53 protein-coding genes and 2 pseudogenes (2 of these 55 cut by a window edge) are annotated in these 56,842 nt (G+C 61.4%); 25 read left to right on the top strand and 30 right to left on the bottom strand.

The annotated features are described in order from the left end of the window. The 5 genes and pseudogenes from FOZ70_RS38075 to FOZ70_RS14125 form a co-directional block, all read left to right on the top strand. Positions 1-36 (top strand): annotated as a pseudogene (locus FOZ70_RS38075) (HEAT repeat domain-containing protein); its annotated part reaches 180 nt to the left of the window's first position; the annotation flags it as partial. Continuing rightward, positions 33-356: a DUF971 domain-containing protein gene (locus tag FOZ70_RS14140; RefSeq protein ID WP_069253622.1), complete on the top strand. Its 324-nt coding sequence runs from the start codon at positions 33-35 to the stop codon at positions 354-356. The pseudogene FOZ70_RS38075 and the gene FOZ70_RS14140, both read left to right, overlap by 4 nt. Positions 357-453: 97 nt before the next feature. Continuing rightward, positions 454-1,338, top strand: a complete 885-nt coding sequence (locus FOZ70_RS14135; RefSeq protein ID WP_059494125.1) for an NAD(P)-dependent oxidoreductase — start codon at positions 454-456, stop codon at positions 1,336-1,338. A gap of 46 nt (positions 1,339-1,384) precedes the next feature. Beyond that, complete coding sequence (locus FOZ70_RS14130) at positions 1,385-1,876, top strand: NUDIX hydrolase (RefSeq protein WP_059856778.1); 492 nt, start codon at positions 1,385-1,387, stop codon at positions 1,874-1,876. A 102-nt stretch (positions 1,877-1,978) separates the two neighbouring features. After that, positions 1,979-2,443 (top strand): acetyltransferase, encoded by a 465-nt coding sequence (locus tag FOZ70_RS14125; protein WP_059490051.1) that lies wholly within the window; start codon positions 1,979-1,981, stop codon positions 2,441-2,443. Between the two features lie 131 nt (positions 2,444-2,574). On the opposite strand, the gene FOZ70_RS14120 is transcribed toward FOZ70_RS14125, so the two are convergent. Further along, the gene (locus FOZ70_RS14120; protein WP_059624102.1) at positions 2,575-3,129 is read right to left on the bottom strand and encodes a TetR/AcrR family transcriptional regulator; all 555 of its coding nucleotides are present in this window, start codon (positions 3,127-3,129) and stop codon (positions 2,575-2,577) included. A gap of 108 nt (positions 3,130-3,237) precedes the next feature. On the opposite strand from FOZ70_RS14120, the gene FOZ70_RS14115 reads away from it, so the two are divergent. Both FOZ70_RS14115 and FOZ70_RS14110 read left to right on the top strand, forming a co-directional pair. Continuing rightward, positions 3,238-3,891, top strand: a complete 654-nt coding sequence (locus FOZ70_RS14115; RefSeq protein ID WP_219706142.1) for a DJ-1/PfpI family protein — start codon at positions 3,238-3,240, stop codon at positions 3,889-3,891. A 235-nt stretch (positions 3,892-4,126) separates the two neighbouring features. Further along, entirely contained in the window at positions 4,127-4,744 is a 618-nt protein-coding gene (locus FOZ70_RS14110; protein WP_059494117.1) for a 3'-5' exonuclease, read from the top strand. Positions 4,745-4,949: 205 nt separating this feature from the next. Here FOZ70_RS14110 and FOZ70_RS14105 read toward each other — a convergent pair whose 3' ends face one another. Both FOZ70_RS14105 and FOZ70_RS14100 read right to left on the bottom strand, forming a co-directional pair. Then, complete coding sequence (locus FOZ70_RS14105) at positions 4,950-6,305, bottom strand: glycosyl hydrolase family 18 protein (protein WP_219706140.1); 1,356 nt, start codon at positions 6,303-6,305, stop codon at positions 4,950-4,952. Positions 6,306-7,149: 844 nt separating this feature from the next. Continuing rightward, positions 7,150-7,245 (bottom strand): annotated as a pseudogene (locus tag FOZ70_RS14100) (hypothetical protein); the annotation flags it as partial. 77 nt (positions 7,246-7,322) lie between these two features. Between FOZ70_RS14100 and FOZ70_RS14095 the strand changes: the two are divergent. Continuing rightward, positions 7,323-8,510, top strand: coding sequence for a site-specific integrase (locus tag FOZ70_RS14095; protein ID WP_219706138.1), 1,188 nt, complete (start codon positions 7,323-7,325; stop codon positions 8,508-8,510). 322 nt (positions 8,511-8,832) lie between these two features. Here the strand turns inward: FOZ70_RS14095 and FOZ70_RS14090 are convergent, their stop codons facing one another. Together FOZ70_RS14090 and FOZ70_RS14085 are read right to left on the bottom strand one after the other, a co-directional pair. Beyond that, positions 8,833-9,762: a hypothetical protein gene (locus FOZ70_RS14090; protein ID WP_219706136.1), complete on the bottom strand. Its 930-nt coding sequence runs from the start codon at positions 9,760-9,762 to the stop codon at positions 8,833-8,835. A 26-nt stretch (positions 9,763-9,788) separates the two neighbouring features. Continuing rightward, positions 9,789-10,361, bottom strand: a complete 573-nt coding sequence (locus tag FOZ70_RS14085) for a hypothetical protein (RefSeq protein WP_219706134.1) — start codon at positions 10,359-10,361, stop codon at positions 9,789-9,791. Between the two features lie 147 nt (positions 10,362-10,508). Between FOZ70_RS14085 and FOZ70_RS14080 the strand changes: the two genes are divergently transcribed. Beyond that, entirely contained in the window at positions 10,509-10,931 is a 423-nt protein-coding gene (locus FOZ70_RS14080) for a transcriptional regulator (protein WP_219706132.1), read from the top strand. A gap of 46 nt (positions 10,932-10,977) precedes the next feature. Here the strand turns inward: FOZ70_RS14080 and FOZ70_RS14075 are convergent, their stop codons facing one another. After that, positions 10,978-11,883 (bottom strand): hypothetical protein, encoded by a 906-nt coding sequence (locus FOZ70_RS14075; RefSeq protein WP_219706130.1) that lies wholly within the window; start codon positions 11,881-11,883, stop codon positions 10,978-10,980. Positions 11,884-12,022: 139 nt separating this feature from the next. Between FOZ70_RS14075 and FOZ70_RS14070 the strand changes: the two genes are divergently transcribed. The 10 genes from FOZ70_RS14070 to FOZ70_RS14025 all read left to right on the top strand — a co-directional run bounded on the left by FOZ70_RS14070 (position 12,023) and on the right by FOZ70_RS14025 (position 24,120). Continuing rightward, positions 12,023-12,166, top strand: coding sequence for a hypothetical protein (locus FOZ70_RS14070; RefSeq protein WP_219706128.1), 144 nt, complete (start codon positions 12,023-12,025; stop codon positions 12,164-12,166). A 109-nt stretch (positions 12,167-12,275) separates the two neighbouring features. After that, complete coding sequence (locus tag FOZ70_RS14065; RefSeq protein ID WP_219706126.1) at positions 12,276-13,241, top strand: DUF932 domain-containing protein; 966 nt, start codon at positions 12,276-12,278, stop codon at positions 13,239-13,241. A gap of 89 nt (positions 13,242-13,330) precedes the next feature. Then, positions 13,331-14,332 carry a lambda-exonuclease family protein gene (locus FOZ70_RS14060; RefSeq protein ID WP_219706123.1) on the top strand — a complete coding sequence of 334 codons (1,002 nt, stop codon included), beginning with the start codon at positions 13,331-13,333 and terminating at the stop codon, positions 14,330-14,332. Between the two features lie 15 nt (positions 14,333-14,347). Further along, positions 14,348-15,250: a hydrolase or metal-binding protein gene (locus FOZ70_RS14055; protein WP_219706121.1), complete on the top strand. Its 903-nt coding sequence runs from the start codon at positions 14,348-14,350 to the stop codon at positions 15,248-15,250. A gap of 663 nt (positions 15,251-15,913) precedes the next feature. Continuing rightward, the gene (locus tag FOZ70_RS14050) at positions 15,914-18,304 is read left to right on the top strand and encodes a type I restriction-modification system subunit M (RefSeq protein WP_219706119.1); all 2,391 of its coding nucleotides are present in this window, start codon (positions 15,914-15,916) and stop codon (positions 18,302-18,304) included. After that, a complete protein-coding gene (locus tag FOZ70_RS14045; RefSeq protein WP_219706117.1) occupies positions 18,295-19,533 on the top strand; it encodes a restriction endonuclease subunit S in 1,239 nt (412 codons plus the stop codon). The genes FOZ70_RS14050 and FOZ70_RS14045 overlap by 10 nt, the downstream gene beginning before the upstream one ends. Next, the gene (locus tag FOZ70_RS14040) at positions 19,530-22,586 is read left to right on the top strand and encodes an HsdR family type I site-specific deoxyribonuclease (RefSeq protein WP_219706115.1); all 3,057 of its coding nucleotides are present in this window, start codon (positions 19,530-19,532) and stop codon (positions 22,584-22,586) included. Before FOZ70_RS14045 ends, FOZ70_RS14040 begins: the two co-directional genes overlap by 4 nt. After that, a complete protein-coding gene (locus FOZ70_RS14035; protein WP_219706113.1) occupies positions 22,576-23,307 on the top strand; it encodes a SprT family zinc-dependent metalloprotease in 732 nt (243 codons plus the stop codon). The genes FOZ70_RS14040 and FOZ70_RS14035 overlap by 11 nt, the downstream gene beginning before the upstream one ends. A gap of 110 nt (positions 23,308-23,417) precedes the next feature. Further along, a complete protein-coding gene (locus tag FOZ70_RS14030; protein WP_219706111.1) occupies positions 23,418-23,762 on the top strand; it encodes a DUF3293 domain-containing protein in 345 nt (114 codons plus the stop codon). A 94-nt stretch (positions 23,763-23,856) separates the two neighbouring features. After that, complete coding sequence (locus tag FOZ70_RS14025) at positions 23,857-24,120, top strand: hypothetical protein (protein WP_219706106.1); 264 nt, start codon at positions 23,857-23,859, stop codon at positions 24,118-24,120. A 255-nt stretch (positions 24,121-24,375) separates the two neighbouring features. Here FOZ70_RS14025 and FOZ70_RS14020 read toward each other — a convergent pair whose 3' ends face one another. The 6 genes from FOZ70_RS14020 to guaB form a co-directional block, all read right to left on the bottom strand. After that, entirely contained in the window at positions 24,376-25,464 is a 1,089-nt protein-coding gene (locus tag FOZ70_RS14020; RefSeq protein ID WP_219706104.1) for an endonuclease NucS domain-containing protein, read from the bottom strand. Between the two features lie 400 nt (positions 25,465-25,864). Next, on the bottom strand, positions 25,865-28,786 hold the full coding sequence (locus FOZ70_RS14015; protein WP_219706101.1) for a DUF927 domain-containing protein: 2,922 nt from the start codon (positions 28,784-28,786) through the stop codon (positions 25,865-25,867). 496 nt (positions 28,787-29,282) lie between these two features. Beyond that, a complete protein-coding gene (locus tag FOZ70_RS14010; RefSeq protein WP_219706099.1) occupies positions 29,283-30,032 on the bottom strand; it encodes a hypothetical protein in 750 nt (249 codons plus the stop codon). Positions 30,033-30,354: 322 nt separating this feature from the next. Next, positions 30,355-31,974 carry a glutamine-hydrolyzing GMP synthase gene (guaA, locus tag FOZ70_RS14005; RefSeq protein ID WP_027787108.1) on the bottom strand — a complete coding sequence of 540 codons (1,620 nt, stop codon included), beginning with the start codon at positions 31,972-31,974 and terminating at the stop codon, positions 30,355-30,357. A gap of 116 nt (positions 31,975-32,090) precedes the next feature. After that, complete coding sequence (locus FOZ70_RS14000; protein WP_175829668.1) at positions 32,091-32,702, bottom strand: hypothetical protein; 612 nt, start codon at positions 32,700-32,702, stop codon at positions 32,091-32,093. Positions 32,703-32,708: 6 nt separating this feature from the next. Continuing rightward, on the bottom strand, positions 32,709-34,169 hold the full coding sequence (gene guaB, locus FOZ70_RS13995; protein WP_048020927.1) for an IMP dehydrogenase: 1,461 nt from the start codon (positions 34,167-34,169) through the stop codon (positions 32,709-32,711). On the opposite strand from guaB, the gene FOZ70_RS13990 reads away from it, so the two are divergent. After that, entirely contained in the window at positions 34,168-34,446 is a 279-nt protein-coding gene (locus tag FOZ70_RS13990) for a hypothetical protein (protein ID WP_219706097.1), read from the top strand. The genes guaB and FOZ70_RS13990 overlap by 2 nt on opposite strands. Before the next feature lies 1 nt (position 34,447). Here FOZ70_RS13990 and FOZ70_RS13985 read toward each other — a convergent pair whose 3' ends face one another. Beyond that, entirely contained in the window at positions 34,448-35,254 is an 807-nt protein-coding gene (locus FOZ70_RS13985) for a DUF2182 domain-containing protein (RefSeq protein WP_219706186.1), read from the bottom strand. Positions 35,255-35,276: 22 nt separating this feature from the next. After that, positions 35,277-36,041 (bottom strand): DUF899 domain-containing protein, encoded by a 765-nt coding sequence (locus FOZ70_RS13980; RefSeq protein WP_059859621.1) that lies wholly within the window; start codon positions 36,039-36,041, stop codon positions 35,277-35,279. A gap of 124 nt (positions 36,042-36,165) precedes the next feature. Here FOZ70_RS13980 and FOZ70_RS13975 point away from each other — a divergent pair, with 124 nt between their 5' ends. From FOZ70_RS13975 to FOZ70_RS13965, 3 genes are all read left to right on the top strand, one after another. Continuing rightward, positions 36,166-37,386 carry a helix-turn-helix domain-containing protein gene (locus tag FOZ70_RS13975; protein WP_219706095.1) on the top strand — a complete coding sequence of 407 codons (1,221 nt, stop codon included), beginning with the start codon at positions 36,166-36,168 and terminating at the stop codon, positions 37,384-37,386. Between the two features lie 31 nt (positions 37,387-37,417). After that, positions 37,418-38,101 carry a hypothetical protein gene (locus tag FOZ70_RS13970; RefSeq protein WP_059553334.1) on the top strand — a complete coding sequence of 228 codons (684 nt, stop codon included), beginning with the start codon at positions 37,418-37,420 and terminating at the stop codon, positions 38,099-38,101. Positions 38,102-38,233: 132 nt separating this feature from the next. Further along, the gene (locus FOZ70_RS13965; protein ID WP_219706093.1) at positions 38,234-39,229 is read left to right on the top strand and encodes a DMT family transporter; all 996 of its coding nucleotides are present in this window, start codon (positions 38,234-38,236) and stop codon (positions 39,227-39,229) included. A gap of 54 nt (positions 39,230-39,283) precedes the next feature. Here the strand turns inward: FOZ70_RS13965 and FOZ70_RS13960 are convergent, their stop codons facing one another. After that, positions 39,284-39,607, bottom strand: a complete 324-nt coding sequence (locus FOZ70_RS13960; protein ID WP_021159122.1) for an RnfH family protein — start codon at positions 39,605-39,607, stop codon at positions 39,284-39,286. A gap of 4 nt (positions 39,608-39,611) precedes the next feature. Then, a complete protein-coding gene (locus FOZ70_RS13955; RefSeq protein WP_027787100.1) occupies positions 39,612-40,049 on the bottom strand; it encodes a type II toxin-antitoxin system RatA family toxin in 438 nt (145 codons plus the stop codon). Positions 40,050-40,147: 98 nt separating this feature from the next. Here FOZ70_RS13955 and smpB point away from each other — a divergent pair, with 98 nt between their 5' ends. Then, positions 40,148-40,594, top strand: a complete 447-nt coding sequence (smpB, locus tag FOZ70_RS13950; protein ID WP_006478511.1) for an SsrA-binding protein SmpB — start codon at positions 40,148-40,150, stop codon at positions 40,592-40,594. Positions 40,595-40,844: 250 nt separating this feature from the next. On the opposite strand, the gene FOZ70_RS13945 is transcribed toward smpB, so the two are convergent. The 3 genes from FOZ70_RS13945 to ppsA all read right to left on the bottom strand — a co-directional run bounded on the left by FOZ70_RS13945 (position 40,845) and on the right by ppsA (position 44,856). Next, positions 40,845-41,780 (bottom strand): SPFH domain-containing protein, encoded by a 936-nt coding sequence (locus FOZ70_RS13945; protein WP_014896750.1) that lies wholly within the window; start codon positions 41,778-41,780, stop codon positions 40,845-40,847. A 33-nt stretch (positions 41,781-41,813) separates the two neighbouring features. Continuing rightward, entirely contained in the window at positions 41,814-42,248 is a 435-nt protein-coding gene (locus FOZ70_RS13940) for an NfeD family protein (protein WP_059708127.1), read from the bottom strand. A gap of 205 nt (positions 42,249-42,453) precedes the next feature. Then, on the bottom strand, positions 42,454-44,856 hold the full coding sequence (gene ppsA / locus FOZ70_RS13935; protein ID WP_048020911.1) for a phosphoenolpyruvate synthase: 2,403 nt from the start codon (positions 44,854-44,856) through the stop codon (positions 42,454-42,456). 375 nt (positions 44,857-45,231) lie between these two features. On the opposite strand from ppsA, the gene FOZ70_RS13930 reads away from it, so the two are divergent. Further along, positions 45,232-46,047: a pyruvate, water dikinase regulatory protein gene (locus FOZ70_RS13930; RefSeq protein WP_021159117.1), complete on the top strand. Its 816-nt coding sequence runs from the start codon at positions 45,232-45,234 to the stop codon at positions 46,045-46,047. Between the two features lie 103 nt (positions 46,048-46,150). Here the strand turns inward: FOZ70_RS13930 and FOZ70_RS13925 are convergent, their stop codons facing one another. From FOZ70_RS13925 to FOZ70_RS13875, 11 genes are all read right to left on the bottom strand, one after another. Further along, complete coding sequence (locus FOZ70_RS13925; protein WP_059494106.1) at positions 46,151-46,927, bottom strand: RNA methyltransferase; 777 nt, start codon at positions 46,925-46,927, stop codon at positions 46,151-46,153. Further along, positions 46,924-47,568 carry a ribonuclease HII gene (gene rnhB, locus FOZ70_RS13920; RefSeq protein WP_060158237.1) on the bottom strand — a complete coding sequence of 215 codons (645 nt, stop codon included), beginning with the start codon at positions 47,566-47,568 and terminating at the stop codon, positions 46,924-46,926. The genes FOZ70_RS13925 and rnhB overlap by 4 nt, the downstream gene beginning before the upstream one ends. Continuing rightward, complete coding sequence (lpxB, locus tag FOZ70_RS13915; protein WP_042974811.1) at positions 47,565-48,734, bottom strand: lipid-A-disaccharide synthase; 1,170 nt, start codon at positions 48,732-48,734, stop codon at positions 47,565-47,567. Before lpxB ends, rnhB begins: the two co-directional genes overlap by 4 nt. A 3-nt stretch (positions 48,735-48,737) precedes the next feature. Further along, positions 48,738-49,526: an acyl-ACP--UDP-N-acetylglucosamine O-acyltransferase gene (gene lpxA / locus FOZ70_RS13910; protein ID WP_021159113.1), complete on the bottom strand. Its 789-nt coding sequence runs from the start codon at positions 49,524-49,526 to the stop codon at positions 48,738-48,740. Positions 49,527-49,584: 58 nt separating this feature from the next. Beyond that, entirely contained in the window at positions 49,585-50,052 is a 468-nt protein-coding gene (gene fabZ / locus FOZ70_RS13905; protein ID WP_021159112.1) for a 3-hydroxyacyl-ACP dehydratase FabZ, read from the bottom strand. Positions 50,053-50,181: 129 nt separating this feature from the next. Then, entirely contained in the window at positions 50,182-51,261 is a 1,080-nt protein-coding gene (gene lpxD / locus FOZ70_RS13900) for a UDP-3-O-(3-hydroxymyristoyl)glucosamine N-acyltransferase (protein ID WP_219706090.1), read from the bottom strand. A gap of 16 nt (positions 51,262-51,277) precedes the next feature. Further along, on the bottom strand, positions 51,278-51,775 hold the full coding sequence (locus FOZ70_RS13895) for an OmpH family outer membrane protein (RefSeq protein ID WP_011549544.1): 498 nt from the start codon (positions 51,773-51,775) through the stop codon (positions 51,278-51,280). A gap of 64 nt (positions 51,776-51,839) precedes the next feature. After that, a complete protein-coding gene (gene bamA / locus FOZ70_RS13890; protein WP_021159110.1) occupies positions 51,840-54,149 on the bottom strand; it encodes an outer membrane protein assembly factor BamA in 2,310 nt (769 codons plus the stop codon). 61 nt (positions 54,150-54,210) lie between these two features. Further along, a complete protein-coding gene (gene rseP, locus FOZ70_RS13885; protein ID WP_048020907.1) occupies positions 54,211-55,596 on the bottom strand; it encodes an RIP metalloprotease RseP in 1,386 nt (461 codons plus the stop codon). A gap of 11 nt (positions 55,597-55,607) precedes the next feature. Next, entirely contained in the window at positions 55,608-56,804 is a 1,197-nt protein-coding gene (locus FOZ70_RS13880; RefSeq protein WP_021159108.1) for a 1-deoxy-D-xylulose-5-phosphate reductoisomerase, read from the bottom strand. A 15-nt stretch (positions 56,805-56,819) separates the two neighbouring features. Continuing rightward, positions 56,820-56,842 carry the 3' end of a phosphatidate cytidylyltransferase gene (locus FOZ70_RS13875; protein ID WP_219706088.1) on the bottom strand. 799 nt of this gene lie beyond the right edge of the window, so 23 of the gene's 822 nt are visible here — the last part of the coding sequence; its start codon lies off the right edge, out of view; it ends in the stop codon at positions 56,820-56,822.

The following is a 56,842-nucleotide window of genomic DNA, read 5'->3' as shown; positions in this document are numbered from 1 at the left end:
ATCGCGATCCGGCAAATCGACGAGGCGGCTCGATGATCGCGCCGACCGAAATCGCGCTCGATCACGCTGCACGCACGTTGACACTCCGCTGGCCGGACGGCCGCACTCAACACATCGGTTATGCGCGGTTGCGCGGCGATTGCCCGTGCGCCGAATGCCGAAGGATCCGGCTCGACGGCGGTCGTATCGATGCGCGGCCCGACCTGACGCTGGCCGGCCTCGAGGCAGCCGGATACGGCATCCGCGCCCTCTTCGGCGACGGCCATGCCCGCGGCATCTATCCGTGGCCGTTTTTGGCCGACATGGCCGACATGGCTGATAGGGCCGATAGGGCGGACACGACGGCGCGGCCGTGACGTGGCTCCCGCGGGTGCGCGGACGACATGGCAGACGTGCGGAAACGCTGCGATACTGACGCCCACGATCGTCTCCACCCACCGTGGGAGTCAGAACATGCAAACCGCAGTCGGATTTATCGGCCTCGGCGTGATGGGCACGCCGATGGCGCTCAATCTCGCGCGAGCCGGCACGCCGCTCGTCGTATGGAGCCGGTCGCACGGCAGCGACGATGCGTTGCGCGACGCCGGCGCACGCGTGGCCGAGCACGCCGACGACGTGTTCGCCGCCTGCTCCACCGTGATCCTGATGCTCGCGAACGACGCGGCGATCGACGCCGTTCTCGCGCGCGGCACGCCCGGTTTCGCTACCCGTGTCGGCGGGCACACCATCGTGAACATGGGCACGAACGCACCCGGTTATTCGCGCGCGCTGGCCGATGAAATCGCCGCCGCGTCGGGCCGTTACGTCGAAGCACCGGTGTCGGGTTCGCGCAAGCCGGCCGAAGCCGGTCAACTCGTCGTGATGCTCGCCGGCGCGCCGGACGACGTCGACGCCGTCCGCGCGCTCGTGAAGCCGCTGTGCCGCGACAGCTTCGTGTGCGGCGACGTACCGTCGGCGCTGACGATGAAGCTCGCCGTGAACCTGTTCCTCATCACGATGGTCACCGGCCTGACCGAAGCCACGCATTTCGCGCAACGCCACGGTATCGATCTCGCCCGCTTCGCCGACGTGCTGAACGCGGGACCGATGGCAAGCGACGTGTCGCGCGTGAAACTCGGCAAACTCGTCGCGGCGGATTTCTCGGTGCAGGCCGCGATCACCGACGTGCTGAAAAATGCACGCCTGGTCGCGGAATCCGCGCGCGGCGCCAACATCGCGTCGCCGCTGCTCGACATTTGCCACGCGCTTTACGGCGAGACCGAGCGGGCCGGACACGGCGCGGACGACATGGTCGCCGTGATCCGCGCGATCGAGCAGCGCACGCACGATGCGCAGTGAATCGCCACCGGCCGCCCCCTCGACCACGCGCACGCATCGATCCGCCATGTCCGATTCGCCCCGCTCCCCGACCGGCGTCATCGCCGGCGTACGCCCCGTTCCCGCCGTGATCGGCGTCGTCCTGCGGGAACGCGACGTGCTGCTGGTGCGCCGCGCCAATCCGCCCGATGCGGGATGCTGGGGCTTTCCTGGCGGCAAGATCGAAGCAGGCGAATCGATTGCGAACGCGATCGTGCGCGAGATCGTGGAAGAGACGACCGTCGACGTCGAGGCACTCGACGTCTTTACCGCGCTGGATGCCTTCGATTACGATGCTGGCGGCAACGTGCACCAGCATTTCGTCATGGTCGCGGTGCTGTGCAACTGGCTGCGCGGCGCACCTGCTGCCGGCGACGATGCGCTCGACGCGCGCTGGTTCGACCTCGCCGAGCTCGACCGCGACGATTTACCGATGAGCGCGGGCGTTCGCGACGTCGCACGCCGAGCGATCGAACGTGCAGCGGGCCTCGACGACGCACGGCGTGCGGCCACTCCCTGAAACAACGCCGTCTGCCCGCATCCCTTGCGAGCGGCCCGATCGCGGCCATGACGGTGTCGGCGAGCCGCAGACCTTCAAACTACCAATCAAAACAGGTCAGACATGATCAGAATTCGCAAGTCCACCGAGGCCGACGGCGCACGCGTGCTGGATATCTGGCGCAACGCGGTCGACGCCACGCATCACTTCCTGAGCGACGACGACCGTCGCGCGATCGAATCCGAAGTGGTCGGGTTCCTGCCCGGTGCGCCGCTCGATCTCGCCGTCGACGAGGCCGACCATGCGATCGGCTTCATGCTGCTCGACGGCAGTCACATGGAAGCCCTGTTCGTCGATCCCGCGCACCATCGCGCAGGCATCGGGCGCCTGCTCGTGGAAGACGCACTCACGCGCCATCCCGACCTGTCGACCGACGTCAACGAGCAGAACGAATCGGCAGCACGATTCTATGAACGGCTCGGCTTCGAGCGCTGCGGGCGATCGGCGCTCGATGGACAAGGACGCCCCTATCCGCTGATCCACCTGCGCCATCGCGCGGCACCGTCCTCGTCGCCACGGCACGCATAACCCACTTTTCCGGGCCGGGATATCGCGCCGCCCGCCACGTCACACGCGCCGGACACGCGCATGCGGCTGCGTATTGCCGCGTCCGCTCCACGCATGCCGCGCGCGCACCGGTACGTGTGCCAGATGGCGCGTCATCGGCGACGCATCGGCAGCACGCGTTCGACCATTGAAAAAGCACGCTGCACGAAGCCGTTGAACCGGTCGGCATCGCGCCGCAGCCCGGCCTGTTGCCCGCCGATCAGGCACAAGTGCACGGCCTGCCCGACGATCTCGGCCTCGCCAGGCGTGCGCACCAGCCGGCGCGACGTGTCGATCGCAAACGCGAGCCGCGCCGCGTCGACGCGCTGCTGGCATTCCGCGACCAGCGGATCGTGCAACGCCCAGGCGCGGATCGCGATTTCACGCCCGGGCCGTTTCTCGGCGGCAATGCGCAGGTAGCGCAACAGCGTGTCGCCGGCACCGTGGCCCTCCGCCGCATACGCCAGCATGCGCGCGGTGTAGTCGTCCTCCCACGCGGTCAGCAACGTCCTGACGAAGTCCTCGCGATTGCGGAAGTGGTGATAGAACGATCCGCGCGTCACGTTCAGCCGACGCGCGAGGCTCTCGGCCGAAATCCCCGCGTACCCCTCTCCGTCGAGGGCGTCGAAGCCCGCGGCAATCCAGTCATTTCGCGTCAGTGTGCTCATCGTCATCGCCATACAGGCTGTGTATGGTGCGGCATGGACAGATAGGCTGCGCACTCTATCACGGCCGCCGCCGCTTCCGGCAGCGCGCCATTACGTAAGGAGTCCGCCTTGAAAGACATTGCACTCGTCGCATTCGACCGGTTCACCGACGTCGACCTGTTCCTGATGTGGGACATCCTCGGTCGCAACAACAAGGACTGGCGCGTCCGGATCCTGGGTGCAACGCCGGTGCTGCATTCCGCCCATGGTCTGGCCATCCCGACGCACGGCCCGCTCGCCGACGCCAATCGCGCCGACGCGATCCTGTTTTCGAGCGGCAAGGAAGGCGTACCGGCCGCGCTCGCCGATCCCGGTTTCCTGCCGTCGTTCGATCTCGATCCCGAACGCCAGCTTGTCGGGTCGATCTGCGGCGGCGCCTTCATTCTCGAACGGCTCGGGCTGCTGCCGCAGCGCCGCGCGACGACGCACCCCGAAGCGCGGCAGGGTTTGCAGGCAGTCGGGCTGCAAGTGATGGACCAGCCGCTGGTGTGCCACGGCAACGTCGCGACCGCGGGCGGATGCCTTGCGTCGCTCTACCTGACGGGATGGCTGGTGGAATCGATGTTCGACGCGGACAAGCGGCGCGAGACGCTGCTGCCCGTGCTGCCTGCCGGGCAACGGGAGATTTACGAGGACCTGATCGAGTTCAGCATCAGGCAGGGTGCGGGACAAGCGACGAGCCCGATCCGGATCGTCGAAGGCGAAAACGGGCTCGCGGCATGACGCGCGGGTCGATGGGCTGTCGATAGCCGGCAGCCAGTACGCTGTTGCAGCGTCGTGCGTCCTGCCGAACCAACGGCGGATCGGGACGCATTCGCGGGCGATCCGGGTCATCGATCGGGTCGGCCTTCGCCGCACGGATGGTCGTTTCTCGAGCCGAATGAGTCTGCCGCGGGCCTGGAGATGCTAACCTCTCGGCCTCTCTGAACGACACCGCGTGAAGCAACAGGATTCGACCATGCAAACCGTTGCGGTACTGGACTTCGAAACAACCGGACTTTCGCCGAACCTGGGTGATCGTGCGACCGAAATCGCCGTCATCCTCCTCCGGGACGGACAAGTCGTCGATCGTTTCCAGAGCCTGATGAATGCAGGCAGACGCATACCGTCGGACGTCGTCGCGCTGACCGGCATCACGAACGAGATGATCGCATCGGCGCCGCCGGCATCGAAAGTCATGAAGGAAGCGGCTGCGTTCGTCGGCAAACACGCGGTCGTGGCCCACAACGCCGGTTTCGACAAACGGTTCTGGCAGGCGGAACTCGGGTTGCTTGGCATGACGGCCGAGCATGCCTTTGCCTGCACGATGCTCGTGGCGCGCCGCATTTATCCGGACGCGCTGAGTCATCGCCTGTCGAGCCTCGCGGACATGCTGCGGCTGCCGAAGTCGGGACGGGCGCACCGGGCGATGGTCGATGCCGAAATGGCCAGCCACCTGTGGTGCAGGCTGCAGCAGGACATTGCCCGGACTTACGGGCTGGATCGTATCGATCACGCGCTCATGACACGTGTCCAGGCAACGGCGAAGGCGAAAGTGCCGATGTACCTGCGCTCGCTCGCGGGCGCGCATGCGTGAGAATCGGTCGACAGCCACGGGCGATCGCTGTCGGGCACATGACGGATTGCCGCATCACGCGTGCCACGCGACGTTTCATGACTCAGGCAGCATGTGAGCGCAAAACGGCTTGGGAATCTCCCGACACGCAATGAAAAAAGGCCATGCAGTCGCATGGCCTTGGTCAACGATTGCCGCAGGTACTGAAAAATCGTTATCAGGTGCCTCAGGCGAAAACGGCATTCAGCGTCGCGAGGATTGCGGTCTGGCTGCCCCCTGCCAACGGAACCGTCACCGTAGATCCACTGAAGCCGACCACGCTTTGTCCGGCCGGAGCAGATTGTACGAAACCATTCCGGGTGGTCGAGCCGGCCATACTGCCGAACGGGCCATAAGTGGCCCCGCTTTTCCCGGTCAATGTGAGTTGCAAAACACATTGCCAGCCGTACCACACGCCCGTGTAGCCGGAAATGGACACGATCGGATCGTCAAGCGGAATATTGATGACCTGGGCAGTCCCGCTGTTTCCGCCGTGTTGCAACAAGGTAAATATTCCGGTTCCCGTTCCCTGGGTGCCGGTGTTATAGGGCCCCGTCCCGGTATTGACGGCCTGAACCGCGTTGAGTACGTCGCCTGACCGGATCGTCACTCGGGTTAGGTTGGGATTACCTGCGGCGCTGATAATCGGTGTGTCGTCGAAGGTGTTGCTGGTGGGCGGATTGCCGAGTTGATCGAGAATCATGAACTGCGCCTGCTCGAACTGGAAGTTTCCAGAATTGAAGCGCCAGACGAAAATATCCTGATAATCGTACCGCGTACCCCCGGAAGAAAAACCTTCCGAAACCATGCTCCAGACTTGTTGCGCACTGGCATTGGGGGCTGAATTTCCTGGTTCGAACTGAGCGCCATACCCGATCCTGGACGGCGATATGCCGGCATCAAGAAAATCCGACAGCGGCGTGCCGTCGTAGAATTGAGGCGATACAAAATCGAACTGGCTATTGACCGTAGCGTAATCAATCGAACTGGTGGGCCATGCAGGCGTGAACGACAGATAATATTTCACCGGCTGCCGATCGAATTCGGCGCGAATTGCAGAGAACAGAATCTGGAACTGCGATCGCGTCATTTTATCGGAAACATCGCCTTCCCAATCGATATCCAGGCCATTCATTCCGTTATTCCGGAGATATGTCACCAGATTATTCGCAAAATTGGCCGCCTGCGTTTGCGGATCCCCACCTCCCGAGAAAACCGCCGCCAATGTATTGGCGCCGGAATACACCATCGTGGCCAGAAATTTGATTCCAGGATTCACCTGACGCGCATCACGGAGTACAAAATTCAAATAATCCTGATTGGTCAGCCCACCCGAATGCGATGCGTTGCCGATCTGGATCGTGGAACCCTGTGCGGCGGCAACGACTTCGAAAAAAGCAATGCCAAGAAAATTTGCACTGTCGTAAACCTTGCAATCGATCAGCGATTGATAGCAACTTTCGGGACTGTTGTAGTTGGTTTGTGGCGGTTCGTCTTCGTTCAAGAAAATCCACGCATTGATGCCGTTTTGTAGGTTTGCCATTTTTCTTTCCTGTGACGTAGCGTTTTTTGGCGGTGGCGCACGACGCTGCAACTACAGTAGAAGGCCACCAAATACCACGGCCAATTGACCGTGGCGCATCGGCAATGCGGTCACGCCCGGAGACGATACAGCCACGTAATGAACCAAGGCGTTCCACGTTGCTGAAGACCATTATAGGAAGTGGCAAAAGATAAAACGGCGCAAACTGCGCGAAAAAACATCGATCCTTTGTGGAAACACGTGACATCAATTCGACGACAAAATCCCTGTCGAGCGCAACAATGCACTTTCGGATTCACCATTCCGGCTTCATTACGCCAACTGGCGACGCATTCGGCGAAGGGCTTCGACGCGGCGCACGGCCGCTGCCGTTTCTCTTCACTCAATAATGCGGGTAATCGTATCGAAGAAAGGAAACGTGCCCGCCGGAGATACTGCGACATGCATGCCGTCGCGGTCGGCGATCTCGTTCAGGGCTGTGCGGGATTCAAGAGGATTGCGGAATGCGAATTCTGTGAGCCTCGTTTTTTGTTCTCGTAATTGGCACCGCTTTTACCGTTACCAATCACGAGCCCTCGATGTGCCCGCAAACCCGCACCGCGTCCCGCAATCTGGAAGGAATTTTACTGCCACGACCGAATCCCGTTGCCGGCAGATTATCGAGTCGCAATCGTGCATTCGGCTACTGCCCGCCCCACTGTCATTGGCAGCGCATACGCGGCGGGCAGTCTCCGGATTCGTAGAAAGTTCGCTTCTACGTCAATGGCTTACAACCATGCGGATCGCAACGAAAACCCTGCAAGGTCCTGCGTCAGCCAATGATTCAAGAGGCGCTTTTTACCGCTCACTCCCACTCGATCGTCGCCGGCGGCTTGCCCGAGATGTCATACACGACCCGGTTGATCCCGCGCACCTCGTTGATGATCCGATTCGACGCGCGGCTGGACACCATGTCTAGCACGGGTCTACGCAGCTTCAGCTCGTCCCTGTCCAAGCTCTGTCCAAGGGGTCAGAGCAATGAGTATCCGTTTACGTCGTAGCAAGTTCCAGGTTCGTGTCACCGTCAATGGCCGTACAGCTTCGAAAAGCTTCGACACGGAAGCCGAAGCGCAACGCTGGGAAGTCCAACAGAAAGTCCTGCTGGGCCATGGCATCGTCGAGCAAAGCAAACCCGCCTCAGAATTACCTGAGCTCACGCTAGGCGAGGCCATCACTCGATATAGCGCAGAAATTCTCCCCGGCAAACGAGGACAACAGTCGGAACGGTACCTCCTGAGGTACTGGCACGGGTCCGCCCTAACGACGCGCACGGTGAATGAGATTTCCCGCCAAGATCTCGTCGCAGAACGGGACAAACTCCTTCGAGCTTCGCTTGCGCCGTCCAGTGTGCGCCGGTATCTCGATTGCCTCTCAGCTGTGCTAACGGCATGTGCCCGAGACTGGCTACTGCTCGACACCAACCCGATGAGTGAAATCCGCAAGCCGCCGAACGGGAAACCAAGGGAACGCCGTGTCAGCCAGCAAGAACTGAATTACATTCTTCACGCAGCCCGCTTCGCTCCTGATCTTCGGGCTATCATCCGCATTGCGCTGGAGACGGGCATGCGTCGCTCTGAAATCCTGGGCATGGAATGGCGACACATCGATCTCGAAAGGCGTGTGGTCTGGCTCCCCTTGACCAAGAATGGTGACAGCCGCACCGTTCCATTGTCACTTGATGCCGTCAAGACCCTTGAAGCCCTTCCGCGTCGCACAGATGGCAAGTTGTTTTCGAAAAATGGAACGAGCTTGTCAGGAGCGTTTCAGCGTGCGGTGCGACGTGCCCGGCAAGCCTACGAACTTGAGGCGAAGGAACATGGTAGGTCAGCACACGAGTTGGTAAGTGACCCACTCCTAAGAAATCTCCGCTTCCACGATCTTCGCCACGAACGGATCAGCTCCCTTGTAGAGGGAGGATTCAATCTGATTGAAGTCGCTGCTATTTCGGGACATCGGACGATGCAATGCTTGAAACGATATAGCCACCTGCAAACAGCAACCCTGATAGATAAGCTCGATCGGATTTCCCCGCCATCGACAGCGACAACGAGCACTCCATCAGGCCGGGATGCCGGTGAGCAGGCTACGTTGGCGGTCACCGGCATCGGGCTCAGTCGGTCGCCTGATTTGCGCGGTAGCGGCGGCAAGGCTTCCGACAATGCCTGAAGCCCTGAATTGCCTCTTGTATCCACGATGCCGGGCCGCTTTGTGACGTCTGTGACGGAGCCGTAACGTCTCGCGGTCCCAGAAAACCCGCATGGATACTGGGTTGTGACATTGTGACAGGCAAATGCGTAAACTGCGGGGGCAAATCCTCCTTGCCGGGACTACAGCCCGTCTGGCTCGCTCCGGCAGTTCCTCGGCGGCCTCCCCGAAGGACGTTACAACGTCACATTGTCACTTTCGTTTGTGCATCAACAGTTTTACCCCGTCGCCCTGAGCACGTGGCTCCGTCACAAGCGTCACATTTCGCTGCTTGATCGCCCGATCAAAGCCCAAACGCAGCCTGAATACCTTCAAGCAGCGACGGCTCACCAACGGCCTTCGCGGTCCGCTTTCCTTGAGGCGTATCCTGGGCGATTTTCAGATACGCCTTACGGTGTGTCAGGTCAAGTGCAATGAACCCAGCCCCTCCGGGTGCGTCATGAGGCTTTGTAACGCCACGAACGTACCAGTCTGCTCCGTTCCATCGAGCACAGCTATCGCCGAGCGTCGGCGGATCGTTAAGTGCTGGAGTCAGCCATCCATCAATGGGGTTGAGCCACACGGGCAGCTTCGCATTTGCGGGCATTGAAGAATCAAATAGCTTGACTGTGGCCATGCCTGCCGGAGTTCTGGATGGGTCGCCGTTCAGATCGATGGGCATGAAAACCTTGCTTTCCGGCCCCAAGTCCTTGAAGAATTTGACATTAGCGCAACTGATCGGCTGCGCCGCCTGAGTCGCCTGGGCCGGTGCCGTGGACAGGGATACTGCACGGCATGCTTCGGCGCTCATGGATGCCATCGGGCTGCCGGTCCAAATTTTTATCCACACCTGCTTATCTGGAGTATCGGTCGCCCGCAACACGCCTCGATAGAAATATTTTGTCTCAAGGAATCTCATCGACCGGTCTGCCGTATTTCCTTGACCGCAATTTACTTCCACCGAATAAAACGCCACATCAAAGGGCACCATCCCTTTTCCCGGAACGTAGTTTTCAGGTTGAATCTGGGCCGAAAACACAAGATCCACCAAGGAATTTCCACTTTTTTTAGGGGAGCTTCGATCATAAAATATTTTTTCTGAGCTATTGCCATACGGAGCATTCGCAATCCATTCCCAATCCCCATTATTTTCGTAGATGGTCTTTGCGGACACGCCTACGCCGAGCAAAGCCATAATAAGCATGAGAAAGGAGGAAAAATAAAGCATTCTCATTTGATTTTCTCGCATACCAATCACTATTACCCTATTACAGTGCGGCCCGCTATGCCGATGTAACGCCATTCCGACCTCACCGGCGTACTTCCGACCGAACGGCGCTCTTCTTTGCATTGCGTGACAAGGTTCTTCCCGAGGTATGCAGCAGTGACTTTCATGCTCTTCTCGGCGTCGTCTTTCTCGAGAAACCACGCCCCAGCCACCGGAATCTCCCGACTCACGGAGTTGGGTACTCGTCCTTGATAGCGGGCACTATAGGTCGTGACCTGGCCGGCAGCATCGAGCGCCATCTCGTAGCGCCGATACTGCGCCCCCCAATGCCCTTGGTGGAAGCATTGCAGACAGACTTGCTCAGCGGCCGGACGCTCGTTTTCTGCCAACCACGTCCAGTCGAGTGTCGTGAGATCCCGGGATTTGTCAACGCGGACACCGCAGGCATCACAGCGCCGCGCCTGATAATTCTTATATGCTCCGACCGCTGCCGAACCCACCGCAACAGCGGCGCCAGCAACCACGATCTCTGGAAGTGCGGCGACAGCCGCAGCCCCCGCGACCACCGCCCCCGCTCCCGCCACAACCCATTCGAGCTTGCCCATTCTCTTGCCTTCCCAAGATGGCGATCTTCCACATCCGATTTGTTTACAGGCCAAGGACGACGGGGGATCGCATTCAAAGAACTATATGGTTTATAACAACAACCATTAGGTTATCACGAGAGGGCAGGCTTTTCGCACACTCGCGGAATGCCCGACGTTGACGACAAGAAAGCCTTTGCCAGCCGCCTCAGGCAGGCCCTCAAACGCAGCTCGAAGAAGATCGAGACTGCGTCGGAACTTGCTACCCAGTTCAATCTGCGTAGCAATGAGCCGATCACTCCGCAGGCGGCCCAGAAGTGGCTTACGGGTACAGCACGTCCGACTGTCGACAAGATCAAAACGCTGGCCGACTGGCTCGATGTGTCTGAACAGTGGCTTAGGTTCGGCGTGACCGACACGAAGCGCAGCCGTCCGGCCAAAGGAGCAAAGCCTGCTGACGAAGCGATCCAGCCGACAGCGGAAGAGTTAGAGTTGTTGCGTCGTCTTCGTAGTCTGTCGGCCTATCGCCGCCAACTTGTTGAAGGCGTGATTGAGCAGTTCAGTCTAGACGGCGAAATTTGGAGTGACTAAGCCTGCTCACAATAGATTGGAAATTTCCAATGCCTTTCATCTAAATTTATTTTCTTAATCCTTGATCGGGTGCGTGAGCAATGATGAGCATTGTCGATACGCCTTCATCCTGAGTTTCGACCGAATACTCCCCAAGATTCGAAAAACTATTAAACAATGACGTGGCCACTTGGGTAGCAATGTTATTTCCACGTGACGGCTTCTTTTTGGGCACCGCGAGCCCAACATAAAGCAAATCTGAAGCCATGCAATCCCAATTAGACGAAGGGCTTGAATTAAAATCAATTCTCATTCCGTCGCTCCCGGTGATAAGGCCATCAATCAATGAAGACCACTTAGGGCGAAAATTTTTCTCCCAAGGAACATTTCGTGCAGTCACGTTTTTTGATGGTTCATCCTGTAAAATCAAATACCGGAGCGCCCGTCCTCGGCCTTCCGCATATGTCGGCATAGCCCTCCTTGAGCCGGGCGATCCCGGGCGTTCGCTCAAGTACCTCGGAACATCAAATTCCGAATCAAAATCATACAGTGCCTTCTGAGAGAGCGAGTCAAGCTTTGGCTCAACTTTGGCTTGACACAGGGCTCCGGCGGCATAATGTAGATTGTCACCCCCATCCATTAGAATAAAAAGCACAAACAAATCACCTAACTCACAGCCGGGTGTATCACCGGGATGATTTGCCTTGCACGCAGAGGTTCGCTTAACCCCAGGTTTTTTGTGGCAAAACAGACTCGCAAACTTGACCTGAAAGCCTCCACTCGAAAGCAATGGTGACAAATTATTGTTTAAATAATCAACACCAACACCGCCATCAAGCAAATAACTTTTAACCGCAGGGACCTCTTTTGTCCTATCAATTCCCAGCCATGAATCATCGTAAATTTTCCGAATAGCCGGATTTCCTGCCTTTCCGACATAATGCTCAATGAATCTTTGATATAGAGAGCTCATATATTTTTATCCAGGGAGCCTTGAAATCAAGCTATGTCTATCACAGCATACAACACAAATCGTCAACTATTTATCACGTCCTTGGTATAAGAGCAATGTGGAGACTTATCAGTCTCCGATTTTGCCTCAAGGAGCCGCAATGAAGAACGCCGTCGCAAGTTTTCTGCTTGTCATTTTGATTGAAGCTGTCAGCGCAGTCACTGCTTATCTCAAAGCCCGGTTGATGGGCAACCTGCGCCGTTCGGACGATGGTTCCGGCTACGATCCGGACTTCGCTGACTGATCCTACCTGATCTTCCCCCTGCTGTTCTGGCAGGTCTTTTCCCCTTTTCAACGCTGCACATGCCCGGTATCGCCCGGGCTGGTTGTGCTCGTCTATTCATGGAGCTCATATGCATCTCGTCAAATCAATGGCCTACGTCGGGGAGGTACCCTGGCACGGCCTCGGCAATCAGCTTGCCCCGAATCAACCCCTCGAAGTGTGGGCTCGGCAGGCGGGCATGGACTGGGTCATCGAATCGTCCGAAGTACGTTTCGTTACTGGCGGCGACGGTCTCGGCACGATTCACGCTTTCCCCGCACAGAAGGTGCTTTACCGCAGCGACACGAAGGAGCCGCTGTCAGTTGTCTCGGATCGCTACAAGGTCGTTCAGCCGATGCAGATTCTTGAGTTCTACCGGGACCTGACCGAAGTGGGCGGCTTCGAGCTTGAAACCGCCGGGGTATTGAAAGGTGGCAAGAAGCTTTGGGCGTTGGCCCGGACCGGCCAGACCGTCAGCCTGAAGGGTAACGACGAAGTGAACGGCTACCTTCTACTGGCTACAGCCTGTGACGGGACGATGGCGACGACGGCGCAGTTCACATCGGTGCGCGTCGTCTGCAACAACACCCTGCAAATCGCCCTGGGAGACAGTAATGGAGCGATCAAGGTTCCGCATCGCAGTCAGTTTGATCCGCTTGCAGTGAAACGACAACTCGGCATTGCCGTGTCGTCGTGGGACGCGTTCATGGTTCGGATGCGTGCCTTGTCGGAACGGAAGATCAAGCAAGACACCGCTCAAGAGTATTTCCGCCGTGTCTTCGCCTATACCCCATCCTCGCTTCCCGCTTCTATCGATACGGGGACAAACGAACGGGCCATCAAAGCAACGGCAGAGTTGTTCGCCGGAAGCGGGAAAGGCTCGGACCTTGCTTCTGCCACCGGTACGGCATGGGGCCTTGTCAATTCCGTGACGGAGTACATCGACCATCATCGCCGGGCTCGCAGCGACGATCATCGCCGGGATACAGCTTGGTTCGGAAATGGCGCAACGCTGAAGCAACGGGCGTGGGATGAGGCTATGCGCTTTGTCACCTAAAACAAATAGTAGTCCATAAGTTATTTCGTCTAACACAGCCCGGCTTGAACTTCGGTCCACCGGGCTTCTTTCATTTCAAGGAGCTAAACATGAGTATTGCAACAGGCACTGTCGGGGCAACCCGCAGGCGTGCAGCACTTCGCCTTGTCGAAACCAAGACGCTGGCCCGAGACGACTGGCTGACGGTAAGGAAGTCCGGGATCGGTGGCAGTGACGCTGCCGCTTCGGTCGGTTTGAATCCGTACAAGAGCCAGCTCGAACTGTGGTTGGAAAAAACCGGTCGTGACGCTGGCCTCGAAAAGCCCGATCCGAAGGACACAACGACACCGGTGTACTGGGGAACACTCCTCGAACCCATCGTCGCCGCTGCATATACGCAGCAGACAGGCAACCGGGTGCGCAAAGTGAACGCCGTTCTTCGTCATCCGACTGTTCCATTCATGCTGGCGAATCTCGATCGGGAAGTCGTCGGGGTGCCTGATGTCCAGATTCTCGAATGCAAGACCGCCGGGATCAATGGAGCGAAGCTTTGGCGGGATGGCGTGCCGGAATACGTGGAACTTCAGGTTCAGCATCAACTCGCCGTGACGGGTAAGCAGGCTGCACATGTTGCCGCTCTCGTCTGCGGCCAGCAACTAGACGTACATCGCATTGACCGGGACGACGAACTCATCGAGAGGCTGATCGAACTCGAAGCGCAGTTCTGGCAGTACGTCGAAACCGACACGCCGCCACCGGCTGACGGTTCCGATTCCGCTGATCGAGCTTTGCGTTGCCTGTTTCCCGGAGACGCTGGGTGCACAGTCGATTTCTCCGAGGATCGATTGATGTCAGCAACATTTGCTGATCTCGTCAGCGTTCGAACTGAGATCGAAACCCGAGAACGAGTCGAATCGCAACTCAAGCAACGTATCCAGCAGGCGATGGGCGACGCTTCTCGGGCCGTCTTCGAAACCGGCGAAGTGTCCTTCAAGCGAAGCAAGGACGGCTCGGGCATCGACCTGAAGAAGCTCCTTTCCGATCACCCGGAACTGGCATCGCAGTATGCCGTCACCAAACCCGGCTCCCGTCGATTCCTCGTTTCAGTCTAGCCCAAGGAGGCAGCAATGTTGAAAGGTCTTGCAATCACGCCGCCTGTCATTGGGCGGATTTCGATTGGTCGTGTTGTCGAGAAGAATGGCAAGCGTCTCCCCGAGAAGGACGATCAGTTCACGATCACCACCCAGGTCCAGAATAGGGACGGCTGGATTCTCCATCGCTTCGATGAAGGGCTGCGTGCCGCTAGCGATAACGGCAAGCTACGCTCGATTCCGATCCAGTTGCTGTTCAACGATCCGGATCTGAATCTGCGGTCAGAATACTCACTGTTCGATCGTGGCACCGGGCGGCCGATGTGCGTGGGGAATGGCGAGACATGTCGTCGCGTCACGAACGATGGTATGGAAGCGCTGCCTTGCCCGTCGCCGGACGCCTGCCCCTATAGTAATGGGCAGTGTAAGCCGTACGGTCGGTTGAACGTCGTAATCGGCGAAGAAGACGAGTTCGGCACGTTCATCTTCAGAACCACGTCGTACAACTCGATTCGGACTTTGGCAGCGCGGCTTCATTACTTCAGTGCGGTGTCGGGCGGATTGCTTGCATCCATGCCGTTGGAACTTCGGCTAAGGGGGAAGTCGACCACGCAAAGCTATCGCACGGCCATCTACTACGTCGATCTTGTTGTCGGATCCTGCTTCACGTTGACAGAGGCCATTGCATATGCTCGCAAGGTCGACAGTGAGCGGAAGGCTGGAGGCTTCGACCAAGCCGCACTCGACGTTGCAGCACGGCTTGGGTTCGGCAACGGCGCGTTCGAGGAGTCGAGCGAAGACGTTCCTGCTGTTGTCGAAGAGTTCTACCTGGAAGACAACGGCGGAGCCGATGCTGAAGCTGGTGGCGGCGCTGGCAATGCGAGTCTGAAGTCCAAGCTCGATCGTCGTGTCGCTTCGAGACAAGGGAATGAGCAATGATCCTCCCCCACGCTATCTTCTGGCTCGTCATCGCTCCGGTCGTCTGGATCGTCATCGGCGTCACCTGGCTCTACTTCGGACAGAGGTTGCTGAACTGCTTTGTCGGGCAGTGAAATGCCTGGTGCTCTTGCTTCGGCGAGAGCTTTTTTAGGTTCAATCGACTCAGCGTGCCGTAGTTTGCCGGATCGTTCTTCCGCAACGACTGAGCCCTTCCGCCGCCCGCCGAATTTTGGAAATTCGTTGGCGGACGTGACCAGAGGCCAAGCCCTCGATCGCCGTGACAGCCGTGACATGCATAATCCGGTCGGTGACAGGATGAAACCCATGCCCAGCAACGCTTGTGACAAGGTGACAGATGTGACAACTGGAAAACCAACCTGTATCACGTTGAGGGGGAGGCAGAACAGCAGCGGGAAATCCGATGCCTCCCGCAAATTCGTGCTCTTTCTCTTGTCACATTTGTCACCTTGTCACAAGCCTTATCTGGAGCGGGTTTCCAGCTAACACGCTCGTCACATAAGCGCCACGCCAGTAACGCCCCCTTTCTCCTCCTGTCGTGCCGCCGACACCTGTAAAATCCCGCAATATCTCTGGGCGTGGACGGAGCGTCGCTAGATCAGCCTCTGCCAAGCATCCCGGGCCGCTGTTGACCAAATACCATCTATGGCAATCAAGAAATCTGAGCTGTACAGTTCCCTCTGGAAGGGCTGCGACGAACTTCGTGGAGGCATGGACGCCTCCCAGTACAAGGACTACGTTCTCGTACTGCTGTTTGTCAAGTACGTTTCCGACAAATATTCTGGCCAACCAGACGCTCTACTCGATGTACCAGCCGGGGGGAGCTTCGCCGACATGGTTGCCTTGAAGGGCGACAAGGAGATTGGCGATAAGCTCAACAAGATCATCAGCAAGCTTGCCGAAGCGAACGACCTGAAGGGCGTGATCGATGTCGCCGACTTCAACGATCCCGAGAAGCTCGGCAAAGGCAAGGAGATGGTGGACCGTCTGTCCAACCTCGTTTCAATCTTCGACACCCCCGAGCTCGACTTCCGGTCGAATCGGGCCGAAGGCGATGACATCTTAGGTGACGCATACGAGTATCTGATGCGCCACTTCGCAACCGACTCCGGGAAATCGAAGGGACAGTTCTACACCCCAGCCGAAGTCTCCCGTGTCATGGCGAAGGTGATCGGCATCGGGAGCGCCACGAGTTCGGACCAGACAATCTACGATCCCACATGCGGCTCGGGATCGCTGCTCATCAAGGCTCACGACGAAGCCAAGGGCTCCGCTGGAGTTGACCTGACTATCTACGGCCAGGAAATGGACAACGCCACGTCCGCACTAGCCAAGATGAACATGATCCTCCACGATTGCCCGACAGCGGAAATCTGGAAGGATAATTCACTGTCTAGCCCTCACTTCGTCCAGGCCAACGGCCTTCTGAAGACCTTCGACTTCGTCGTCGCTAATCCCCCGTTTTCGACGAAAGCCTGGGGTAACGGATTCGATCCTGAAAACGACCTGTATCACCGATTCGACCTGGGCATTCCGCCGGAGAAAAACGGTGATTATGCCTTTCTGCTGCACATCCTGACCTCGCTCAGAAGCACTGGCAAGGGAGCGGTCATTCTTCCTCACGGTGTTCTCTTTCGGGGCGGAGCTGAAGGTGCGATCCGGAGGCAGATCGTCCAGCGAGGCTACATCAAGGGCATCATCGGCCTGCCGGCCAACCTGTTCTACGGCACGGGCATCCCTGCATGCATCATTGTGCTCGACAAGGAACATGCTGGTGCTCGCAAGGGCATCTTCATGATCGATGCTAGTAAAGGCTACGTGAAGGACGGCAACAAGAACCGCCTGCGAGCCCAGGACATTCACAAGATCGTTGACGCCTTCAACAAGCAGACCGAGATCCCGAAATTTTCCCGCCTTGCGCCCGTTTCGGAAATCGCTGACAACGACTTCAACCTGAACATCCCGAGGTACATCGACAGCACCGAGCCCGAAGACTTGCAGGATATCGCAGCTCACCTACTTGGCGGCATTCCCGATCATGATATTGACGACCTTGTCCGCTACTGGGACGTGCTGCCCGGAATTCGGTCGGCTCTGTTTTGTGCGGCGGAACGGCCTGGCTATAGTGAACTGAAAGTTCCGGCGAACGAGATCAAGGCAACGATTTTCGGCCATGCAGAGTTCGATGCATTCACGGATACGGTGCATTCCCATTTCGATGAATGGAAGGCAGGCAACCGCTCGCTTCTTACCAGCATGAAGGTGGGTGACCATCCCAAGGCACTGATCGAGATCATCTCGGAAAGCCTGCTCGACACATTCAAGGCCGTACCGCTTCTCGATACCTACGACGTGTATCAGCACCTAATGAGTTACTGGGCGGACACGATGCAGGACGATGTGTACATGTTGGTCCATGACGGATGGATAGCACTCGCTGATGGTAAGCCGAACACGGATCTGATTTCGACTGCGCTTGTCGTCGCTCGCTACTTCAATGAAGAGGCGAAGGTCATCGAACAGCTCGAGGCTGAGCGAGATGCTATCTCCCGCCGGATGGAGGAACTCGACGAAGAGCATGGTGGCGAGGAAGGACTGCTGGCCGAAGCAAAGACTGAAAATGGAAAGCTCACGAAGGCCAGCGTCAAGGCACGACTATCGGAAATCAAGAAGGATCCTGATGCTACCGACGAACGCAAGATTCTGAACGAATACCTCGAACTGATCGAACAGGAAGCTGCGGCGAACAAGAAAGTGAAGGACGCACAGAAGGCACTCGATGCCAAGGTCGTAGTGCAGTACAGCAAGCTGACCGAATCGGAGGTCAAGATGTTGGTCGTAGACGATAAGTGGCTGGCTACGCTCGCCGCGGACGTCCAAACCGAGCTTGATCGAGTGTCGCAGGCGCTCACCAGTCGCATTAAAGAGCTGGCTGACCGTTATACAACGCCACTGCCGAAGCTCACGACTGAGGTTGAGGCGCTCGCTGCTCGTGTCGATGAACATCTGAAGAAGATGGGGTTCGCATGGAACTGAAGCCTGGTTTCAAGCAGACCGAAGTCGGGATGATTCCAGAGACTTGGAATGTGGTAACTGTCGGGGCGGCAGCGTCTAATACACGCAATGCAATCGTAGGAGGGCCATTCGGATCAGACCTCGTTTCCAAAGACTATGTCCAAGCAGGCGTACCCGTAATTCGTGGACAGAACATGGGACCCCGCTGGGTGGAGGGCACCTTTGTATTCGTATCGCACGCCAAAGCTAAATCGCTAGAGGCGAACCTTGCTGCTCCAAAGGACATTGTATTTACGCAGCGTGGTACGCTTGGACAAGTTTCTCTTGTTCCCGATAAACCGTATACGCGGTACCTGATCTCTCAGAGTCAGATGAAAGCAACTCTGAACCCAGAGCTTGCCGATCCATCGTTCGTTCATCACCTATTCACGAGTCAGCCTTTCCAGGAAATGATTCGGGAAAACGCCATTCAAACGGGCGTTCCACATATAAACCTCGGCATACTTCGCCGGCTTCCATTACTATGCCCTCCCGTCACAGAACAGAGAACGATCGCCACCGCACTCTCCGACGTTGACGCCCTGCTCGCGTCGCTGGATCACCTCATCGCCAAAAAGCGTGACATCAAGCAAGCCACGATGCAGCAATTGCTCACGGGCAAGCAACGTCTTCCGGGGTTTAGCGGGGATTGGGAGGTAAGGCGGCTCGGTGAGATATCTCAAATAAGTATGGGCGGAACCCCAAGTCGACGAGTGCAAGCATACTGGGGAAGAGGTTACCCTTGGCTCTCGATCGCCGACCTGAAGGAAAAATATGTCTTCGAAACAAAAGAGGAAATAACCGAGCTTGCCGCTCAGCAAATGAGCGCAATTCCAAAAGGTACACTCGTCATGAGCTTCAAGTTGAGCATCGGTCGAGTTGCGTTTACTGGGCGTGAAATGTATTCAAATGAGGCGATTTGTCGATTTGGTAACCTTAAGGCAAATCCGGAATACCTTTATCACACGCTGGGGCGAGTTGACTTCTCACAATACGGGAAGCAGGCGGTAAAGGGATACACGCTGAATTCCGCTGCTTTGGCTTCCGTGCAAATTCCATATCCTGCATTGTCGGAGCAAATCGCTATCGCCTCGATCCTCTCCGACATGGACAATGAAATTGCCGCACTCGAACACAAGCGGGACAAGACCCGTGCCCTCAAGCAAGGGATGATGCAAGAACTGTTGACTGGGAGAATCCGTCTCGTATGAGCACTGTCGGCCAAAAAGAGAAGAAGACGCAGGAGCGTGTCGTCAAGCTGTTTCGAGACTCGCTGGGGTACGAGTACCTGGGCAATTGGATCGACCGTGCCGGGAACCGGAACGTCGACCACGAACTGTTGAGCAGTTTCCTCAAGCGACAGGGCTACGACGATGCCCTCATCACCCGAGCCATACACCTTCTCGATAAGGCCGCAGGCGACCAAAGCAAGAGCATCTACGACCGGAACAAGGCTGTGTACGAGATGCTTCGCTACGGCATTCACGTCAAGCCGGAAATTGGCGAGCAAGTGCAGACTGTCTGGCTGATTGACTGGAAACACCCCCTCAGCAACGACTTTGGTATCGCAGAGGAAGTGACAGTTAACGGTGCTGATCCGAAAGCCAACACGAAGCGCCCTGACATCGTTCTCTATGTGAACGGTATCGCTCTCGGAGTGCTCGAACTGAAGCGCTCCACCGTCTCAGTCTCGCAAGGCATCCGGCAGAACCTCGACAACCAGAAGAAAGTGTTCATTCAGCACTTCTTTTCGACCATGCAATTCGTCATGGCGGCCAACGATACCGAGGGACTTCGCTACGGCACCATCGAAACGCAGGAGAAGTACTACCTTACGTGGAAGGAAGATAGTCCGATCGAGAATCTGCTGGATCGCCACGTCACCCAGGTCTGCAGCAAGGCTCGCTTGCTTGAACTGATCCACGATTTCATCGTGTACGACGCCGGCACGAAGAAACTCTGTCGACAGAATCAGTACTTCGGCGTCAAGGCCGCACAGAACCACGTGAGACGCCGGGAAGGCGGCATTATCTGGCACACACAGGGTTCTGGTAAGAGCCTCACGATGGTCTGGTTGACGAAGTGGATTCGGGAGAACGTCAAGGATGCCCGTGTCCTCATCATTACAGACCGGACCGAGCTGGACGAGCAGATCGAAAAAGTCTTCAAGGGCGTCAACGAGGAAATCTATCGCACGAAGAGCGGCGGCGATCTGATCACCAAGCTCAACGCCAAGACGCCGTGGCTGCTCTGTTCGCTAATCCACAAGTTCGGCGGCAAAGAAGACAGCGAAGAGTTCGGCGATGTTGCGGGTTACGTCGAGGAAATTGAGCGAGCGCTTCCGCCCGACTTCCGGGCCAAAGGCGACATCTACGTTTTCGTCGATGAGTGCCACCGGACCCAATCCGGCGAGCTGCATAAGGCGATGAAAGCAATCCTGCCGAATGCGATGTTCATCGGCTTTACCGGTACGCCGCTGCTCAAGGCAGACAAGGCAACGAGCCTCGAAGTTTTCGGCTCGTACATCCACACCTATAAGTTCGACGAGGCTGTTCGTGACGGCGTGGTGCTTGATCTACGCTACGAGGCCCGTGACGTCGATCAGCACATCACCTCGACAAAGAAGATCGACCAGTGGTTTGAATCGAAGACCAAGGAACTGACCGACCTCGCCAAGGCCCAGCTCAAACAGAAATGGGGGACCATGCAGCGAGTCCTTTCCAGCCAGTCTCGGTTGGAGAAGATCGTCGCCGACATTCTGCTCGACATGGCAACCAAGGATCGGTTGATGAGCGGTCACGGCAACGCGATGCTCGTATCCGGAAGCATCTATCAGGCCTGCAAATACTACGAGCTATTCAGCAAGACCGACCTCGCAGGCAAGTGTGCAATCGTCACTAGCTATCGGCCAGCTACTGCGGATATCAAGGGTGAAAGCGCGGAAGGGCTCACGGAAAAACTGAGCCAGTACGAGATCTACACGAAGATGCTCAACGGCCAAGATGCTGAGTCGTTCGAAAAGGATGTCAAGAAAAAGTTCATCGACGAGCCCGGACAGATGAAGCTCTTGATCGTCGTTGACAAGCTGCTGACCGGCTTCGATGCCCCTTCTGCGACGTACCTGTACATCGACAAGCAGATGCGTGATCATGGACTGTTCCAGGCGATCTGCCGAGTGAACCGGCTCGATGGCGACGACAAGGAATACGGGTATGTCATCGACTACAAGGATCTCTTCAAGAGCATCGGTAGTGCTGTTCACGACTACACCTCGGGAGCGCTCGACGGTTACGACAAGGACGACGTAGCCGGATTGCTGGAGGATCGCCTGATCAAGGCCCGAGAGCACCTCGAAGAAGCCCGTGAGGCTATCAAGGCTCTCTGCGAACCGGTGGAGGCACCAAAGGACACCGCAGCATATCTTCGATATTTTTGTGCGAAGGACTCAGGAAACGCCGAGCAGTTGAAGGAGAACGAGCCGATACGCTTGGCCTTGTACAAATTCACGGCTACGCTCATCCGAGCCTATGCTGTCATTGCTAACGATCTTGATGAAGCGGGCTATTCGTCCGCAGAAATCGAGAGCCTGAAGGAAGAAACCAGCCACTTCGAAAAGGTTCGCAACGAGGTCAAGCTCGCCAGCGGAGACTACATTGACCTGAAGATGTACGAACCGGCCATGCGCCATCTGATTGACACGTACATCCGAGCTGACGACAGCGAGACGATTTCCGCATTCGATGATACGTCCTTGATCCAGCTTATCGTTGAGCGTGGCGTCGGGGCGGTAGACAAGCTTCCCAAAGGGATTCGTGAGAACAAGGATGCGGTAGCAGAGACGATTGAAAACAACGTCCGTAAGCTCATCATTGACGAGCAGCCGATCAATCCCAAGTACTACGAGAAGATGTCCGAGCTTCTTGACGCTTTGATCGATAAGCGAAAGGCTGATGCCGTCGCCTACGAAGAGTACCTTGCCGAACTCGTCAAGCTGGCAAAGCAGGCACAAAGTCCATCGTCGGGCTCGACCTACCCTGCTTCGCTGAAATCCGTCGAACAGAAGGCGTTGTACGACAACCTCGACAAGGACGAAAATCTCGCGGTGAGCGTCGATCATGCGATCTTGATTGCTCGTCAGGATGACTGGCGCAGCAATATCATGAAGACTCGGAAGATCCGCAATGCGATCAAATCAGTCCTGGGCGAAGACGACGCCCGAATTGATGCAATTCTCGATCTCGTGAAGAGTCAGCATGGTTACTGAGGTTCACCACTACATCACGGTGAGCGGGCTGTCGGTCGAAATCGTCCGGAAGTCGATCAAGAACCTCCACCTCGGAGTCTATCCGCCGAATGGACGAGTGCGTGTAGCTGCTCCACTCACGGTCAGCGACGACGCCATTCGCTTGGCGGTAATCGGCAAGCTGGGATGGATCCGCAGGCAGCGAGAGAAATTCGAGGCCCAACCTCGTCAATCGAAGCGAGAAATGGTCAGTGGCGAGAGCCATTACTTCCAGGGGCGACGCTACCGAATCAGAGTCGTGTTTCACGACGGACCCGCAACAGTCGTGCTGCGCAACAAAACCACGATGGAGCTCAAGGTCCGGCCAGGAATGAGCGCTGAGCAGCGCCTGAAGGTCATCGAGCGCTGGTATCGAGAACAACTAAAGGCGATGATCCCCCCTATGCTTGAGAAGTGGCAATCGCTGCTTGACATCGAGGTCGCCGATTGGGGCGTCAAGAAGATGAAAACCAAGTGGGGCAGTTGTAGTATCGATGCCGGCCGCATTTGGCTGAATCTTGAGCTGGCGAAAAAGCCAGTCCAGTGCCTTGAATACATCCTCGTCCATGAATTGGTTCATTTGATGGAGCGACACCACAACGACCGTTTCATGGCGTTAATGGACCATCATCTGCCCCATTGGCGCACCTACCGTGAAGAATTGAATCAAGCACCACTGGTACACGAAGACTGGCCTCATTGAACAGACCAGAAAGCAATCGGGGAGCGCTTGTGACCACACATTCGAACATCAACCCAGCCACGATCCAAGCCTATCGTGAAACCTTATACTGCGTGGAAGGTGAATGGTCCATGACGCTGCGTGTCGGTCAGCGGAGCAAGACGCTCGCTGCGCTACACGAAGCATCAGGCGTCGAATCGAGCGCTTTTCTGACCACATGGAATCCATACAGCCGAAAGTGCGACGACGAAACTAACGCGGCTCTGCAGAAGAAGCTGACCGACGAACTGACGTCACGCGGTGTGCGCTTCGTCAGTGGCGTCGGCCGCCATCCGTCCAGCGATTGGGCTGAGCCAAGCCTTCTCGTGCTCGGGATTTCGCTTGAGGCTGCGAAACGGATTGGCGTTCGATACAAGCAGAACGCAATCGTCTGGTGCGGAGCGGATGCTGTGCCGGAACTGTTGTTGTTGCGATGAAGGAACTGCGACAGCTCTGAGCGATCGCATTACCGCGTCGATGAGTATCTAAGAAGCGTACGAATCCGAACTCGGACAGGAAGGAGATTTGCAAATGGCCCAAGACAATTCATACGAGTATGTAGTTGTGGAAAGCTTTGTGCCGGAGCAACGATCTGGGCTTCGTGACAAGGTTCACATTCGTCCGGTTGCTGGCGGTAAGTATCCGATTTCCCTTCATGTCGAATGCTCAAAGAAGCTGTCCAGAGATTACCCTGTCGGCACCAAGTTCAGATTGTGGGCCAAGCTAACCGACAGGGATGACGGCGGCGAATACCTTTACAGTAACTACAATTGGCGCTACGAAGTCTTGCCCTAAAGCTGGAAAATTTTGGATTCTAGGCTCGATCGTTTGAAGACGGCAGTCCTAGTCCGAGAAAAGCCCGCAAAGCCGAAGCGTTCATGCTGTCACTGGGTCTCCACGTTTTCACGTCAGCTCATCCATCGCCCAAGGTCCGGAGTATCAACCGGGCGATGTGGGACCTCATACCGAAGCAATGGGCGGCAGCGGTCAACGACGACCACTCAGGGGCAACTATCCCTGCCACCCCGAACGCCGGATCGGGCCCGTTCGTCACACCCCAAACGCCTGTTGAAGGAACTTAAGTGTCGCTTCATCACGAAGTTTGCAGACAACGTTTTGATTGGCGAAGATTTTGGGAAAGGTCTTCGCTTGATCCTTGCCGACAGACTTGAGCCACCTAACGCCAACGACGTATTCCGATAGCTCCTCATTGTCGGAGTTTTCGTCAGGATGCTCGGCCTTCAAACCGGCGGAGAGAAGAGTAGTCTGTGTTTCGGGCAATGTGTAGTCCCGGATCATCACCGCAGCGCTCACAACTTCTCCCAAGCCAACGTACCCCAGACCTTTCATGTAGGCGTAAAGCTTGTCGCCGACAGAGAGACGTCTCAGGGCCGATGAGTAGCGTGTCCCTTGGCCTGCACCGATGAAATTGAATTTCCGGTTGTCCTCCCAAGTTCGATGCGGACCTTCACCGACATTGACGAACCAGTACCCGGTCCATTCCCTGATTGCATCGGAGAGATTGCGCTGCTTGGTTTCCTTCCTTTCGATATAGTCCTTTGCCTCAGGCAACGGAACCAACGTCTCGGGCTTGATGAAAAGCTGGTTGTCGCTGTCCAAGTACGGGGCCAGCCTGGTGCACTGAATCTCAAGGCCGAATTCACGCAACCACAACACGGCCGAAATGACCTCTGGATTGAATTCTTTGGATACCAGGATGATGCGCTGACTGCTATTGAGCGCTTCTATATCGCAAGCGATGAATTCTTCAATCGCCAGAGCAGCCTCCTGTTCCGTACACCCGAGATACTGCGCATACTGTTTGAAGATGTCGTCCGGCGAAAAAGCAGAGCAATACGAAGCGTATTTGATTGCTTGCCACTCGACGGAGGATCCGGAATCGTCACGTTTTAGCTCAATGATGACGAGCGCTGCGGCCCTGTCTATACAGAGAAGGTCTAACCGCTTTCCTGATGGAAGGATAACTTCCTTGCCGATCATCAGCAGACCCTCGCCAATGATCCCCGGGGCCTTCTCGATCCACTCCTGAATGTCGAACCGCTCCCGAAGCCGAAGATCACCAAAGCCGGTAGGTTTCAGCTCGATCAGTTGCTTGTTTTCGATGTCGACTCGAAACATGCGCTCCTCCCAAAATATAATCTAGTTTCTTGCAGTATCCGTTAGGCATTCCGTTCTGCAATTTGAAGTAAATCCGACTGTCAACCCTAGCCAGAAATATAGAAAAAATTCTTCTCCAGCACCCGTGACAGCCGTGACGACACCGCGACACCGCCCGAAACTCAAAAACCACTGCCAGACAAGCGATGTGACATTGTGACGAATGTGACGTATGAAACAATGCAATCTTAAAGAGCTTCAGGACGATGGAAATCTGCCTGACTTTATGGCTCCACCATCCTGAGACCTGCATTGACTTTTTGACACGTAACATCTGTCACATTGTCACAACCGTTTATTGACAAGGGTTTCCGCAGGAAAAGCAGCGTGACAGCCATGTCACAGCTGTCACACCTCACGGTTACGTTACCTGCGGCCCTTCATCGCTCTCCGTCAACTCCGGGGAGTATCCAACGATCCGAGCGCTGATCTTCCATGCTCGAATCGACCCGACGCTAGGTACCCGGACCGTTTTGCTGGTATCGGCGAGTAGCATTCCGCGTCTGCTCAGCACTTCCGCCACGAACTTGTAGTCCAGCCCATCGCAAACCCGATTTCGGAATACTTCCGGTAGTACGTAGAAAATCTCCTCTGCGGCATCTACATAGCCAGCCCGGTTATTGACCGTCCGTTCCCGTTCCAAGTCGTCGCCAACGCCTGGAACTCGAACGAGCCGTTGGAAAGCGGATTGCCCGTGTTGCTCAAAAAAATGCTGGACCTGCCGCAATGCCTGCGCTTCCTCAGCGGCCTCCGTACCCCCACGTTCTCGAACCCACTCATCGAAGCAACGCTTCATCATGGCAGTAGGTGAACCGCTAACCCAGCCACCGATGCCCGCCTCGACGGCCAGTTCACCAGCAAGTGCCAGTAATGCGAAACGTCGGGCCGCCCGCATCACCTGGCCGCTGCCATTGGCCGGAAACTGCCTCTCAATTTCACGGAGCCGTTCCTTCAATTGACGGCAAAACGACTGGTACTGTCCGTTCGAAACCTTGTCAGTAAGAAACATCAACCATTGATCTCCCGCTACTCCGTAAACCTCGCTAGTCGTAGCGTTGAGGTGATCCGCCAAGGCTCTGCTGCTCTCGAATACGTCCAGCGACTCGAACAATCCAAGACCACGCCCCGCGTCAGCCGGAATATTCAGCAGGCGAACGTCCATGCCTGCACGCACTTTCTTGCCCACCGACTCGATGTGTTGCTGCAACGGAATCTCTCCCGTCGACATGAAGAGAAGCCGCCATTGATAGAGTCGGCTGCCTGCCCCGGCACGGGTCATACGGACTTTGCCCTGCCCGTTGCCGAGCATATAAACCACCTCGCCGGCTTCCAAGGGCGTCGCTTGGTTCATCTCGTCCAACAACAGCACGCAATCGTTCATGCTTGCCGCAACAGCTTCGAGACCATTCGACGTCGAACGCCACGACCGAACAAATCCCGCTACGCTTCCCCAGACGGATGCAGCCACACGCATCGCCGTGGTTTTCCCTACACTGCTTTGTCCGACCAGATGGACACCGCCCGGCTCGATACCAAGCAAATGCAGAAATGGTCCGGCAAGCGACAGGCAAACGGCGAGCATGAGACGGGAATTTCTTTCGCAGTATCGACCGATCTGCGCATTCCATTCTTCGAGCGTACCGCACTGCTCAAACGCAGCGCACACCGGAGCGTCTGGATCAAGCGCCACTGCTTCCGCTCCCAGCCCATAGACACGATTCGCCTGAACGTACAGAGGGCCATTCCAGCCCACGCTACGCACCAGGTCATGCGTGTTCCGGGTAATGGCATGAGCAAGGTAATCGTGAAACTCTTGCCAGTTGTACACGATCACGCCCAGATCGTTGATCGTCTCCCGAAAAGCCTTGTTATCGCTCAGCATCGCTCGTCGCACGACAATGGTTTGCTGCTTGCCATCGGGCTTATACAAGCGCAGTTCGAGACTCCACCCCGAGCTTTCACTATCCCGGAGCTGACGCAGGATCTCAACGCACGACGACACACGAACGGGAACCTTCTGGTCTCCCTGCTGTTTCCAGACAGTCACACCACCCGGCGTTACTTCGTAATGCTTTCCCGATTGCCACGTTACATGCGCGGCGACGCAGTCGGCGGAAGCGGCCTGCGTCACCGATTCACATTGCTCAATTCGAACAGGTACATCAACAATCGAGTTCTCTAGCAGTTTACCTACGACGTCATCGTCAAGCCCCAACGCCATTACATCAGCGGCATCCCATCCCTGCATCGACTCGGCCTTTTCGCCATAGTCCCAGCCTTGTACCTCACAAATGCCACGCATGAGCTTCTCTGGATCGATACTCCTGATCCGCGTAGTAGGCTCTACGGCGCCGATCAGCGCAGCAACGCGGTCCCGGTACTTCATTCCGGCCTCATCGTTATCCGGCCAGATGAGAACCCTTCGCTCAGCCACCGGGGACCAGTCGGTCTTGGCTGGTGCCTGAGCGCCGCCTGCCGACGTCACAACGATCATCGTCGGATACGATTGCCGCAGTGCTCGTGCGGCCTTTTCGCCTTCGACAACGAATACCGGTTGTTCCGGCATAGCTTCGATCAAATCGAGCAAACCAAACAACGGGCGTAGACCATCCGGCATTCCACCGGTCCAGTCCAGCGCACCATCCTCACGCTGCTTAACATGCAGCGTTACGAAGGTCTTCTGACCGCCCTCCCGACGCAAACGCAACTGGACGAAGCAGAGTTCACCACTCGCATTCACGTAGTCGTAACGGTTTTCCAGAGTACATCCGTTCGCCAAGAAACGACGCACATCGAGTTCCGGACTACCATCAGGGATCGGAGCCATGAGTAGCATCGGTGCGACCGTCTTGACCATGCTGCGGGGTTGCATCGCACGAGTGGTGGCATTCGAGGGAAGTCTAATTCCTCGCACCTCTAACTCTTTCTGCAAGCTCAGGGCAGCCTCGCTTTGACTGCCCCCCCAGATATACGCTGCGAGCGCAATCAGGTCTCCGCCCCGGCACTCGTCCTGGCATGCGAAATCACAGAACACCCCCGTCTCGGCGTTGATCTTGAACGAACCAAGCTCGGTGTCCCGTCGCCGGGGATTGAAAGCCACGAACTCCTTGCCTTCGTGCTTACCTTCAAGTTCAAGGATCTCCTCAACGACCGTGTCGAAGTGTCCTAAAGCAAGTTCGGCAAGCTGCTCGAAATCCAGTTTGCCTAATGGACGCGGAGTGGAACGCAATTGCCGAGCATTAGCCCCAACGGCCGCGATTTGCTTCTCTTTTTCCTTAGTCATACAAAACATAAACGAAGAATCCGTCTGGATGGAACACCCTCCCGCGCTCAATTGCACCTGGGTACAGAGCCAGACTGTCGACTCGGACAATGCAATAACCACCACTGTCACAGAGTCACTTCATCCCGTCGGCCTATGCGTACGCCTGACGACATCTCGTGTGTTGTCAAGCCATCAGTGGCCTACTCGCATCGTCCAGTTGCCGTAATGCAAGTTTCTGGTTGAAAAGGGATCGCTGCCCCCGCGTCGACCGGCGCAGAAGCAGGAAAAGAAAACTTCGATTGTTAAAGAGCGAGATCCAGAATGCGCAAGAGCCGCGCCTGTTTCGGTGATTTCTTCCAGATGAAATAGACATCCTCAACAAGCACTGGACCATCAACCGAAGATCATCGACTGATAAATCGGATTATGCAGCGGAGCGAAGATCGATGAACAGGAAAGAAATTCGTCGCGGAAATTTTCCAGATCGGAGAAACAGTGGCCACACTACGCCGTGCTAGGCCATGCTCTGCAAAACGGTAAGCGTGTCGTCCGAGAACAATTGGGCCGCCGCATTGCGAGCACCTTTTTTCTTCGACTCCAGTGCTTCGGCATCCACGCCAGGAAAGAGCCGGCTCCACCGGAACGCCGGCGGCACGGCTTTTCCCGTCATCCGCTCGAACAGGTCAAGGTCATACCACGGTAGGGCACGTAGCGGAATCCATCTGTTTCGTGCCTTGTCCATGTAGTCGCCGTTTTGAAAGTCCGTACCGGACAAAGACGCCGAAGCCGCCAGCCACCCGTCCAGCCAGCGCTCGAAGTCATCGACGATCTGATCCTTCGGTGCATCGATCGAGACCATCACGTGAGCGTATCGCTGGAAAGGCGATTCGGGATTGCGAGCCAGCAATTCGTCCACAACCGCATCAGCGCCGTTGTGGCCACGCGACAGCGCTGCCTCGTCGGTGAGATGCCTGAGACGATTCAGATTCAGGGACTTGACCGTCGCCGTGTTGGCCGCATGGCTAGCCCCGGTGTACCGGACACCTGAGCCGAGCGGCTTCAGAGGCTGAGCCTTGATCGATTTGAAGACACTGACCACCGACTCGGGAATGCCACCATCAATAGCCCGGCGTATGGCGAGACGATCCCCCACCAAGCCAGCCCAGCCCAGCGCCGAGAGCTGACTGAGTCCAGCGTAATTGTCGAGCTTGAACCATGCCAGTTCTGCGGTCGTTGCCTCGGTAGTCTTCTTGGACGAAGGCATAGTTCATCTCCCTGTTGCACCGAACGGCCGGCGGGCAAAGACCCGCCGCAGTCGAAACTACGTGCCATCCTTTTGATTTTCAATGGCCGCAAACCCAATTCCCCCGCTATTTGCCCACACGTGGGGTTGAGCAGTGTGACCCGAGAAAAAGGCTACAATGCGAAACGGCTTGGCAACTGCCAAGCCGTTTCTTGTCCAAATCCTGTCCAAATCTGAGCCTGGACAGCGGACGAACTGAAGCAGGGATCCAGTTACGAGCTAACGCAACATCAACGAATACGCGAGTGCGAGAATCGAATAAGTCCCTGATTTATCAGGATTTTCACTCCCACTCGATCGTCGCCGGCGGCTTGCCCGAGATGTCGTACACGACCCGGTTGATCCCGCGCACTTCGTTGATGATCCGATTCGACGCGCGGCCGAGCAGCGCGTACGGCAGGTGCGCCCAGTGTGCGGTCATGAAGTCGGTCGTCTGCACGGCGCGCAGTGACGTCACGTAGTCGTACGTGCGGCCATCGCCCATCACGCCCACCGACTTGACCGGCAGAAACACCGCGAACGCCTGGCTCGTCAGGTCGTACCAGGTCTTGCCGACATCGGCTTCGCCGCACAGGCCGGCAGCCGCATCCTGCGCGGTCGCGGTCGTGTTGCGCAGTTCCTCGATGAAGATCGCGTCCGCGCGGCGCAGCAGGTCTGCATACTCGCGCTTCACTTCGCCGAGAATCCGCACGCCGAGGCCCGGGCCCGGGAACGGATGGCGGTACACCATCTCCGGCGGCAGGCCGAGTGCGACACCCAGCTCGCGCACTTCGTCCTTGAACAGGTCGCGCAGCGGCTCGAGCAGCTTCAGGCCGAGCGTTTCCGGCAGGCCGCCGACGTTGTGGTGGCTCTTGATCGTCGTCGCCTTCTTCGTCTTCGTGCCGCCCGATTCGACCACGTCCGGGTAGATCGTGCCCTGCGCGAGCCACTTCGCCTTCGACAGCTTCTTCGCCTCGGCCTGGAACACCTCGACGAACTCGCGGCCGATGATCTTGCGTTTCGCTTCCGGATCGGTCACGCCGGCCAGGTGGCCGAGGAACTGTTCGGATGCGTCGACGTGAACGACCTTCGCATGCAGGCGGCCTTCGAACATGTCGAGCACCATCTTGCCTTCGTTGAGGCGCAGCAAGCCGTGGTCGACGAACACGCAGGTCAACTGGTCGCCGATCGCGCGATGGATCAGCGCGGCTGCGACGCTCGAATCGACACCGCCCGACAGGCCGAGAATCACTTCCTCGTCACCGACCTGCTCGCGGATCTTCGCGACGGCTTCCTCGATGTGATTCTTCATGATCCAGTCGGGCTTCGCGCCGGCGATCTGCAGCACGAAGCGCTCGATGATCTGGCGACCCTTCACCGTATGCGTGACTTCCGGGTGGAACTGCACCGCGTAGTACCCGCGCGCCTCGTCGGCCATCCCGGCGATCGGGCAGCTCGGCGTCGACGCCATCAGCGCGAAGCCCGGCGGCAGCTCGGCCACCTTGTCGCCGTGGCTCATCCAGACCTTCAGCATCCCGTGGCCTTCGTCCGTCTTGAAATCCTCGATGCCGTCGAGCAGGCGCGTATGGCCGTGCGCGCGCATTTCCGCGTAACCGAATTCGCGGTGGTCGCTCCACTCGACCTTGCCGCCGAGCTGCACGGCCATCGTCTGCATGCCGTAGCAGATGCCGAGCACCGGCACGCCGAGATCCCACACGGCCTGCGGCGCGCGCAGCTGGTGGTCTTCGTACGTGCTCGCGTGGCTGCCCGACAGGATCACCGCCTTCGGCGCGAATTCGCGGACGAAGTCGTCGGACACGTCGTTCGGATGGATTTCGCAGTAGACGTGCGCTTCACGCACGCGGCGCGCGATCAGTTGGGTGACTTGCGAACCGAAGTCGAGAATCAGGATTTTGTCGTGCATGGCTGCGGACGGGATGAAGAGAATAAGAAAAGCAGCGCATCATTTGCATCATGCGCTGCGTCAAAAGCATGGACAGCGGCGTCGGGCGGAAGGCTGCACGCGCGACGCATGGCCGGTCAATCCTGCATCGGCGGGCGCTCGTCGAGTGCGACGGTGCCTGACGACGATTGGCCGGATGCGGCCGATGACGGTGCGGCGGCCGGCGACGGCGCCGCGGGACGGCTAACGACGGGTTCGACACGCTGCGGCGCGGCCGACGACGCTTGTGCCATCGCCGGCTCGGCCGGACGCTGTGCCGGCGCGCGCGCCTCGAGCGCCTGCGCTTTTTCGCGCCGGCGCACGGCCGATGCGAGCCGCACACCGCCGAGGCCAAGCACGATCAGTGCGACACCGGCCACGGCCGACAGCACCCTGCCGGCGGCGGCGAGCGCGGGACCGCTGCCGGTGCCGATCGACCAGACGATCGTCAGCGCGCCGGTCAGCCAGTACACATGGCCGACCGCGCGCGCGACAGGCGCGGTGAGATCCCCGTTGAACGCTGCATGAAACGCGAGCCACGCGAGCCCGAGCAACGCAATGCCGAACGCCTGGCCGAGCATCGCCGGCTGGACGTTCGCTAGCTGCAGCGCGTTGAAGAGCGACTGCCAGGGCGTCAGCACGAACAGCACGCCGAACGCCAGCAGCAGCACGGCATCGATGATCAGCACGGCTCGCAGCAGCGGTTTCATCGGCGATCAGTCCACGTGGTAGTTCGGCGCTTCCTTCGTGATCTGCACGTCGTGCACGTGCGACTCGCGCATGCCTGCCGCGGTGATCTGGACGAATTCAGCCTTGTCGTGCAGCTCGTCGATCGTGCGGCAGCCGCAGTAGCCCATGCTGGCGCGCACACCGCCGACCAGCTGGAACAGGATCGCGTTGACCGAACCCTTGTACGCGACACGGCCTTCGATGCCTTCCGGCACGAGCTTGTCGATGTTCGCCGAGTTGTCCTGGAAGTAGCGGTCCGCCGCGCCGTCCTTCATCGCACCGACCGAACCCATGCCGCGATACGACTTGTACTGGCGGCCCTGGTACAGGAACACGTCGCCCGGCGCCTCTTCGGTGCCCGCGAACATGCTGCCCATCATCACCGCGTTCGCGCCGGCCGCGAGGGCCTTCGACACGTCGCCCGAGAAGCGCACGCCGCCGTCGGCGATGCACGGCACGCCCGTGCCCTTCAGCGCTTCCGCGACGTTCGCGATCGCGCTGATCTGCGGCACGCCGACACCGGCGACGATCCGCGTCGTGCAGATCGAACCCGGGCCGATACCGACCTTGACTGCGTCCGCGCCGTATTCGACGAGCGCCTTCGCGGCGGCGGCCGTCGCGATGTTGCCGCCGATCACTTCGACGTGCGGGAAGTTCTGCTTGACCCAGCGAACGCGCTCGAGCACGCCCTTGCTGTGGCCGTGCGCGGTATCGACCACGATCACGTCGACGCCGGCCTGCACCAGCAGCTCGACGCGCTCTTCGTTGTCCGGGCCGACGCCGACCGCCGCGCCTGCGCGCAGCTTTCCGTGTTCATCCTTGCACGCATCCGGGTGCTCGGTCTGCTTCGTGATGTCCTTGACGGTCATCAGGCCGCGCAGTTCGAACGCGTCGTTGACGACCAGCACGCGCTCGAGGCGGTGGCTGTGCATCAGCGCCTTCGCTTCGGCGAGCGGCGTGCCTTCCTTGACCGTGACGAGGCGCTCGCGCGGCGTCATGATCGACTTGACCGGCTCATCGAGGCGCGTTTCGAAACGCAGGTCGCGGTTCGTGACGATGCCGACGAGCTGCGGGCCTTCGACGACCGGGAAGCCCGAGATGCCATGCTGGCGCGACAGCGCGATCACGTCGCGCACCTTCATTTGCGGCGGCACCGTGATCGGGTCGCGGACGACGCCCGATTCGAAACGCTTGACCTTCGCGACCTCGCGAGCCTGCTCGGCCGGCGTGAGGTTCTTGTGGACGATACCGACGCCACCCTGCTGGGCCATCGCGATCGCAAGGCGACCTTCGGTGACCGTGTCCATCGCGGCGGACACGAGCGGCATGTTCAGGGAGATGTTGCGGGTCAGCTTGGTCTTGAGGCTGGTGTCGCGCGGGAGAACGTCGGAGAAGGCGGGAACGAGGAGCACGTCATCGAAAGTGAGTGCTTTTTGGATCAGACGCATGGCAAATCCTATGGGCGCAAAAGCGAATTATACGCGAAGCGCCGTGAATTTTCACAACACGAACAACGGCTTAGCCGGTTTCGGCCGTTCGGGGGCCGAATCGTTCGGTTCGCCGTTCGGTTCGTTTTCGATCGCCTTTCGTTTCACCGCCGCATCGAGCCATTCGCGCAACGGGCGGCAACACGGCCCCTCTGCCTGTCGCAAACGGGTCACGCAGCCGAAGCGGCTGCGGCGAAGCAAGGCCCGGCAATATGTCGAATCGGCCTGCCTGCCTTGAGTTATAGCAGCCCGGCCGCGCGCGCGATCATCGCAATGCCGCCGCCGACGGCCACGCAACCGGCGATCCGCTCAACATGGCCGCCGGACGGCGCGAGACGCTCGGCGGTGATCGCGACCGTCACGGCAGCCATCACGCGCAGGTCCGTCATGCCGGCCGCCAGCGCGATCGCCATCAGGTTCCCGCAACAGGCGCCGCAGTGCATGGCGCCCCGCACGCCGTGCCACCATGCCGCACCGGCACCCGCCGACGACCGGTGTGCGTCGCCTGCCGCATGCCGGCAGCACGCCAGCCGCCGGACCTTCCACGCGGAAAATTGCAGCATGCCCGCAACCGACACGACCGCGCCGGCCGCAAACGGCAGCGCACGGGCAAATGCCGGCAGCCGTGCGGCGGCGGCCGTCAGCGCGGCGCCAGCCGGAAACACGAGCGCCCCGAGCGCCATCCACACCGCGAAGTACCCGGCGCCCGCCACGACGACGAGCCAGGCGGAACGCGCCGTCGCCATCGGGCCGATGCGCTGCCGGTATCGCCAGAGCATCGGCGCCAGCACCGGCAGCATCATCGTCACCGTCATCGCGCCCCACATTGCGGCGAACGCCGCGAATGCGCGCCCGGCGCTTCGGCCGCACGGCCGCAGCCATGCGGCCGAAGCCATCCAGCCGCCGGCCATCGGTTCGCTGCCCATCGCGGCCATCGACGCATGCTGCGCCACGGTCGCGAGCGCGGCAACGGCGAACACGGCCACGAGCGCCGCGCCGAACGCTCGCGGATCGTGGCCCGCGTCGCCGGCCGGCGGCCGTGCCATCGCCCGCCCGTCGCCGGCGCGCTCAGCCGCGTGCGTACTCGTCATGACGGCGCCACCACGGGCCGGCCTCGTTGCGTCCGCGCGGCGCGCGATCGAGCCACTGGTACATCCCCCACAGCCCGTCGAGCCCGCGCGCATAGGTGGAGTACGTGTGATAAACGGCGTCGTCCTCGCGCACGAACGCGCTCATCCCCGGCCGGTCGAGCGAATACGTGAGCGCATCGGTGCCGCACGTCGCAGCGAACTGCACGACGGGTGCCGGCGGCGGATCCATGTCCATCGCGTGACCGGCCAGCGCGTAGTTGTATTCGACGGCGCCCGCGCGCTGCTGCGTTTCGGTGAACGACACATTGAAGTCGAAGTTGAAATCGCTGCCGACCGACGACGCCCACGGGAAGCGCCACCCCATCCGCTGCCGGTAAGCGAGGAGTTTCGCGAGCGGCGCACGCGACACGGCGGCGAGCGTCACGTCGTGGTTCGCCAGGTGCACGGCGAAGCCGTCGAAACCGTCGGCGAGCGCCGAACACGACGGGCAGCCTGCCTTGTAGTCGGGGCCGAACATGAAGTGATAGACGAGCAGTTGCGAACGGCCGCGAAACAGGTCGCCGAGCGTGGCCGGCCCGTCTTCGGTGTCGAACCGGTAGGTCTTGTCGATGCGCACCCAGGGCAGTGCCTGGCGCCGCCGCGCGAGTTCGTCGCCTTGCCGCGTCAGCGCCTTTTCCGCGTCGAGCAGCGCGCGCCGCGCGGCCAGCCATTCGTCGCGCGTTCCGGTGAGATGGGTCGTCATTGCGGGTTCCTCCTTCCGATGGGTATCCGGGCACGGCGTCCGGTGCCGTGTGCGTGGTGCTAGATTAGTGGCGGGCATCGGGCCGGAGGGAGTGACAAGTGTGTCGGGATTCGGATGGATTCGGATGGATTCGCTGATCACGGCGGCCGCGCGCGCGCTCGCGGCCGGTGACGCGCTCGGCGCGCTGAACCGCATCGCGCTGCGCGACGATGCGCCGGCGCTCGCGCTGCGCGGGATCGCGATGGCGCAGCTCGGCGATTTCGAACGCGCGCGCACACTCGTGCGCGGCGCCGCACGCGCGTTCGGCACCCGGGAGGCCGTGGCGCGTGCGCGCTGCGTCGTCGCGGAAGCGGAGATCGCGCTCGCATCGCGCGACTTGCGCTGGCCGACACGCGCGCTCGATGCCGCCTGTGCGACGCTCGACGCGCACGGCGACCGCGCGAACGCCGCGCACGCGCGCTACCTCGGCGTGCGACGGCTGCTGCTGGTCGGCCAGCTCGACGACGCCGAGCGGATGCTCGCGAATCTCGATCCCGCACCGCTGCCGGCTGCATCGCGCGCCGCCCATGAGCTGATCGCGGCCGGCATCGCGATGCGCCGCATCCGCACGCAGGCGGCCCGCGCGGCGCTCGTGCGGGCGCGCGCGGCGGCCCGCGACGCCGGCATCGCCGCGCTGACGGCCGAGATCGACACCGCGGCACGCGTGCTCGACGCACCGGCCGCGCGCCTCATCGCGCGCGGCACGTCGCGGCTCGTGCCGCTCGACGAAGTCGAGACGCTGTTCGCGTCAAACGCCCTCGTCGTCGATGCGTGCCGCCACACGGTGCGCGACGCGCGCACGACCGTGTCGCTCGCGCGGCGGCCCGTGCTGTTCGTGCTCGCCCGCGCGCTCGGCGAGGCATGGCCGGCCGACGTGTCGCGAAACGCGCTCGTCGCGGCCGCGTTCCGCGCGAAACACGCGGACGAATCGCATCGCGCGCGCCTGCGCGTCGAGATCGGCCGGTTGCGCGCGGTGCTGCGGCCGCTCGCAAACATCGTCGCGACGCCGCGCGGCTTTGCGCTCGAACCGCTCGGCGTACGCGAGACCGTCGTCCTCGCGCGCCCGGTCGACGATCGCCACGCAGCCGTGCTCGCGCTGCTCGCCGATGGCGAAGCATGGTCGAGTTCCGCGCTGGCGCTGGCCCTCGGCGCGAGCCAGCGCACCGTGCAGCGCGCGCTCGACGTGCTCGCCGAAGGCGACAAGGTCCAGGCGCTCGGCCGGGGCCGCGCGCGCCGCTGGATGACGCCGCCGCTGCCCGGTTTCGCGACGACCTTGTTACTCCCTGCCCCGCTGCCGGGAGATTAGGATGACCTCACCGAACGACGAGGTGACGAACATGAAACGCTCCAGTGCAGAGATCCTTCGCGAATACGGCCCGTTTCCCGGGGTCGACGGCGTACACGGCGTCACGTTCGACGGGAAGTACGTGTGGTATGCGTCCGGCGACAAGCTGAATGCGCTCGACCCGGAGCGCGGCACGACCGTCCGCTCGATCGACGTCGCCGCACACGCGGGCACGGCGTTCGACGGCCGCCACCTGTACCAGATCGTCGAGGACCGCATCGAGAAGATCGACCCCGAATCGGGCCGCGTGCTCGCGACGATTCCCGCTCCCGGCGGCGGCGGCGATTCGGGGTTGGCATGGGCCGAAGGCGCGCTGTGGGTCGGCCAGTACCGCGATCGCAAGATTCATCAGGTGGATCCGCAGTCGGGCACCGTGCTGCGCACGATCGAGTCGAACCGCTTCGTCACCGGCGTGACGTGGGTCGACGGAGAGCTGTGGCACGGCACCTGGGAAGCCGACCAGGCCGACTTGCGGCACGTCGATCCGCGCACGGGCCGGGTGCTCGAGCAGATCGACATGCCGGCCGGCGTCGGTGTGTCGGGGCTCGAATCCGACGGCCACGACCGCTTCTACTGCGGCGGCGGCAACAGCGGCACGCTGCGCGCCGTGCGGCGGCCCGTGCGGGCGCGGGCGCCGGGCGACGGTGCGGCCACGCCCGATCCGGCTGACGACTGATCCGCCGCCTGCCGCGATCGCTGCTGCGCGCGGCCCACCCACCGGCCTGCACCGAGTGCAGGAATGAACAAGACGACGCCGCGACGGCGTCGCTAAGATGCGCGCTCGTCAGTCATGTGTTCGGAGCGGTCGATGCAGCGCGGTGTGGTTTATGGTGTCCTGGCAGGTGCCCTGTGGGGCATGGTGTTTCTCGTTCCGCGGCTGCTGACCGACTTCTCGCCGCTGCTGCTGAGCGCCGGCCGCTATGCGATGTACGGTCTCGTGTCGCTCGCGGCCGCGCTGCCGGCCGCCCGCTCGCTGCTCGCGCGGCTGACCCGCGAGGATCTCGTCGCGCTGGTCAGGCTCGCCGTCGTCGGCAACGTCGCGTACTACATGCTGCTGTCCGGTGCAGTGCACCTGATCGGCATCGCACCCAGCTCCCTGATCGTCGGCGTGCTGCCCGTCACGGTGACGCTCGCCGGCCTCGGCGACCACGGCGCCGTGCCGCTGCGACGGCTCGCCGCCCCGCTGGCGCTGGTGATCGCGGGCATCGTCTGTATCAACGTCGACCTGTTCACGTCCGAGGCCGCGCATGCGACGACGCTCGGTCAGAAACTCGCCGGCATCGCCTGCGCGGCGGGCGCGCTCGCGAGCTGGACCTGGTATGCGGTCGCGAACGCACGTTATCTGCAGCGCCATCATCGTTTCGGCGGCAACGAGTGGTCGGTGCTGTGGGGTGTCGTGACGGGCCTGATCGGCGGGCTCGTCTGGATCGCGATCCTCGCGCTGCCGGCCGGCACGTTCCAGGAAGCGGTGCCCGCGTCGCGCTGGCAGTTGTTCTGGCTGCTGAACCTCGTGCTCGCGATCGGCGCGTCGTGGCTCGGCAACGGGCTGTGGAATGCGGCGTCGAAGCGGCTGCCCCTCACGCTGTCAGGCCAGCTGATCGTGTTCGAAACCGTATTTGCGATGTTTTACGCGTTCGTGTACGACCGGCGGATGCCGCATGCGCTCGAGATCGCCGCGCTGGTGCTGCTGCTCGCCGGCGTCTATGGATCGGTGCGCCGGCATGGCGACACGCCCGCCAGCGGCGGGACGTCGGGAAGCGCACCGGCAAACGCACCGGCAAACGCGAATGCCGCAGCCCACTGAACGCCGCGGCGTTTGCTCAGACGAATCGTGTTGAAAGACGCGGATCGCTCCGCGTCAGCGCGCGTCCTTGTGCATCCACTTGCGGCCCTCGATGGAGCCGTCGCGGCGCGACTTGTCGACGCGCCGCTGGCGCGCGAGCTTCGGATCGACGATCAACGGGCGGTAGATCTCGACGCGGTCGTGGTCGGCGAGCAGCGTGTCGAGCGGCGCGAGCTTCCCGTACACGCCCGTCTTCGCGTTCGCGAGATCGATTTCCGGATGCAGTGCGAGCACGCCGCTCGCATCGATCGCCGAACGAACGGTCGCCCCTTCGGGCAGCGACAGCGGAATCAGCGTCTGGCGATCCGGCAGCGCGTAGCAGACTTCGATCGACAGCATCGCGTCACCCCTTCCCGTAGCGCTGGTCGGCGCGCTTCACGAACGAATCGACGAACGTGTTCGCGATGTGGCTGAACACCGGCCCGATGATCTTCTCGAGCAGGATGTTCGAGAACTCGTAGTGCAGCGCGAATTCGATCTTGCACGCATCGGCACGCAGCGCCGTGAAGCGCCACGAGCCCGTGAACTTCTTGAACGGGCCGTCCGTGAACTCCATGTCGATCCGCGTCGGGCGCTGCTGCGTGTTGCGCGTCGCGAAGTGCTGCTTGATGCCCTTGAAGTTGATGTCGATGCGCGCTTCCATCCCGCTCTCGTCCTGACGGCGAACCTCGACACCGCCGCACCAGGGCAGGAAATTGGGGTAATCGGCCACGTCGGTGACGAGGTCGAACATCTGTTCCGCCGAATGACGGATCAATACGGTTTTCTGGACATCTGCCATAAATCGCGCGGCATCGCTCAAGGTGGGAACGCAAGCCGGGCGATTCCCGCCCCGCTTTGCTAAAATCGTGATTTTAAACGAGTTGGCCCGATCCTTTCATGAGCATCATCGACAACAGGAAAGCGCACTTCGATTATCACATCGAGGAACGCTACGAGGCGGGGCTCGTGCTCGAGGGCTGGGAAGTCAAGGCGCTGCGCGCCGGGCGCGGCCAGATCAAGGAAGGCTACGTCGTCGTGAAGAACGCCGAGATCTTCCTGATCGGTACCCATATCAGCCCGCTGCCCGAAGCCTCGACGCACATCAAGCCCGACCCGGTTCGCACGCGCAAGCTGCTGCTGCACCGCGAGGAAATCAAGAAGCTGATCGGCAAGGTCGAGCAGCGCGGCTACACGCTCGTGCCGCTGAACTTCCACTACAAGGGCGGTCGCGTGAAGTGCGACATCGCGCTCGCGAAGGGCAAGAAGCTGCACGACAAGCGCGAAACCGAGAAGAAGCGCGACTGGGAACGCGAAAAGGCACGCATCATGCGCGCCGGCACCTGACGCGCGACGCACCCACGCAAACGACACGGCCCGCTCGAAGCGGGCCGTGTTGCTTTGGACTGCGTGAATCGCCGATGCCGGCTGCGCGGCGGCGGCTGAGGCGGCGCGGCTGAGGCGGCTTTCGGCACGCCCTACCGCCTGCGTCGACTGAAGAAAGGTGCCGCGGGCATCATCCGCGCCCCGGCTGCGCGACGATTCGCCGCACACCGATCGCACGCGGCGCGCCCTTCACGCACCGCGTACGTCCGACTCAGGCCTTCCCGCCCGAGGCCGCCCCCGCGTTCTTGACGATCGTCAGCGCCGACGAGATCGCGGTGCCGAGATCCGACAGGTTCGACGGCACGATCAGCGTGTTGCCCTGCTTCGCGAGATTCGAGAACGCCCCGACATACTGTTCGGCGACCTTCAGGTTCACCGCATCCATCCCGCCCTGCGACTGGATCGCGTTCGCGATCTTCTGGATCGCCTGCGCGTTCGCCTCGGCCACCGCCAGAATCGCAGCGGCCTCGCCCTGCGCCTGGTTGATCGCAGCCTGGCGCTCGCCTTCGGATTTCTGGATCGCCGCTTCGCGCGCGCCCGACGCGAGGTTGATCTGCTCCTGCTTGCGGCCTTCGGATGCGGCGATCAGCGCGCGCTTTTCACGCTCCGCGGTGATCTGCGCCTGCATCGCATGCAGGATTTCCTTCGGCGGCGTCAGGTCCTTGATCTCGTAACGCAGCACCTTCACGCCCCAGTTCGCCGCGGCCTGGTCGAGCGCCGACACGATGTTGTGGTTGATGAAGTCGCGCTCCTCGAACGTCTTGTCGAGCTCGAGCTTGCCGACCACCGAACGCAAGGTCGTTTGCGCGAGCTGCGTGATCGCGAGCACGAAGTTGCTCGACCCGTAAGACGCCTTCATCGGATCGGTCACCTGGAAGTACAGCACGCCGTCGACCTGCAGCTGCGTGTTGTCGCGCGTGATACAGACCTGGCTCGGCACGTCGAGCGGGATTTCCTTCAGCACGTGCCGGTACGCGATGCGATCGACGAACGGCAGCACGATATTCAGGCCGGGCGACAGCGTCGCGTGATAGCGCCCGAAGCGCTCGAGCACCCACGCATGCTGCTGCGGCACGATCTTCACCGTCTTCGACACGATCACGATCGCGATGACGAGCAGGACAACCCAGATGATCAGCGAATCCATGAAATATTCCCTCCTTGTTGTATCGGCGGACGATCAGCCCGCGGGTTTCGCCACGACCACGAGGCAATTGCCGCGCACGGCGCTCACCTGGTACACGTGCGCATCGTCGCGCTCGCCGTGCGCGAGTTCGACGTCCCAGTCGGCGCCGCGATACTGCACGCGCGCGCGGCCGTCGCGCCACGCGTCGACCGTGACGGTCGAGCCGATATCGAGATTGACGTCGGGATTCGTCGACGTGTCGCGCTTCTGCTTGCGGCCGAGCCCCGAGCGGCGCAGCGCGATCATCGCGACGATCGCGACCGCGGCCGCCGCGCCGAACTGCACGTGCGGCGCGAAACCGGCCAGTTGCAGCAAGCCGCCCGCGAGAAAGCCGAGTGCGATCATCAGCAGGTAGAACGTGCCCGTCAGCAGTTCGGCCACGACCAGCACGCCCACCGCGATCCACCAGAACAGATGCCCCGACATCATTTTGGCCTCCAGAAAAACGCCCCCGATACTCACTATATTCGCTGCCGCGAGCGGAGGCGACCGGCACGCCCGGATCGGCACGTTGCGTACCGACAAATAAAAACACCCCGGTGCGTACCGGGGTGTTTATAACACGAACCTTGCATTTTGCCTTCAACGAAAGCGCGGCGACACCGCGCTTTCGCCGAAGCGGCATCGCCGACCGTTACTTCCGGTTGGCGGCGAGCGCCTGCCACGTATCGATGATCGTGTCGGGGTTCAGCGAGATCGACACGATGCCTTCGTCGGTCAGCCATTGCGCGAAGTCCGGATGATCGGACGGGCCCTGGCCGCAGATACCGACGTACTTGCCCATCTTGCGGCAGGTATCGATCGCGCGCTTCAGCAGGAACTTGACGGCCGGGTCACGTTCGTCGAAGTCGACAGCCAGCAGTTCCATGCCCGAATCGCGGTCAAGGCCGAGCGTGAGCTGCGTGAGGTCGTTCGAGCCGATCGAGAAACCGTCGAAGTGTTCCAGGAACTCTTCGGCGAGGATCGCGTTGGTCGGGACTTCGCACATCATCACGAGGCGCAGGCCGTTTTCGCCGCGCTTCAGGCCGAACTTCTCGAGCAGGCCGACGACACGCTCCGCCTGCTTCACGGTACGCACGAACGGCACCATGATCTCGACGTTGGTCAGGCCCATCTCGTCGCGCACGCGCTTCAGTGCACGGCATTCCATCTCGAACGCCTGCGCGAAGTCTTCGGCGATGTAGCGCGATGCGCCGCGGAAACCCAGCATCGGGTTTTCCTCGTCCGGCTCGTAACGCGAACCGCCGATCAGCTTCTTGTACTCGTTCGACTTGAAGTCGGACAGGCGCACGATCACGGGCTTCGGATAGAACGCCGCCGCGATCGTCGCGACACCTTCCGTCAGCTTGTCGACGTAGAACTGACGCGGCGATGCGTGACCGCGCGCGACGCTCTCGACGGCCTTCTTCAGGTCCTGGTCGATGTTCGGGTACTCGAGGATCGCCTTCGGGTGAACGCCGATGTTGTTGTTGATGATGAACTCGAGACGCGCGAGACCCACGCCGCCGTTCGGCAGTTGCGAGAAGTCGAACGCGAGCTGCGGGTTGCCGACGTTCATCATGATCTTGACCGGGATTTCCGGCAGTTCGCCGCGCTGCACTTCCGTGACTTCCGTCTCGAGCAGGCCGTCGTAGATCTTGCCTTCGTCGCCTTCCGCGCACGACACGGTGACGAGCGCGCCGTCCTTCAGGACGTCGGTCGCATCGCCGCAGCCGACGACTGCCGGCACGCCGAGCTCACGCGCGATGATCGCCGCGTGGCAGGTCCGGCCGCCACGGTTCGTGACGATCGCCGCCGCACGCTTCATCACCGGCTCCCAGTTCGGGTCGGTCATGTCGGCCACCAGCACATCGCCCGGCTGTACGCGTTCCATTTCCGACGGATCCTGGATCACGCGCACGGGGCCCGCGCCGATCTTCTGGCCGATCGCACGCCCCGTCGCGAGCACCTGCGACTGGCCCTTCAGCTTGAAGCGCTGCTCGGCCTTGCCGGTTGCCTGGCTCTTCACGGTTTCCGGGCGTGCCTGCAGGATGAAGATCTTGCCGTCGCGGCCGTCCTTGCCCCACTCGATGTCCATCGGACGCTGGTAGTGCTTCTCGATGATGACCGCGTACTTCGCCAGCTCGATCACGTCTTCGTCGGTGATCGAGTAGCGGTTGCGCTGCTCGTGCGGCACGTCGACCGTCTTCACGCGGCCCGGCTCGCCCGGCTGCGTGAATTCCATCTTGATCAGCTTCGAGCCGATCGAGCGGCGGATGATCGGGTACTTGTCCTGTGCGAGCGTCGTCTTGAACACGTAGAACTCGTCCGGGTTCACCGCGCCCTGCACGACGGTTTCGCCCAGGCCGTAGCTCGACGTGATGAACACGGCGTCCTTGAAGCCCGATTCGGTATCGATCGTGAACATCACGCCGGCCGCGCCGACGTCCGAGCGGACCATGCGCTGCACACCGGCCGACAGCGCGACTTCCGCGTGCGTGAAGCCCTTGTGCACGCGGTACGAGATCGCGCGGTCGTTGTACAGCGACGCGAACACGTGCTTCATGCGGTCGAGCACGTCTTCGATGCCGACGACGTTCAGGTACGACTCCTGCTGACCGGCGAACGATGCGTCGGGCAGGTCTTCCGCGGTAGCGGACGAACGCACGGCGAACGACAGCTCGCCCGGCGAGCCGTTCTTCAGGATGTCGAACTGCTCGCGGATTTCCTGCTCGAGACGTGCCTGCATCGGCGCATCGACGATCCACTTGCGGATTTCCGCACCGGCTTCGGCGAGCGCCTTCACGTCGTCGATGTCGAGCGACTCGAGACGCTTGGCGATGCGGTCGGTAAGGTCGTTGTGCTTGAGGAAATCGCGGAACGCGAGCGCGGTCGTGGCGAAACCGGTGGGTACGCGAACGCCTGCTTCGGAAAGCTGGCTGATCATTTCGCCAAGCGACGCATTCTTGCCGCCGACGATTTCCACATCGGTCATCCGCAACTGCTCGAACGGAATTACATACGCCTGGTCCTTTGCGACGTTTGCTGCGTTAGTCATACAAGCCCCTAAGTGTGAAAAAAATGCTCGATTGCGCAAGTGGGCTCGGACGCGGGCGCTTGCAAAAAGGCGCGGCGCGTCTTGCGCAACCTGTTGGAGAAACACTCGCAGCGGCGAAAATCTTCCGACCCGATTTGCAAAAATCCCGGCAGAAGGGCGATATTTGCAGACAAATCGCCAAACTTGCCGGGAATTATGGAACCGAGCGGCAAAGCCTGGGGCGCCGTTCGCGCCCTGCCCCCGCAATTGCTTATCCAACAGGTTGCCGCTATTCTACCGTGCCGGCTGCCGGATGTGGCGCGACCTTGTCACTGCGTCTGGAGGCGACCCTCCAGCCGCCCGCGCAACCGCCCTTCACGCTCGACGCCCAGATTCATGCTGCCTACCGTATTCATCGTCTCCGACGGTACCGGGATCACTGCCGAAACCTTCGCGCACTCGATCCTCTCCCAGTTCGACCAGAAATTCCGTCTCGTGCGCGTGCCGTTCGTCGACTCGCTCGACAAGGCCTATGCGACCGTCGAGAAGATCAACGAGGCCGCCGTGCACGACGGCCGCCGCGCGATCGTGTTCACGACGCTCGTCGACAGCGAGTCGAACGACATCGTCAAACGCTCGAACGCACTCGTGCTCGACATGTTCCAGCGCTTCGTCGAACCGCTCGAACAGGAACTGGAGCTCAAGTCGAGCCACGCGATGGGCCGCGGCCACCAGAACGCGGACACCGAGGAATACAAGACCCGGATCGAGGCGATCAACTTCTCGCTCGCGCACGACGACGGCCAGTCGAACCGCAACCTGTCGGAGGCCGACGTGATCCTCGTCGGCGTGTCGCGCAGCGGCAAGACGCCGACGAGCCTGTATCTCGCGATGCAGTACGGCGTGAAGGCCGCGAACTATCCGCTGATTCCGGAAGACTTCGAACGCGGCAAGCTGCCGTCGGCGCTCGCCTCGCACCGCGAGAAACTGTTCGGGCTGTCGATCGACCCGCAGCGCCTGTCGGAGATCCGGAACGAGCGGCGCCCGGGCAGCAAGTACGCCGCACCCGAGAACTGCCGCTACGAAATCAACGAGGCGGAAGCGATGATGCGCCGCGAGGGGATCAAGTGGCTGTCTTCGACGCACAAGTCGATCGAGGAAATCGCGACGACGATCCTGCAGGAAGTCCGCCTCGACCGGCAGTCGTACTAAGGTCGAGCGCCGGCGGCCGCCCTGCCGCCGCCGGAAACAAAAAGGCCGCGTCGAACGCGGCCTTTTTTCGTGGTGCGGGGAATGCGCGAGCGTGGCGCCACGCTCACCGCTGCTGGCGCACCTGCTCGAACAGGCACACCGCCGCCGCGGCTGCGACGTTCAGCGACTCCATCCCGCCCGGCTGCGGAATCGTCACGCGATGCGTGGCCACCTCGCGCCAGTACGCGGAAACGCCTGCCCCCTCGTTGCCGAACACCCACGCCACGGGGCCCGACAGGTCGCAATCGTAGATCGCCTGCGCGCCGTGCGAGTCGGTCAGCGCAACCGGCACATCGAGGCGTTCGGCAAGTTCACCGGCTTCGACGTCCTCGTGGATCGACAGCAGGAAATGCGCGCCCATGCCCGAACGCAGCACCTTCGACGACCATGCGTACGCGGTCCCCGGCGCACAGAACACGTGGCGCACGCCTGCGGCCGCCGCGCTGCGCAGGATCGAGCCGACGTTGCCGGCGTCCTGCACGCCGTCGAGCACGACCGACGTATGCGTGACGCGAGTGGGCAGCGGTTGCGCCGGCCGGTCGACGAGCAGCAGGAAGCCGACGCCGTTGACGACGTTCGACAACTGCCCGAACAGCGCGTCGGGCAGTGTGACGATCCGTTGCGCATCGATGCGCGCGACGATCGCCTGCGCCTCCGCGTGGCCGAGTGCGCCTTCGGTCGCCACGCACAGCTCGGGCGTCGCGCCCGTATCGAGGTAAGCGCTCGCGAGATGGAATCCTTCGAGCAGCGCCTGGCCGCTGCGGCGCTGATGGGGCGTCGAACCCGCGAGCGCCTTCAGGCGCTTGTACAGCGGGTTGTCGCGGGAAGTAATGCTTTTCATCGAATCAGGTCGAGTGCCGCGCGAACCGGCGCGAACGAGCGCCGGTGCGCTTCGCATGGCCCGTGCTCGCGCAGCGCGGCAAGGTGTTTCGCGGTGCCGTAGCCCGCATGGACGTTGAAGCCGTACACCGGGAAACGTTCGTGCAGGTCGACGAGCATGCGATCGCGCGTGACCTTCGCGAGAATCGACGCGGCCGAGATGCTCGGCACGAGCGCATCGCCGCTGACGATCGCCTCGGCACGCACCGTCAGCGTCGGGCAGCGGTTGCCATCGATCTGCGCGAGCGTCGGCAGCAGCGACAGGCCCTCGACCGCCCGCTTCATCGCGAGCATCGTCGCGTGCAGGATGTTCAGCGTGTCGATTTCGTCGACGCTTGCCGACGCGACGCAATATGCGCGCGAACGTGCGACGATCAGGTCGTACAACGCGTCGCGCTTCTTCGCGGACAGCGCCTTCGAATCGTCGAGCCCGTCGATCGGCTGCGCCGGATCGAGGATCACGGCGGCGGCCACCACTGGCCCCGCGAGCGGGCCACGGCCGGCTTCGTCGACACCGCAAACAATCTCGTCGGGCCGGCTGAAATCGAAACCGCCCTGCACGTCGCTCGACGCGCGGCGGCGTGATGCACGTACTGCGGTCATGCGCGCCCCTTGCGTTGTTCGAGCACGCGCACGACCGCTTCGGCCGCCTTCGTAGCCGTGTTCTGCCGCAGCGAGAGATGCATTTCGGTGAAGACTTCGGTCAGTGTGCGGCGGTTCGCGTCGTCGCGCAGCTGCGTGAGCGTCGCATCGGCGAGCGCCTCGGGCGTCGCGAAATGCTGCAGCAGCTCGGGCACGACGAAACGCCCCGCCAGGATGTTCGGCAGGCCGACGTACGGCAGGTACCCCTGCCGGCGCATGATCTGCCCGGTCAGCCAGGGCACCTTGTACGAGATCACCATCGGCTTCTTCAGCAGCGCGGCTTCCAGCGTGACCGTGCCGCTCTTCACGAGGATCGCGTCGGCCGCCGTCATCGCGACCTGCGAGCGGCCGTCGGTGAGCGTCAGCGCAAGCTGCGGATGCGCGTCGACGAGCGGCTGCAGCAGCGCGCGCAACGCGGGCGTCGCCGCCGGCATCACGAACCGCACGCCAGGCTCGCGCTGCTGCATCAGCGCCATCGCCGCAAAGAACGTCGGGCCGATCAGCGCGATTTCCGAACGCCGGCTGCCCGGCAGCACCGCGATCACCGGGCCGTCGGCCGGCAATCCGAGCGCGATGCGCGCGCCGTGCATGTCGGGTTCGAGCGGGATCTCGTCGGCCAGCGGATGACCGACGTAGGTCGAGGCGACACCTGCCTTGTCGAGAATCGCCGGTTCGAACGGGAACAGGCACAGCATGTGATCGACGGACTTCGCGATCTTCTTGATCCGGCCGCCGCGCCATGCCCAGATCGACGGGCACACGAAGTGGATCGACGGGATACCGGCATCGCGCGCGGCCTGTTCCACGCTGAAGTTGAAGTCGGGTGCGTCGATGCCGATGAATGCGTCCGGTCGCTCGGCGAGCAACTGGCGCTTCAGCTCACCGCGAATCCGCAGGATCTCGGGAATCTGGCCGAGCGCCTCGACGTAGCCGCGCACGGTCAGCTTGTCCATCTGCCAGTGCGAGTCGAAGCCCTGCGCGATCATCCGCTGCCCGCCGATCCCGTAATACTGGGCCGATTCGGGCAGCCGCTCGCGCAGCCCGCCGAGCAGCGACGCCCCGAGCAGGTCGCCCGACGGTTCGCCGGCCGCCATCGCGAGCCGGAGCTGAGTGGTCGGAAGCGGCATCGCTTAGCGGATGATGCCGCGTTGCGACGCGTCGATGAACTCGACGAACGCCTTGACCGCCGCGTCGCCGTCGCCGCCCGCTTCCGCGAGCTCGCGCAGCTGCACCTTCGCTTCCTCGAACGACAGGCCGTTCTTGTACAGCAGGCGGTAAGCGCTGCGCAGCGCCGAGATCGCATCGGGCGAGAAGCCGCGCCGACGCAGCCCTTCGACGTTGATGCCGTGCGGCTCCGCCTTGTTGCCCGCCGCGATCACGAACGGCGGGATGTCCTGCACGAGCGCCGAAGCGCCCCCGAGCATCGAGTGCGCGCCGATGCGCACGAACTGGTGGACACCCGACATCCCGCCGACGATCGCCCAGTCGCCGATCTCGACGTGGCCGGCCATCTGCGCGTTGCTCGACAGGATCACGTGGCTGCCGACGGTGCAGTCGTGACCGATGTGCACATAGGCCATGATCCAGTTGTCGTCGCCGAGCGTCGTCACGCCGCCGTCCTGCACGGTGCCCGTGTGGATCGTCGTGAATTCGCGGATCGTGTTGCGGCTGCCGATCACGAGCTTCGTCGGCTCGTCCTTGTACTTCATGTCCTGCGGACGGCCGCCGACCGACGCGTAATGGCCGATGCGGTTGTCCTCGCCGAGCGTCGTATGGCCTTCGATCACGCTGTGCGAGCCGATCGTCGTGCGCGCGCCGATCGTGACGTGCGGGCCGACGATCGCGTACGGGCCGATCTCTACCGATTCGTCGATCTGCGCGCCCGGTTCGACAATCGCGGTGGGATGAATCCTGGTCATGCGCCGTTGCCTCTCGATGTGATGTGTCGCGTTGCGTTGCCTGTGCGTGCCGCGTCGCTCAGGGCGCCACGTCGGTCGTCTTGACCGTGCACATCAGTTCGGCTTCCGCCGCCACCTTGCCGTCCACTTCCGCCACCGCCTTGAACTTCCAGATGCCGCGGATGTAGCGTTCGAACGTCACGTTCAGAATCAGTTGGTCGCCCGGTTCGACCGGACGCTTGAAGCGCGCGCCGTCGATCCCGACGAAGTAGTACAGCGTGTTCTCCGGATCCTTCGGCTGCTCTTCCGAGAAGGTCAGCAGCGCCGCGGCCTGCGCGAGCGCCTCGAGGATCAGCACGCCCGGCATCACCGGCCGCTTCGGGAAATGCCCCTGGAAGAACGGCTCGTTGATCGACACGTTCTTCAGCGCTTTGATTCCCTTGTGCGGTTCGAGTTCGAGCACGCGATCGACGAGCAGAATCGGGTAGCGATGCGGCAGCAGCGTGAGGATCTTGTGGATGTCGAGATTGATTTTTTCAGTGCTCATGATGGTTCGTCTCACGCAGAGGCTGCGCGGTGGTGATGCAAAGGCTGAAGCGGGCCGCCGTGCGGCCCAGTCTGGCAAACCGGGCCGGTTGCGCTGGCCGTGCCCGGTTCGAGGTCTCGCATGATGCGCTCAGGCGCCCGTGCCGCCCTGGGCGGCGAGCGCGGCTTCGAGCGCCTTGATGCGCTCGCGCAGCTTGTCGAGGTTGCGCACGAGCGCGGCGCTCTTGTTCCATTCGCCGTGGTCGACGGCCGGGAATGCACTGGTATAGATGCCGGCCTTCGGCAGCGACTTCGATACGCCCGAATTCGCGGTGATGATGACATAGTCGCCGAGCGTCACGTGGCCGGCGATCCCTGCCGCGCCGCCGATCATGCAATGGCGGCCGATCGTCGTGCTGCCCGCGATGCCCGCCTTGCCGGCGATCACCGTGTAGGCGCCGATCCGGCAGTTGTGGGCGATCTGCACCTGGTTGTCGATCTTCACGCATTCGTCGATGACGGTGTCCGCCATCGCGCCGCGGTCGATCGTCGTGTTCGCGCCGATCTCGACGTCCGGGCCGATCGATACGCCGCCGACCTGCGGGATCTTGACCCAGCTGCCGGTGCGCGCGTCGCCGTCGCCGACGAAATCCGGCGCGAAGCCGAAACCGTCGGAGCCGATCACGGCGCCCGCATGGATGATCGCGCGCGGGCCGACCTTGCAGCCGTGGTACACCGACGCGTTCGGATAGATGTGCGAGCCCGCGCCGATCGTCGTGCCGCGGCCGATGAAGACGTTCGCGTCGAGCTGCACGCCGTCCTCGATCACCGCACCGGCCTCGACCGTCACGTGCGGGCCGATCACCGCGCTCGCGGCGACCTGCGCGGCCGGATCGATCGTCGCGCTCGGATGCACGCCGGCGGCACGCTGCGGCGTGGCCAGATCGATGAACATCTGCGCGACGCGCGCGAAGTACGCGTACGGATTCGGCGTGACAATGAAATTGCGACCCGTCGCGGCCGCGCCGAGCTTTTCCAGATCCTTCGGCGCGATCAGCACCGCGCCGGCGCGGGTCGACTCGACCTGCGACAGGTACTTCGGATTCGCGAGGAACGCGAGTTGCTGCGGGCCTGCCTGGTCGAGCGGTGCGAGCCCGCCCACCTTGCACTGTTCGTCGCCGGCGATCTCGCCGCCGAACCGCTTTACGAGTTCCTCAAGCGTCAATGCCATTCGTCGTCTGCTCCGTTCAGTTCGTCGAGCCGGACGCGAGCGCCTTGAGCACCTTGTCGGTGATGTCGATGCGCGGGCTGACGTACACGGCTTCCTGCACGATCAGGTCGTAATTCTGCTGCTCGGCGATCTGCTTGATGACCTTGTTCGCCTTCTCGAGCACGGCCGCCAGCTCCTCGTTGCGGCGCTGGTTCAGGTCTTCGCGGAACTCGCGCTGCTTGCGCTGGAAGTCGGTATCGAGCTGGGCGAGATCGCGCTGCTTCTGCGCGCGGTCGGCCGCCGACAGCGACGCGCCGTTCTTGTCCAGCGAATCGGACATCGACTTCAGGCGTGCCGCCAGATCCTGCAGATCCTTGTCACGCTTCGCGAACTCGGCTTCGAGCTTCGTCTGCGCCGCCTTCGCGGGCGCCGACTCGCGCAGGATCCGATCCGAATTGACCGCCGCGATGCGGGCGACGTCCTGTGCGTGCACCGTTGCCGCGCCCAAGGCCAGCGCAACGGTCAGCGCGCACATCACTCGTTTCGAAAACTTACCGGTTAGCAAAATTACCCTCTCGTTGCTGTTGTCATGCGTTCGGTCAGAACGCCGTCCCGATCTGGAACTGGAATTTCTGGTACTGGTCGCCTTCGTGCTTCTGCAGCGGGAAGCCGAGGCTCAGCTTCAGCGGGCCGATCGGCGAGATCCACGCGAGACCCACACCGTAGCCGTAACGCAGGCCGTTGGCGCCCGTACTCGTGCCGCCCGGCGCGTTGCCCCACACGTTACCGCCGTCGAGGAACGTGAACACGCGCAGCGTGCGGTCGTAGCCCGTGCCCGGCAGCGGGAACGTCAGTTCGATGTTGCCGACGAGCATCTTCGAACCGCCGATCGGGTCGTTCGTCTTGGTGTCGCGCGGGCCCAGCGAGCTCGGCTCGTAGCCACGCACGGAGCCGATACCGCCCGCGTAGTAGTTCTTGAAGATCGGGTACGGGTTGCCGATACCGTTACCGTAGCCGCCTTGCAGGTTCAGGCCCAGGATGAAGCCGCGCGAGAACGAATAGTAGTACTGGGCCTGCAGGTCGGCCTTGTAGTACTGGATCTTGCCGACCGGTACGCCGTACTCCATGTTCGCCTGCGTGAAGTAGCCGCGGCTCGGAATCAGCGCGCTGTCACGCGCGTCGCGCGACCACGCGACCGTCAGCGGCACGGTGTTCGACACACGGCCGAACTCGTTCACGTAATCCTGGTAGCTCTGCGGCGTGTTCGAATCGACGTCGAGACGGTTCTGCTCGAAGCCGGCGCCGAAGTAGACCGTGTCGACTTCCGAGAACGGAATGCCGAACTTCAGGTTGCCGCCCGCGCTGATGATCCGGAAGCTCGAACTCGTCGAATAGTAGAGCGGCTGGTACGTGCGGTAGTAGACGTCCGTGATCCGCTTGATGCCGTCGACCGTGAAATACGGGTCGACCTGCGTGACGGTCAGCGTGCGGTAGCTCTTCGCGGTGTTGACGTTCACCGACAGGCTGGTACCCGAGCCGAACACGTTGTCCTGCGACACGCCCGCCGACAGCACGACCTTGTCCGTCGACGAGAAGCCGGCGCCCAGCGTGATCGCGCCGGTCGGCTTTTCATCGACCTTCACGTTCACGTCGACCTGGTCGTTCGTGCCGTCGACCGGCACCGTCGTCACGTCGACGTTGGTGAAGTAGCCGAGACGGTTCACGCGATCCTTCGACAGCGCGAGGCGGTTCGAATCGAACCACGAGCTTTCGAGCTGGCGCATTTCGCGGCGCACGACTTCGTCGCGCGTGCGCGTGTTGCCGACGACGTTGATCCGGCGCACGTACACGCGGCGGCTCGGATCGACGACGAGGTTCAGGTTCACCTTGTGGTTCGCCTGGTCAATGTCCGGCTGCGCGTTGACGGTCGCGAATGCATAACCGTATTCACCGAGCTTGTCGACGATCGACTTGGTGGTCTGCTGCAGCTTTTCGGCCGAGAAGCGATCGCCCGGCTTGATCTTGATCAGCTTGTTGAGTTCGGCCTCGCGATCGAGGAGGTTGCCCGACAGCTTGATGCCCGACACCGTGTACGGCTCGCCCTCGTGCAGCGTGACCGTCAGGTACATGTCCTTCTTGTCGGGCGAGATCGACACCTGGGTCGAATCGATGTTGAACTCGAGATAACCGCGGTTCAGGTAGTACGAGCGCACCGCTTCGAGGTCGCCCGTCAGCTTTTCCTTCGAGTACAGGTCGTTCTTCGTGTACCAGGAGAACCAGTTCGGCGTGGACAGCTGCATCTCGTCGCGCAGCGTGCTGGTGCTGAATGCCTTGTTGCCGATGAAGTTGATCTGGCGGATCTTCGCGCTCGGGCCTTCGGCCACCGCGAACAGGATCGACACACGGTTCGCGTCGACCGGCGTGACCGTCGTCTTGACCTCGGCCGCGTAGAAGCCGCGCGTGAGGTACTGGCGCTTGAGCTCCTGCTCCGCCTTGTCGACGAGCGCCTTGTCGTAATAACGGCCGTCGGCAAGGCCGACCGCGCGCAGCGCCTTCGTCAGGTTGTCCTTGTCGAATTCCTTCGTGCCGGTGAAGTCGATCGACGCGATGGCCGGACGCTCCTGCACCTGCACGATCACGACGTTGCCCTGCGTGGCGATGCGTACGTCGTTGAAAAAGCCCGTCGCGTACAGCGCGCGGATTGCTTCGGATGCCTTGTCGTCCGTGAAGGTATCGCCCTGCTTGATCGGCAGGTAGGCGAACACCGAACCCGCTTCGACGCGCTGCAGCCCCTCGATCTTGATGTCTTGCACCACGAACGGTGCCGCTGCATGCGCCGCGAGGCCGTGCGCGGCGAGCGCGGCCGCTGCAACTGTCTTAGGTACAAAACGATGAGGTTTGAACAACATGCATCCCCAATATTTAGCTGCATCAAATCGGGCGACTGCCCTGCGGCGGCCGCCTGACGCTTCAGAAATGGATTAACCGAGCCAGATCGTTGAACAGCGCGATCGCCGACAACGCGACGATGCAGATCAACCCGGCTCTTTGCAGAATCAGCTGCCAGCGCTCCGAGACGGCTTTCCCGGTCGCGGCTTCAACCGCATAATATAACAGATGCCCCCCGTCCAAAACGGGAATCGGCAACAAGTTCAGGACGCCAAGGCTAATGCTGACAAGGGCGAGGAACGACAGGAACGCCGACGGACCGAGCCGCGCACTCTTGCCCGCGTAGTCGGCAATCGTCACGGGGCCGGACAGGTTCTTCAGCGACGCGTTGCCCGTGATCATGCGCCCGAACATCCGCAGCGAATACACGGAGATGTCCCACGTGCGGTGCGCGCCGAGCCGCAGGCTCTCGATCGGCCCGTAACGCACGTCGACGGACGGCGCGTGCATCGACAGCGCCGCACCGATACGGCCGACCTGCTGCCCCGATTCATCGTCGCGCTGCATCTGCGGCACGATCGACACCGTCTGCGCGGCGCCGTCGCGCTCGATCTGCAGCTCGAGCGGCTTGCCTGCATGGTGTTTCACGAAATCGATGAAGCGCGTCGCGCCGCCGATCGGCTTGCCGTCGAGCGCGACCAGCTTGTCGCCGGACTTCAGGCCCGCCTGCTCCGCCGCGCTGCCGGGCTGCACCGTCGCGATCGACAGCGTGCCGCCGCCGGCCTCGAAACCCAGACGGGCCATGAAATCGTCGTCGAGCTGACTTTCGGGAACGTTGCGCAGGTCGACGCGGAAATCGAACGTCGTGTTGCCGTCGCGCGCGCCGAGCACGATCTCGCGGTGATCGAACGCGGCCGCGAGCAGCTTCCAGCGCAGGTCCGACCACGACCTTACCGGCTCGGACTCGCCGCCTTGCGCGTCGCCCGTGCGCACGTTACGGATCGACACGATCGCCTCGCCACCGTCGAAGCCCGCGCGCGCCGCCGCCGTACCGGCGGCCGGCGGCGCGACGATCGCGGCCGGCTCGGTCACGCCGGTGGCAAATACGACGGAAAACAGGAAGATTGCCAACAGGAAGTTGGCAATCGGGCCGGCCGCGACGATCGCGATGCGCTTGTAGACCGATTGCCGGTTGAACGCCTGGCCGAGCTCCTCGGGCGGGATGCCGGGGCCGGGATCGCGCTCGTCGAGCATCTTCACGTAGCCGCCGAGCGGCAACGCGGACAACGTCCACTCGGTGCCCGTCCGGCGGCTGACCCAGCGCGCGACGGGCTGGCCGAAGCCGATCGAGAAACGCAGCACCTTCACGCCGCACCAGCGCGCGACGCGATAATGTCCGTACTCATGCACGACGACCAGCACCCCGATCGCCACCGCAAACGCGATCAGTTCGACCAGCACGTTCATGAGCACCCCATTCAGACAGTGCGCTCCACGCGTGGCGCAGGCGCTTTGGCAATGATCTCGGCGGCGAGGCGGCGTGCCTCTGCATCCGCCGCCAGGACGTCGTCGAGCCCGTCGGGCGCGCGGTTCGGCAGCGTGTTGAGCACGGCGTCGACCGTCGCCGCAATCGCCATGAAGCCGATGCGGCGCGCGAGAAACGCTTCGACCGCCACTTCGTTCGCCGCGTTCAATGCGGCGCTCGCGATACCGCCTTCCTCGAGTGCCTTCAGCGCGAGCGCGAGGCACGGGAAGCGCGCGTAATCGGGCTTCTCGAACGACAGCTGGGCGATCTGCGCGAGGTCGAGCTGATCGACGCCCGCATCGACGCGCTCGGGGAACGCGAGTGCGTGCGCGATCGGCGTGCGCATGTCGGGGTTGCCGAGCTGGGCGAGCACCGAGCCGTCGCGGTACGACACGAGCGAATGGATCACGCTCTGCGGATGGATCAGCACGTCGATCCGGTCGCCCGGCAGCCCGAAGATCCAGTGCGCCTCGATCACCTCGAGACCCTTGTTCATCATCGTCGCGGAGTCGACCGAGATCTTGCGGCCCATCACCCAGTTCGGATGCTTGCACGCCTCGTCCGGCGTCACGTCGACGAGCGTGGCCGGCTCGCGCGTGCGGAACGGGCCGCCCGACGCGGTCAGGATGATCTTCGAGATCCCGCCGTGCTCGTTCTCGTCGCGGGGCATGCACTGGAAGATCGCGTTGTGTTCGCTGTCGACCGGCAGCAGGATCGCGCCATGGTCGCGCACGGCGTCCATGAAGATCGCGCCCGACATCACCAGCGATTCCTTGTTCGCGAGCAGGATGCGCTTGCCGGCGCGCGCGGCCGCGAGGCTCGGCGCGAGGCCGGCCGCACCGACGATCGCCGCGACCACCGTGTCGCAGCCGTCGCTCTTCGACACGTCGACGAGCGCCTGCGGCCCGTGCAGCACGGTCGTCTTGCTGCCCGCCGCACGCAGCTTCGCTTCGACCTGCGCGGCGGTCGCGGCATCGCCGACCACCGCCACTTCAGGCGCGAAGCGCAGGCATTGCTCGACCAGCTTGTCGCCGTTGCGGTGTGCGGTCAGCGCGTAGACCGAGAAGCGCTCGGGATGGCGCGCGACCACGTCGAGCGTGCTGTCTCCGATCGAGCCCGTGGAACCGAGCAATGTCAGACGTTTTTGCATAACAGAAATAGTGGTTTAACCAAGCAGCAGCATCGCGA

It is taken from the genome of Burkholderia sp. COPS, from assembly GCF_019425585.1.
Classification (GTDB): domain Bacteria; phylum Pseudomonadota; class Gammaproteobacteria; order Burkholderiales; family Burkholderiaceae; genus Burkholderia; species Burkholderia cepacia.
This window is presented reverse-complemented; position numbering and strand designations above follow the sequence as displayed.

Coding starts and splice junctions, on each gene's coding strand:
- FOZ70_RS14035 (WP_219706113.1), top strand. CDS start 22,576: ATGGTTACTGAGGTTCACCACTACATCACGGTGAGCGGGCTGTCGGTC.
- FOZ70_RS14125 (WP_059490051.1), top strand. CDS start 1,979: ATGATCAGAATTCGCAAGTCCACCGAGGCCGACGGCGCACGCGTGCTG.
- lpxA (WP_021159113.1), bottom strand. CDS start 49,526: ATGACCAGGATTCATCCCACCGCGATTGTCGAACCGGGCGCGCAGATC.
- FOZ70_RS13880 (WP_021159108.1), bottom strand. CDS start 56,804: ATGCAAAAACGTCTGACATTGCTCGGTTCCACGGGCTCGATCGGAGAC.
- FOZ70_RS14140 (WP_069253622.1), top strand. CDS start 33: ATGATCGCGCCGACCGAAATCGCGCTCGATCACGCTGCACGCACGTTG.
- FOZ70_RS14020 (WP_219706104.1), bottom strand. CDS start 25,464: ATGTTTCGAGTCGACATCGAAAACAAGCAACTGATCGAGCTGAAACCT.
- FOZ70_RS14065 (WP_219706126.1), top strand. CDS start 12,276: ATGCATCTCGTCAAATCAATGGCCTACGTCGGGGAGGTACCCTGGCAC.
- rnhB (WP_060158237.1), bottom strand. CDS start 47,568: ATGACCGCAGTACGTGCATCACGCCGCCGCGCGTCGAGCGACGTGCAG.
- bamA (WP_021159110.1), bottom strand. CDS start 54,149: ATGTTGTTCAAACCTCATCGTTTTGTACCTAAGACAGTTGCAGCGGCC.
- FOZ70_RS13960 (WP_021159122.1), bottom strand. CDS start 39,607: ATGCTGTCGATCGAAGTCTGCTACGCGCTGCCGGATCGCCAGACGCTG.
- FOZ70_RS14110 (WP_059494117.1), top strand. CDS start 4,127: ATGCAAACCGTTGCGGTACTGGACTTCGAAACAACCGGACTTTCGCCG.
- FOZ70_RS14105 (WP_219706140.1), bottom strand. CDS start 6,305: ATGGCAAACCTACAAAACGGCATCAATGCGTGGATTTTCTTGAACGAA.
- FOZ70_RS13975 (WP_219706095.1), top strand. CDS start 36,166: ATGGATTCGCTGATCACGGCGGCCGCGCGCGCGCTCGCGGCCGGTGAC.
- guaB (WP_048020927.1), bottom strand. CDS start 34,169: ATGCGTCTGATCCAAAAAGCACTCACTTTCGATGACGTGCTCCTCGTT.
- FOZ70_RS13940 (WP_059708127.1), bottom strand. CDS start 42,248: ATGATGTCGGGGCATCTGTTCTGGTGGATCGCGGTGGGCGTGCTGGTC.
- lpxD (WP_219706090.1), bottom strand. CDS start 51,261: ATGGCATTGACGCTTGAGGAACTCGTAAAGCGGTTCGGCGGCGAGATC.
- FOZ70_RS13955 (WP_027787100.1), bottom strand. CDS start 40,049: ATGGCAGATGTCCAGAAAACCGTATTGATCCGTCATTCGGCGGAACAG.
- FOZ70_RS13925 (WP_059494106.1), bottom strand. CDS start 46,927: ATGAAAAGCATTACTTCCCGCGACAACCCGCTGTACAAGCGCCTGAAG.
- FOZ70_RS14025 (WP_219706106.1), top strand. CDS start 23,857: ATGGCCCAAGACAATTCATACGAGTATGTAGTTGTGGAAAGCTTTGTG.
- fabZ (WP_021159112.1), bottom strand. CDS start 50,052: ATGAGCACTGAAAAAATCAATCTCGACATCCACAAGATCCTCACGCTG.
- FOZ70_RS14095 (WP_219706138.1), top strand. CDS start 7,323: ATGAGTATCCGTTTACGTCGTAGCAAGTTCCAGGTTCGTGTCACCGTC.
- FOZ70_RS14130 (WP_059856778.1), top strand. CDS start 1,385: ATGTCCGATTCGCCCCGCTCCCCGACCGGCGTCATCGCCGGCGTACGC.
- FOZ70_RS14080 (WP_219706132.1), top strand. CDS start 10,509: ATGCCCGACGTTGACGACAAGAAAGCCTTTGCCAGCCGCCTCAGGCAG.
- FOZ70_RS14045 (WP_219706117.1), top strand. CDS start 18,295: ATGGAACTGAAGCCTGGTTTCAAGCAGACCGAAGTCGGGATGATTCCA.
- FOZ70_RS14000 (WP_175829668.1), bottom strand. CDS start 32,702: ATGAAACCGCTGCTGCGAGCCGTGCTGATCATCGATGCCGTGCTGCTG.
- FOZ70_RS14030 (WP_219706111.1), top strand. CDS start 23,418: ATGACGCTGCGTGTCGGTCAGCGGAGCAAGACGCTCGCTGCGCTACAC.
- FOZ70_RS14055 (WP_219706121.1), top strand. CDS start 14,348: ATGTTGAAAGGTCTTGCAATCACGCCGCCTGTCATTGGGCGGATTTCG.
- FOZ70_RS14070 (WP_219706128.1), top strand. CDS start 12,023: ATGAAGAACGCCGTCGCAAGTTTTCTGCTTGTCATTTTGATTGAAGCT.
- FOZ70_RS14075 (WP_219706130.1), bottom strand. CDS start 11,883: ATGAGCTCTCTATATCAAAGATTCATTGAGCATTATGTCGGAAAGGCA.
- FOZ70_RS14050 (WP_219706119.1), top strand. CDS start 15,914: ATGGCAATCAAGAAATCTGAGCTGTACAGTTCCCTCTGGAAGGGCTGC.
- guaA (WP_027787108.1), bottom strand. CDS start 31,974: ATGCACGACAAAATCCTGATTCTCGACTTCGGTTCGCAAGTCACCCAA.
- FOZ70_RS14090 (WP_219706136.1), bottom strand. CDS start 9,762: ATGAGAATGCTTTATTTTTCCTCCTTTCTCATGCTTATTATGGCTTTG.
- ppsA (WP_048020911.1), bottom strand. CDS start 44,856: ATGACTAACGCAGCAAACGTCGCAAAGGACCAGGCGTATGTAATTCCG.
- FOZ70_RS14040 (WP_219706115.1), top strand. CDS start 19,530: ATGAGCACTGTCGGCCAAAAAGAGAAGAAGACGCAGGAGCGTGTCGTC.
- FOZ70_RS13990 (WP_219706097.1), top strand. CDS start 34,168: ATGGCAAATCCTATGGGCGCAAAAGCGAATTATACGCGAAGCGCCGTG.
- FOZ70_RS13980 (WP_059859621.1), bottom strand. CDS start 36,041: ATGACGACCCATCTCACCGGAACGCGCGACGAATGGCTGGCCGCGCGG.
- smpB (WP_006478511.1), top strand. CDS start 40,148: ATGAGCATCATCGACAACAGGAAAGCGCACTTCGATTATCACATCGAG.
- FOZ70_RS13970 (WP_059553334.1), top strand. CDS start 37,418: ATGAAACGCTCCAGTGCAGAGATCCTTCGCGAATACGGCCCGTTTCCC.
- FOZ70_RS14010 (WP_219706099.1), bottom strand. CDS start 30,032: ATGCCTTCGTCCAAGAAGACTACCGAGGCAACGACCGCAGAACTGGCA.
- FOZ70_RS13965 (WP_219706093.1), top strand. CDS start 38,234: ATGCAGCGCGGTGTGGTTTATGGTGTCCTGGCAGGTGCCCTGTGGGGC.
- FOZ70_RS13930 (WP_021159117.1), top strand. CDS start 45,232: ATGCTGCCTACCGTATTCATCGTCTCCGACGGTACCGGGATCACTGCC.
- FOZ70_RS14015 (WP_219706101.1), bottom strand. CDS start 28,786: ATGACTAAGGAAAAAGAGAAGCAAATCGCGGCCGTTGGGGCTAATGCT.
- lpxB (WP_042974811.1), bottom strand. CDS start 48,734: ATGCCGCTTCCGACCACTCAGCTCCGGCTCGCGATGGCGGCCGGCGAA.
- FOZ70_RS14120 (WP_059624102.1), bottom strand. CDS start 3,129: ATGAGCACACTGACGCGAAATGACTGGATTGCCGCGGGCTTCGACGCC.
- FOZ70_RS14060 (WP_219706123.1), top strand. CDS start 13,331: ATGAGTATTGCAACAGGCACTGTCGGGGCAACCCGCAGGCGTGCAGCA.
- FOZ70_RS14085 (WP_219706134.1), bottom strand. CDS start 10,361: ATGGGCAAGCTCGAATGGGTTGTGGCGGGAGCGGGGGCGGTGGTCGCG.
- FOZ70_RS14135 (WP_059494125.1), top strand. CDS start 454: ATGCAAACCGCAGTCGGATTTATCGGCCTCGGCGTGATGGGCACGCCG.
- FOZ70_RS13985 (WP_219706186.1), bottom strand. CDS start 35,254: ATGGCACGGCCGCCGGCCGGCGACGCGGGCCACGATCCGCGAGCGTTC.
- rseP (WP_048020907.1), bottom strand. CDS start 55,596: ATGAACGTGCTGGTCGAACTGATCGCGTTTGCGGTGGCGATCGGGGTG.
- FOZ70_RS13945 (WP_014896750.1), bottom strand. CDS start 41,780: ATGGATTCGCTGATCATCTGGGTTGTCCTGCTCGTCATCGCGATCGTG.
- FOZ70_RS13895 (WP_011549544.1), bottom strand. CDS start 51,775: ATGTGCGCGCTGACCGTTGCGCTGGCCTTGGGCGCGGCAACGGTGCAC.